Genomic DNA, 57,671 nt, shown 5'->3' on the forward strand with positions numbered 1-57,671 from the left:
TTGAGACCACCTTGATCCGAAAGGAGCGGACCCATCCGCCTTGGGAGGCTGTCCTCGGAGTTGCCCACATCGGCCGCAGTCGCCCTCCGTGACCGGCGGACACGCGTAGCGGGGCTCGCACACTCCCCTCAGGACGGCTCCGGGAAGCCCATGAAAAGAGGCGGGCGTTAAGGGACAACCGGATCGTTCGTTCAAGCATCTAAGTAGCGCGACGGTGAGCACGCCGGCGACGCGAGACGGATCGGGGAGAGGGACGGTATGAGGGGCGAGGTGTCCACAGCAGCGGGTTCGCTCGGGAGGGCCACGACCCGAAGCGAAGTCCCGGCGCCCGCGCAACCGGATGTCAAGTCGCCCGCAATCGCCTCGCGCTACGAAGAGGATGCGGGAGTCTTCACTCGGCGGCAGCCAAGCCGCCTCTGCTCCCGCCGGTGGAGGTGGCCATCATGACGCGGTCGGAGTTCGACGACATTCGCGCACACATCGCGGCCGAGGACCCCCGTTCGGGGGGTCTGCTCGACATCGCCAGGGAACTGCTCGACGACCTCGAGCAGGCGCGCATGCGTGAGTCGCTTCTGCGCACCTACTACTTAGGGTTGCTGACCGCCGCCCGCGCGACCGTCGCCGCGGACATGGCCGGAGACGCGTCGCCGATGACGTTCCTGGAGCACGAGCTCGGCAAGCACGGGCAGCTGCCGTCCGGCGAGCAGATCGAGCGCATCCTCTCGGATGCGCGGACCGCCCAGGCTCTCCTGGCGTGCATCGGTGAGCCGGCCGCACCCCGGCGCTCCGCTCCGGTTCGCCTCGGTGGTCGCTGCGTGGGCGTCACGCGCAAGCTCCGGGGCTGAGCGGCCGTACGGTCGACAAGGGGGCATGACGGGGCCGGACCGGCCCCGTCGGCAGGGGGAGAGACCGGGTCATCCGCCAGGGATGAGGTCGTGCACGAACACCACGTTGGGATACGCCGGGTTGTCGGTGTACCCCTGGACGTTGCCGAGATACGCGCGCTGGTAGTTCGACACCCACGGCACCGCGACGACCGCGTTCTGGTCGATGAGCGTCCGCTGGAGTTCGAAGTACGCCTTCTCCGCGGCGGAACGATCCGTGGCCACCAGTGACGGCAGCTTGTCGATCTGGTTGTCCAGAGCCTTGCTCTTCAGGTAGGTGAGGTTGAACGACACCGGCTCGCCGCTGTGGAAGACGTTGAGGAACCACGAGTACGCGTCGGCGTAGTCGGGCCACCAGTACATGACGAAGATGTCCTGGCGCTTGGTGAGGTCCTTCGACTTGCCCTGGTCCCACTGCGGGTTCCACTGCATCGCCAAGGCGTTCACGTGGACGTTGAGCTGCGCTAGCGTCTGGGTGAGCTGCTCGACGAGCACCTGTTCGTCGTCGTCGCCCTGTGCGTAGGTCAGCGTCAGCTCGAGTTGCTTGCCGCCGGGGCCGTACCCCGCCTGCTGGAGCAGTGTGGTCGCGCCGGGGATGTCCTGCTTCGGGGCGATCTTGCTGGAGTGGCCGAGCAGACCCTCGGGCACCAGCCCGTTCGCCGTGGCTCCGGCCCCCTTGAGCGCGGTGATGAGGCCGTCGTAGTCGATCGCCTTCTGCACCGCCTGCCGAAGCCGTACGTCCTTGAGCGGGCCTGACGCGGAGTTGAAGAGCACGAGCATGTTCTGGAACGAGGGGACCTGCAGGGTGCGCACACCGGCGGTCGTCTCGGCCTTGCGGTACAGGGTCGGGTTGAGCCGCTGCACGAAGCTCACCTCACCGCGCAGCAACTGCTGCCACGCCGTGTTCAGGTTGGGCGTGACGACGAACTCGATGTTCTTGTAGTGCGCGCCGTCCCAGCCGCCCCAGTATCCGTCGAAGGCGCGCAGCGTGAGTTCGCTGCGCGCGCCCTTCTTCCAGGTCGCGACCGTGTACGGCCCGGAGCCCGCGTCCCTGCCCTGCTGGAACCACTTCGTGAGGTCCCCCGAGCCGGCGGCCGCGGTGTCGTAGATGTAGGCGGAGTAGTCCGCCGAGGCGATCAGGTCGAGCGGGGCCGGGTACTTGAGGGTGAACTCGACCGTGAGCGGGTCCTTGACCGTGATGTTCTGGACGCAGTCCCAGATGTAGGCCGCGCCACCCGCGAGCCGTTTGGTCCGCTCGATGGACGCCTTCACCGAGGTGGCGTCCAGCGGCTTGCCGCTGTGGAACTTCACGCCGTCGCGCAGCGTGAACGTCCAGGTCTTACCGTCCGACGACGACGTCCACTTGGTCGCGAGACGCGCTCCGGCTCGCTTGGTCACCGGGTTGTAGACCGTCAGCGAGTCGTAGACGTTCTGCAGCGCGATGACCTCGTTGGAGTACGAGGTCGCGGGGTCCCAGTCGGTGATGACGTCCAGGTTGGACACGTAAACGAATTTCGAGTCCTTGGGACTGGTGGTGGTTCCGGCGGTGGTCTCGGCCACCGTTCCCCCACCGCAGCCGGTCAGGGCCAGGAAGGCCACGAGACCCAGGATGAGCAGACGGCGCATGCGGCGTGAGGTCCTTTCCACCATGAGCTACCATGATCGAAACTACCGCATGATCACGATTACCAACGATATTTCCTGACATCTCATCGCAGAACTCTCATTTGAAACATAGCGCTGATAACCTCTCTCCCTGTCTCACAAGAGATCAGCGGAAAGCTCATCATCCCCATCGGGACGAGGTGCCATGAGTCCCCGTAGGCGTGACCGGTCGATCAGGTTCAGGCTTATCGGCCTGCTCGTGGTGCCGCTCCTCTCTCTGGTGGCCCTGTGGGCCGTCACGGCCGGTGTCACCATCGGCGACAGCCTCCGGCTGCGGACGTACAACACCCTGTGGTCCACGCTCCGCCAGCCCGCAGACAAGCTGATCGTCGAACTCCAGCGGGAGCGTCTCGACTCCGCGCGCTACCTCGGGTCGGCGAACCACGCGGGCCGCTCCGACATGGAGGCGCAGCGACTGCGCACCAACGCCGCCCGCGACTCGGTCCGGCGGCTCGCGCTCTCGGACTCCTCGCGCTCCGCGACGACGCCGACCATGCGCGCCCAGGTGGACGAGATGCTGGGCGGCCTCGGCCAGCTGGACGAGATCCGGGCGGAGATCGACGAGGGTCTGTCCGACCGCCTGCGTGCGATCGAGACCTACAACCTCGTCTCCGACTCGATCTACCGGATGCACTACAGCCTGGCGCTGATCGACGACATCCCGATCTACCAGCAGTCCCGCGTGGTCATCTCGCTCGGGTACGCCAAGGAGCTGCTGACCCGCGAGCAGGCGATCGCCTCCGCGGCCTCGGCCTCCGGCACGATGACCGACGAGGAACGCAAGCTGTTCACCCAGCTCGTGGGCAACCGGCGCTTCCTCATCGACCAGGCCCTCCCCGAGCTGGACGAGGGCCTGCGGCAGATGAACGTCAACCTGATCACCACTCCGCTCTACCAGCGGCTCCGGCTGCAGGAAGAGAAGATCATCTCCGGTGGTGCGCTCACCGCCCGGACCGAACAGGTCTGGCAGACGACCTCCGACGACATCGCCGAGTCGTTCCAGCAGGCGCAGACGGACGCCGGTACCAAGCTGACCGAGCGTGCGGCGCCGATCGCCGACTCGATCCTCACCCGGGCCGTCATCGTGGGTGGCGTCGGACTGGTCGCGGTGCTCGCGTCGATCCTCATCTCGATGCGACTCGGCTCCCGCATCGCGCGTGAGCTGGCCACCCTGCGGCAGGCCGCGCTCGACCTCGCCAACGTACGGCTGCCGCGCGTGCTGGAGAAGCTCAAGAAGGGCGAGGACGTCGACATCGCCACCGAGGCTCCGCCGATGCCGGCCATCGGCGAGACCGCGGAGATCCAGGACGTCGGCCACGCCTTCTCGACCGTGCAGCAGACCGCCGTCGAGGCAGCGGTCGGGCAGGCGAAACTCCAGCGGGGCGTCGGGCAGGTCTTCCTCAACCTGGCCAGGCGCAGCCAGACGCTGCTGCACCGGCAGCGCACCCAGCTCGACGGCATGCAGCGCCGCACGACCGAGCCGGAGACCCTCGAGGACCTGTTCCGCCTCGACCACCTGACGACTCGCATGCGCCGTCACGCCGAAGGCCTGATCATCCTGTCGGGCTCGGTGCCGGGCCGCGCCTGGCGCAAGCCGGTCCCCCTGTACGACGTCGTACGCGGCGCGGCCGCCGAGGTCGAGGACTACGCGCGGGTGACCGTGTTCCCGATGGAGGAGCACCGGCTCGACGGCACGGCGGTCGCCGACACCATCCACCTCGTCGCCGAACTGATCGAGAACGCGACGATCTTCTCGCCGCCGCACACCTCGGTCTCGGTCCGCGGAGAGCTCGTGGGCAACGGCTTCGTGGTGGAGATCGAGGACCGCGGCCTGGGCATGACCCCCGAGCGGCTGGCCGAGCTCAACGAGCGCCTGGCCAGCCCGCCGGAGTTCGATCTCGCCGACACCGACAGGATGGGCCTGTTCGTGGTCTCCAGGCTCGCCGCCCGTCGCGAGATCTCGGTGACGCTCCGGCCCTCACCGTACGGAGGGACGACCGCGATCGTGCTCATCCCGACCGCGCTGATCGACTCTCCGAAGGATCCCGATCTGGCGCGCCTGGCGACCGACGAGGTCACGCCGGAGGACATCATTCTTGCCTCGCTGAGCCGGGGAACCCAAGACAGCCAGGAGCCCGGCGAGGAGAGGTCATGACCGAGCGCACCCACCACGACCAGTGGCTGGACGAGGAGGCGGGGCCGCTCGTTCCGGCGTACGCGCTGACGCGCGGGCGGGTTCTGCCCGCGAACAAGGCGATCGACCTGGTGGCCATCGTGACCGCCACGGGCGGGCCGACCCCGGTCAGCCTCGACCCGGAACAGTGGATGATCCTCAGCCTGTGCGCGCGGGCGACCCCCCTCGCGGACATCGCCGCGGCGATCGACCTTCCGCTGGGCGTCGTGCGCGTGCTGGTCGGCGACCTGCACGAGCAGGGGCTGGTCCAGGTGCGCCCGCCCGCGAGCGTGTCCCAGCTGCCGAGCGCGAGCATCCTGACCGAGGTGATCCACGGGCTTCGCGCCCTGTGACGCGTGCGGCCGCGCGGCCCGCTGGGTCCACGGCCTCCGACAAATGGAAGGGCCGGCGCCGTTTGAGGGCGCCGGCCCTTCCGTCGCTGAACTACAACGCGTGGGGGTAGTGCCGCCTCGCGTGTTCGGCGGTGATGTAGCCCTCCCGCAGATCGGCCCGGACGGCCTCGGGATCCCGCCCGGACGGCGGGCCGTACCCGCCGCCCGACCCGGTGCGCAGGTGCACGACCGCGTCCTTGGGCAGGAAGATCCGGGTCTTCAGGGAGAAGTCCTCCGCGCGCCCGTCGGGGTATTCGACGGTGAGCCGGTTGGGCCGTCCCGCGAGGCCGCCGGACAGACCCCACGGCTCCAGGGCCGTCCTGGCCAGACCGGCGGTCAGGTACTGGTCCTCGAGCACGCGGAAGGACAGGTCGAGCCCGAGCCCGCCCCGGTGGGTCCCGGGGCCGCCCGAGTCCTCCGCCAGGGCGAGGCGCTCGATCCGCCAGGGATTGCGGGCCTCCCAGATCTCGGCGGGGGTCAGGCGGGTGGCCGACTCGGAGATGTACATCAGCGCGCTGGCACCGTCCGCGGTCGGTGAGGCGCCCTGCCCGACCGGGTGCGGCGCCCCGTCGGCCCAGGGTTCGCCGGTCGCCTCCCTGTTCCCCCACCACACCAGGGCGTTGATGTCGCCGCCGCTCGCCGCCGGCACCGATCCGGGCACGGCGTCGGCAAGCGCGCGGATGATGAGCTCGATGGCGTGGTCGGACGGGATCCCGTACATGAAGCAGGGAGCCGGCCGTACGGGATGGAAGAGCGAGCCGCGCCTCGTGATCAGCTCGAGCGGCCGGAAGTGCCCCTCGTTGGGCTGCTCGTTGGAACCGCCGAGGAAGGCCACGGCGATCCGGACGGCCGCCACCGTCGAGGGGAGCGGGCAGTTGACCGGGCCCCCCACCTGGTCGGGGCAGTCGGTGAGGTCCACGGTCACCGACGAGCCGCTGATCGAGACCTGGACGCCGAAGCGGATCGGCAGGCCGTTCACCCCGTCGGAGTCGATCGTGCTCTCCGCCGTGTAGACGCCGTCGGGCAGCCGCTCGAACCAGCCGCGCACCAGCGTCTCGCCGTGCGCGTACATGCGGGCGACGCACCGGCGGAAGGTGTCCAGGCCGTAGCGGCGCACCAGCGCGACGAGCGCCTCGGCTCCCGTCCTGGCTCCGGCGACCATGGCGTTGATGTCGCCGATGACCATCTCCGGCATCCGGCTGTTGGCCAGGATCATCCGGTAGACGTCGCTGACCAGGCGCCCGGCGTCGTAGAGCTTGACGCCGGGGAAGATGGTCCCCTCCTGGTGCACGTCGACCGTGTCGGTGCAGTAGGGGTCCTTGCCGCCGATGTCCAGCCAGTGCGCCTTGATCACCGCGTAGCCGACGAGGACGTCGCCCTCGCCCGTGAAGACCGGCACGACCATCGCGGCGTCCTGTGGGTGCGAGCCGGTCCCGTAGGGGTCGTTGTACAGGATCACGTCGCCCGGGCACAGGGCTCCCGCCCCGCCGACGGCCTCGACCGCCTCCTGCACGCAGAAGCCCAGCGTGCCCATGAACGCGGGCAGAGTCGGCGCCTGGGCGAGCATGCACAGGTCGGCGTCGTAGAACGCGACGGCGAAGTCCAGCGCCTCGTAGATGATCGGCGAGAACGCCGTGCGGATCAGCGACTGCTTCATCTGATCGGCGGCGGCGTTGAGCCCCTGGCGGATGATCTCCGTCGTCACCGGGTCGGCTCCGTCGCCGAGCCCGGGGTTCGCCTCGGTGTAGCGGGTGCGGACGATGCTCGTCATCGGTCGCCGTCCTTCCGTGTGATCAGCAGACAGCCGCTGGGATGGGCCTCCGCGGTGAAGCCCGCGTCCACGTACGTCGTCGCGGTCGGCTCCACGACCAGGAGGGGCCCCTCCGCCGGCCCGGAGAATCCCTGTCTCGGCACGACCTGGGCGTCAGCCCAGGCGCGGCGGGCGAACGACCACAGCCGGATCGTCGCACCGGCCGCCGCGCCCGACGGCGGCGCGGGCACCAGCGGGCGCTCCCCGTCGAGCACGATCCTCGTGGTCGCCCTGACGGTGACCACCTCGAGCGGGTCGGGCAACTGGTGCCCGAACGTGCGGTGGTAGGCCGCGGAGAACCGGTCCGCGACGGCCGCGACGTCGTCCTCACCCAGGCGCAGGGGGATCGTCAGCGTGTGCTCCTGACCGCGGTGGCGCAGGTCCAGGTCGACCTCCCGTACGGCCCCAGCCGTCGAGAGCCGTCCGAACAGCGCGCCGGCCATCGCCTCGATCGCCGGGAGCGCCTCCTCGTCGAGGGGCCGGACCATCGTCCGGGCCGCCGACCGCACGATGTCGGCCTGGACGAGCCCGACGGCGGAGAAGTTGCCCGCGTTCGGCGGGATGACGACCGTGTCGACGTCGAGTTCGTTCGCGAGGAGGCAGCCGAACAGCGGGCCCGCGCCGCCGAAGGCGACGATGGCCGCGCCGCGCGGGTCGACGCCCCGTTCGACCGTCACGCCGCGCACCGCCTGGGCCATGTTGGCCGTGGCGATCCTGATGACGCCTTCGGCCACGACGTCGGCGCCGGCGATCCCGGTCGGCTCCGCCAGCGGCGCCAGCACCTCTGCGGCCTTCTCCGGGGACAGGGATATCCCACCGGAGATGTGGCCCGCGGGGATCATGCCGAGGTGCAGGGCGGCGTCGGTGACCGTCGGCTCCGTGCCGCCGCGCAGGTACGACGCGGGCCCGGGCACCGCACCCGCGCTGCGCGGGCCGACGCGGAGCAGGCCGCCCGCGTCGGCGACCGCGACGGAACCGCCGCCCGCGCCCACCGACCGGACGTCGACCCAGGGGCTCTGCAGCGGGAGCCCCATGACCTCGCCCTGGAACAGCAGGGGAAGTCTGCCGTCCTCGATCAGGGCCGTGTCGAAGCTGGTGCCGCCGACGTCGGCGGCGACGGCCGTGCGGAGACCGAGGGTCTGCGACAGCCGCGCCGTGGCGACGGCCCCGGCGACCGGTCCGGAAAGGATGGTCTCGAACGGCCGTGCCGCCGCCTCCGCGAGGGTGAGCGCGCCGCCGCCCGACCTGGTCACGAGCAGTTCGCCGGCGAATCCGCGCCCGCGCAGCTCACGCTCGAGATTGTGCAGGTAGGGGCCCATCCGATGGCGGACGAAGGCGTCCACGACCGTGGTGCAGGTCCGCTCGTACTCCCGGTACTCCCCCGACACGTCGTGCGACAGCGAGATGGGCCCGTCGAACCCGGCCTCGCGGAGCAGTTCGGCCGCCAGCACTTCGTGACCCGGGTTCGCGTAGGAGTTCATCAGGACGATCGCCACAGCGTCGACTCCCTCGGCCGCGAACAGCCGGGCCGCCTCCCGTACGCTTTCGGGGTCGAGCGCCCGGACCACCGTGCCGTCCGCGGCGACCCGCTCGGCGGCCTCGGCCCGCAGGCGTCGCGGGACGAGGGGCGGCGGCGGTGTCCAGAACAGGTCGTAGGGGTCGTCGCGGTCGCCGCGCCGGATCTCCAGCACGTCGCGGAACCCGGCCGTGGTGATCAGTCCGACGGTCGCGCCGCGGCGTTCGAGCAGCGCGTTCAGGCCGACGGTCGTTCCGTGGACGAAGTGGCCGCTGCGGGCCAGGAGTTCGGGAGGCACCGCCGCGTCCACCGCGGCCAGCACGCCGAGCTCGGGCGCCGCCGGGGTGGTGGGCTGCTTGGCCACCCTGATCTCGCCTGTCGCCGCGTCGTGAAGCACGAGGTCCGTGAAGGTTCCGCCGACGTCCACTCCGATGACCGTTGCCATGACTGGCAACGTAGGACCACCGTGAGATTGCGTCGATGTGGCCTCACAACGACGAGACGGCGTCCGTTGTGCCGGGGAGACATTCCCGGTCGAGAACGACGTGGCAGGCCACGTGCAGCGCGAAGCGGGTCTGCGGGTCCGACAGGTCGGCGCCGAGCGCCTCGCTGATGCGCCTGATCCGGTGGGCCACCGCGTTCGGGTGCAGATTGAGCAGTTCCGCGGCCCGGGTCCGCGACCCCCAGCTGTCCAGATACGCCTTGAGGGTGGGCACGGCGTGATCCGCGAGCACGCCGAGGCCGTCCAGGGGGGCCAGCATGTCCCGCGCGGCGACCAGTGCGCTGTCGCTGCCGCCCAGTTCGGCGAGGATCGCGTGGACCCCCAGCCGGTCGAACCTGGCCGCTTCGCCCGCGGCCGCCCTGGCGGCCGCCGCCCTCGCCTGCGACGCCGTACGGCGCAGCCCGTCCGGGCCGGGCTGGCAGGTGCCGATCCCCGCGGTCAGCCGCGGCCACGCGTCGGCCGGCAGATCTCCGGCGACCTGCTCATCCGTCGTCAGGAGGACGAGGATGCCGTCCTGCCAGCGGGTGACGAGCGGAGGGCCGGCGAGGTCCTCATTCCAGGAGGCCGTGGCCACCGCTCGGCGCACCTGCCGGGTCACGGCCTCGGCCGGCCCGGCGGGAGACGCGGGGTCACGCAGGAAGACCGCCACGTGCCAGCCTTCCACCGGCACGCCCTCGTGCCGTGCGCGGCGGGCCGCCGTCCGGACCTCCTTCACCCCGGCGCGCAGCAGGGCGAGCACCGCCTGTTCGCGTGCGCCCTCAGCGGCGCGCGCGGACGCGCGGACGCGGCCGAGGGTGGTGGCGACGACGCCCGCGACGATGGCGGCGGCGGGGTCCTCCCCGTCCCAGCACACATAGCCGTCGGGGCGGCCGTCGACCCGGATCACGGCGGAGTTGGCGGACGGTCCTGCGACCTCCGTCACGCCGTACTCGACGCCTATGGCGCCGGACGCCGCCCGGAGGATGTCGTCCTCCCCGGCCCCCTCGATGGCGCCGAGCCCTTCGATCGCGTCACGGGTGCGTCGCAGCAGAAGAGTGGGGTCGGCTCGCAGCACCGCGCTGAGCCCGAGGACGGTCTCAGAGAGCGGCTGGTCGGAGGCGCCCGTCAGCAGCGCGACTCCGGCCCTGCGCGCCGCGCCGACGATGTCCGGCGAGGTTCCCGACGGGCCGGGCACCACGATCGCGGCCAGTTCCCTCCGGCCGGCGACGGCCAGCGCCTCGAGGACGCCCGCGCCGTGCATGGCGTGACGGGACAGGATGGCGAGCGCGCCCCGCGCGGCCGCCTCCAGTTCGCGCATCTCGTCGGCCAGGATGACGCTCTCGACCGCCCGGGCGTCCCAGGGGCCCGCGACGAGCGTCAGGCGCCGGCCCGCGGGCGTCCGAAGCAGGTCACTTACGTGGTGCATGGGGGACCTCACCTTCGCGGGCCAGCACGTCCTCGGCGCGATGACATGCCACCATACGCCCCTGTACGTCCCGGAACTGCGGTGCCTCCTTCCCACACACGTCGACGGCGAACGGGCACCGCAGCCGGAACGGGCAGCCGGACTCGGCCGGCGTCGCCTCGGTCCTACCGGCTGGGCGGGGCGGCTCTCCGCCCAGCCTCGGGACGGCGTCGCGCAACGCCAGGGTGTACGGATGGGCGGGACGGGTGAGCAGGTCCGTCGTCGGCCCCGACTCCACCACCCGGCCGGCGAACAACACGTGCGACGTACGGCAGAGCCGGTCGACGACGCCGAGGTTGTGCGTGATGAGCAGGTACCCGAGGCCGTGCTCGGCCGCGAGCCGCTCGAGCAGGTCGAGGATCCTCGCCTGGACGGTCACGTCGAGCGCGCTCGTCGGCTCGTCCAGCACGAGCAGGCGGGGCTCCACGGCCAGGGCGCGGGCGATCGCGACCCGCTGCCGCTGGCCACCCGACATCTGGTGGGGCCTGCGCCCGGTCAGGGCCGGATCGAGGCCGACGTCGGTCAGGAGTTCGGCCACCCTCGAGCGGCGGTCGGCCTTCGCCATCCTGTGGTGCGTCGTCAGCGCCTCGCCGATCGACGCCTCCACGGTCATCCTCGGGTCGAGCGCCTCGCTGCCGTCCTGGAAGACGGGCTGCACGTCACTGCGGAACCTGGCCCGCTCCTTGCGGTCGAGCGAGGTCAGGTCGCGAGAGCCGTACGTGATCGTGCCGGAGCGAGGACGCAGCAGGCCCAGCAGGGCGCGGGCGAGCGTGGTCTTGCCCGAGCCGCTCTCGCCGATGAGGCCGATTCCGCCCTCGCCGACCGACAGGCTGACGTCGTGGACGACGGCCGTGTGCCCGTAGGCCAGGGTGACCGCCTCCGCGCCCAGCACGGCGGGCCGCTCGCTCATGTCTCCTCCTCGCCCGGCCGCTCACCGGGGTCACCGGGGAGCCGGGGAACCGCCGCGATCAGCTCGCGTGTGTAGGCGTCACTCGGCCGGCTGAAGACGGCGTCGGCGTGGCCGCTCTCCACCACGGCTCCCTCCTTCATGACCACGACGCGGTCGGCGATCGTGGAGACGAGGGCCAGGTCGTGGGAGACGAGCAGCACGGCGAGGCCGCGCTCGTCACGCAGCCGCCGCAGCACGGCGACGACCTCCGCCTGCACGGTCACGTCGAGCGCGCTCGTCGGCTCGTCGGCCAGGACGACCTCGGCGCCGAGGGCGAGTGCCAGCGCGATGGCGAACCGCTGCGCCTGCCCTCCGGACACCTGGTGCGGATAGCGCCGGAGAATGAGGGGGTCGAGCAGCACCGCGGCGACCGCCTCCTCCGCCCGGCGTCGCGCCTCGCCGCCCTTGACCCCGTGCCGGGCGAGCGCGCGGCGCATCAGCGTGCCGAGCCGCATCGTGGGGTTGAGCGCGGCCTGCGGGCTCTGCATGACGAGCGCGGCCCGCGAACCGCGGATCCGCAGGAGGTCGGCGGGTGCGGCCGTGAGCACGTCGACGTCTCCGACACGGATCTCACCGGAGACGGCCGCGCCCTCGACCAGGCCGAGCGTGGCGAGCAGCGTCGTCGTCTTGCCCGACCCGCTCTCGCCGACGATGGCCACGCACTCTCCTGCGGCCACGTCGAGTTCGGGTACGGACGCGATCACCCGGTCGCCGATCCTGACGGCGAGGTTCCTGATCCTGATCATCGCGCCAGCCTCGCCCTCAGTCCCTCGCCGAGCACGTTGAAGGCGAAGGCGGTGATGAGGATGGCCACGCCCGGGCAGGTGACCACCCACCAGTCGGTGGTGAACAGGGACTGGCCCTGCTGGACCATGAGCCCCCATTCGGAGGTCGGCTCGTGGGCGCCCAGGCCCAGATAGGAAAGGGCGGCCGCGGTGAGGATGACGCCACCGCCGTCGAGGGACAACTGCACGAGGACCGGCGTCAGGGAGTTCGGCAGGACGTGCCGGAAGACGATGACCGGCGCAGGGACCCCCAGGCAGCGGGCGGAGTCGACGAACCCGCGGGTGGCCACCGAGGCCGCCACCGAGGCGGTGAGCCTGGCGTACCACGGCCACCAGGTGACGGAGATGGCCACGATCACCGTGGTGACGCTGGGCTGGAGCACCACGGCCAGGGCGAGCGAGAGCAGCAGCGCGGGGAACGCGAGGAAGATGTCGGTGATCCGCATGATCACGTCGCGCACCCAGCCTCCGGCGTATCCCGCCACGACGCCGAGGACGACCCCGACGACGCCGGAGATCACCAGCACCGCCACCGCGATCAGCAGCGAGGTCCGCGCGCCGTACAGGACCCGGCTGAGCACGTCGCGGCCGACCTGGTCGGTCCCGAACCAGTGCGCTCCGCTCGGCGGCAGTAGCGCCTCCAGCGGATGCGTGGCCGAGCCGCCGTCCTCCGGGTACGGCGCGATCAGCGGGGCCAGCAGCGCGGCGAGCACGATGATCGCGAGCAGCACCGCGCCCACGGTGGCCAGCCGGTCCATGCCCGCAAGGCCGCGCAGTGCCGTACGGCGAAGCCGTGGCTGGAGCGTGGGAGCCCCGGCCGGGCCTGAGATGGTCATCGCGACCTCACCCTCGGGTCGATCACGCCCTGGACCAGGTCCACGGCCAGGTTGGCGACGACGTACAGGATCGCGACGAGCAGGGTGACCCCGGCGATCGCCGGGGTGTCCAGCGACCGGATGGAGTCGGCGGCGTAGCGGCCGAGCCCCGGCCAGTTGAACACGGCCTCGACGAGGAAGCCGTTCACGATCGAGTACGCGAAGACGAGGGCGATGAGCGACAACACCGGGTTGAGCGCCGGGCGTAGGGCGAAGCGGGTGAGCACCGAGGTCTCGCCGAAGCCGAGGGCGCGTTCCAGCCGGGCGTGGTCGCGGGACGACTCCTCGATCAGGGCGGCACGGGTCATCTGGGCGATGACGCCGGCCGGGTAGGCGGCGATCACCAGAGCGGGCAGCACGAGGTGTGCGAGGGTGCTGCCCAGGATCGGCCAGTTGCCGGTGAACAGGGCGTCCACGGCGGTGATGTTCGTGTAGACGTGCAGCGGGCTCGTCTGGTCGAGGTTCGCGTCGTACTCCCCCGCGACCGGGAACCAGCCCAGGCCGCTGGCGAAGAGGGTCTGCAGAGCGAGGGCGAGCCAGAACACCGGCACGGAGACGGCCAGCATCGAGGAGACCCGAATCGACAGATCCGGAAATTTCCCCTTGTAGCGGGCGGCCGCGACCCCCAGCGGAATTCCCACGACGATCGCCACGACCAGCGCGGCGCCGACCAGCTCCAGGGACGCGGGGAACGCCTGGAACAGGTCGTCGCGGACCGGCCGGCGAGTGTGGAGGCTCGTGCCCCAGTCCCCCCCGAGCAGGTCACGCACGTAGTTCCAGAGCTGGACCGGCAGCGAGTCGTCCAGCCCGAACCGAGCGCGCGCCGCGGCGAGCTCCGCCGGCGACGCCCTCGGCCCCGCGTACGCCACGGCCGGGTCCCCGGGAACCAGCCGCATGATGACGAACGTGAGGATGACCACGCCGGCCACGACCAGGATGGCCTGGCCGAGCCGGCGGGTCAGATAACGGAGCATGCCTCAGGCACCGGGCTTGAGGTCGTAGACGAACACCACGTTCGGGTAGGCGGGGTTGTCCGCATACCCCTGGACCGACTTGGCGAAGGCCCGCTGGTAGTTCTGGACGTACGGCACCGCCACCGCGGCCTGCTCGCCGATGATCTTCGACTGGAGGTCGGCGTACGCCTTCTCGGCCCCCGGCTTGTCGATCGCGGTGAGCTCCGGCAGCGAGTCGATCTCCTTGTCGATCGCGTCGTTCTTCATGTAGGAGAGGTTGAACGAGATGGGGTCCGCGCTGCGGAAGACGTTCACGAACCACGAGTAGGCGTCGGCGTAGTCCGGGTACCAGTACATGACGAAGATGTCCTGGCGCTTCGCCGTGTCCTTCGACTTGCCCTGGTCCCACTGCGTGGTCCACTGCAGCGGCTTGGCCGTCAGCTTGACGTTGAGCTTGTCGAGGGCCGACGTCAGCAGCGTGACGAGCACCTCCTGGTCGCTGTCGCCCTGGGCGTAGGTCAGGGTGAGGTCGAGCGGCTTGCCGCCCGGCCCGTAACCGGCCTCCTTGAGCAGCGCCTCGGCGCCCGGAAGGTCCTGCTTGGGCGCCTGGCCCGGCGTGAAGCCGAGCAGACCGTCCGGCACCAGGCCGCTGGCCTGCACCCCGGCGCCCTTCAGCGCGGCGACCAGACCGTCGTAGTCGATGGACTTCTGGATCGCCTGCCGGAGCCTGACGTCCTTGAGCGGGCCGCTCTCGGTGTTGAACAGCGCCAGCAGGTTCTGGAACGAGGGCGTCTGCGAGGTCTGCACGTTGGCGGTGCCGCTCGCCTGCTGGAACAGCTGGGAGTTGAGGCGCTGGACGAAGCTGACCTCACCCCGCTGCAACAGCTGCCACGCGGTCGTGAGCTCGGGGGTGACCCGGAAGGCGATCTTGGAGTAGTGCTGGCCGCTCCAGCCGCCCCAGTAGCCGTCGAACTTCTTCAGCGTGAGCTCGGTCTCCTGGCCCTTCTGCCAGGAGTCGATCGTGTACGGCCCCGAGCCGGCGTCGTGTCCCTCGTTGAACCACTTGCCCAGGTCGCCCGTGGCGGCGGTGGTGTCGTAGATGTAGGACGCGTATCCGGCGGAGGCGACCAGGTCGAGCGCCGTCGGGTACTTCAGCTTGATCACCAGCGTGGTGGCGTCCTTGGCCTCGATCGTGTCGACCGCGCCCCAGATGTAGGCGGCGCCCTGGCCGACCTTGATGGTGCGCTCGATGGAGGCCTTGGCCGCCGCGGCGTCGAGCGGCTTGCCGGTGTGGAACTGCACGCCCGGCCGGAGCGTGAAGGTCCACTCCTTGCCGTCCGGCGAGCTGGTCCAGGACGTCGCGAGCCGGGGCTCCGCCTTCTTGGTCTGCGGGTTGTACCTCGTCAGCGACTCGTAGACGTTCTCCATCGCGATGATCTCGTTGGAGTACGAGCTCGCGGGGTCCCAGTCCGTGACCACGTCGAGGTTGGGGACATATGTGAAAGTGGCGTCAGCCGCGCTCTGAGACGTGCCCGCCTGCGGGGAGTCTTCGGCGCCGCGGACCTTGCCACCACCACACGCGGAGGTGAGGGCCACGACGGCCACGGCTCCCGCCGCGAGCAGACGCTTGTGCCAGCGCATTTGTGGGGGTTCCTTTCGTTTCCACCGGCCTACCGGCTGAGAGGGCCGGCAGCCTTTACCTGCAGGCGCACAGCCGGCTCCGGCAGGTAGCTGAGGGGGATCTCGCTGAGCTCCACGATCTGGACCGACGCCGGATCGGCCCCGGCGGCGACGGCTCTCGCGGCCGCCTCCTCCTTGGCCTTCTCGATCAAGGCGGCACGGGCGGCTCCGCCGTTTCCGGTCGGCACGATCGTTTCGAGCCGGCCGCTCGCGAGCGCGATCGCCGCGCCGACCGCGTTGGCGACCTCCGCGTGGCGCGGCCGGATCACCTCGCTCGCCCCAGGAATGTGCTCCGCCAGCAGCAACGCTCCGCCGCCCACCGCGATGAGCGGCCGGTCGGCCTTCCCCAGCGCCACCCGGTCGACCGCGTCCGCGACGAGCTCGTCGGCCCGCGCCACGGCCTCGGCCAGCCGGTCGCGCCACCGGTCAGGAACGCCGTGGGTGCCGACGACCCCTCTGCCGACGGCCACCGCGGCGTCGGTCATCGTCGGGGTCGGCCCGCCGAACACCAGGGCCTCCTGCCCGATCCGGTAGCCGACCGACCGCGGCTCGGCGCCGACCATAGTGCCCCCGCCGAGGGCGATCGACAGGATGTCGGGCATCCGGAAGTTGGTCGTGACGCCGCCGATCTCCACGGCCGCGGCGGACTCCCGCGGGAACCCGCCGACCAGGACGCCGAGGTCCGTCGAGGTGCCGCCGACGTCGGCGACGATCGCGTCCTCCACTCCGGACAGGTAGGCCGCGCCCCGCAGGGAGTTGGCCGGCCCCGAACCGATGGTCAGCACGGGATAACGGGCGGCGTAGTCGACGGCCATCAGCGTGCCGTCGTTCTGGGCGAAGAAGGTCTCCACCTTCAGCCCGCGCGACTCCAGCGCGTCCTGAAGGGCGGTGGTCACGTCACGCGCGACGCCGTACAGGGCGGCGTTGAGCACCGTGGCGTTCTCCCGCTCGAGCAGCCCGAGCGAGCCGATCTCGTGGCTCAGGCTGACCGCGACGTCACCGAGCTCGGCGCGGATGATCTCGGCGACCAGGTTCTCCTGGTCCGCGCTGCCCGGGCTGAAGACCCCCGCGACGGCGATGGCGTCGGCCCCGCTCCCCACCTCGGCGAGGAACCGCTTGACCGCGTCCGTGTCGAGCGGCGCGATCGGCCGCCCGTCGACGAAGTGCCCGCCGCGCACGATCGCCGTGCCCGCCGCCACCACGTCCTTGAGATCCGCGGGCCAGTCGCTCAGCGGAGGCACGGACGTCGTCGCGGGCGCGCCCAGCCGCAACACGGCGACCCGCCCGAGCGCACGGCGCTCCAGGATGGCGTTGGTCGCGTGGGTCGTCCCCAGCATGACGCGGGTCACCAGTGAGGGGTCGTCGAGCTCGCCGAGGACGGCGTCCAGCGCGGCGCGCAGACCCTCGGTCACGTCGGGGCTGGTGGGCCGCTTGGCGGTGGCCACGACGGCGTCGGTCTCGTCGAGCACCACGGCGTCGGTGTTGGTGCCGCCGACGTCGATCCCGACGCGGAGGCGAGTGCGCTGGTCAGGTCGCTCGCTCATGGCGCGATCTTTTCGACGGGGAGGTAGTCGAGGTCGTAGCCGAAGGCTCGCGGACCGGCCGTCTCCAGGCCCTTGGGCGTGCGCCACAGCGGGTCACAGGGCCACGCGAGCACGGTCACCCGCTGACCATAGCGGAGGCCCTCCGTCTGGATGGCGGTGGCCGCCTGAGTATCCACAACTGTGATCAAATCGGGCACCATCGCTCTCACCCGGCCGTCTTCGACGGCCACCAGATTCTCGTTCTGGATCTCCAGGCCGAGCGTCCTTCCGCGGTCGTCTCCGGTTCCCTCGATCGTCACCGTGCCCCGCGCGAACCCGCCGGTGGTCCGCCGGTCCAGATCGGCGATCTTGCCCGTGATGAGCCGTACGGCGCCGAGTTCGTCCTGCAGGGCGGCCAGCGGGTCCTGCGCGCCCTCGGTGGCCTTGCCGATGGCGATGGCCCGGCTCACGGTCCCCTCGATCACCGCGCCCTGGCACTCGGCCGCCGTGATGACGTAGTCGGCCATCAGCGCGCTGGAGCCGGACGCCACGGCGACGGCCCGGGCGATCTGCTCCGACCACAGGCCGTCGACCGGGCGGATCGTCACGACGTTGCCGACGACGTCAGACATGATCACGAGGTTGGCCGGCAATCCGGCCACGTACATGGACACCATCTGGACCTCGGGGAACGCGCGTCCCATCGCGTCGGCGTCCAGCAGCGGCAGGCCGAGCCTGGCCGCCCACGCCACCGGGGCCACTCCGTTCCCGCCGCCGATCTCCGATGACATCACGGCCGCCGGAGGCCGTCCGAAGATCCGCTCGACCTCGTCGCGGATCCGCACCGGCTCGTCCTCGGCGTGGATCATCTCGTGGCTCACGGTCGGCGCGCCGATGCCGGAGAGCGGGAGGACCAGGGCGTCGTCGGGGAGTTCCGCGAGCCGGACGAGCGGGACCTCGCCGTACTCGAGGATGGCCCGGCGTGCGGCCAGCCCCCCTGCGCGGACGTCGCCGCCGCCCCCCGTCCCGAGCACTGCGCAACCGCGGGCCAGGGCGGGCACGTCGTCAATTGATATGCGGGCCTGCATGGCGGGAGCCTTCACCACTCACCGGCCCGAACTCAATGTCACGCTTCGACACCACTCCGACATACGTTGTCGTATCACGACAAAAGGCATATCGACCAGCGGAAACGCAGAAGGCCCGGACTCTGAAGAGTCCGGGCCTTCTGATCTTTGTAGCGGGGACAGGATTTGAACCTGCGACCTCTGGGTTATGAGCCCAGCGAGCTACCGAGCTGCTCCACCCCGCGTCGGTATGCCTTAACCATAGCGCTCCCATGGAAGAGCGGCAAATCAAGAAGGGCTCCGCTGGAATCGACGGTCCTCAGGACGAGGGAGTCGGCGAAAGTGGTGTGACATGACGAAGGCCCCCGAACCCAACCCGGTTCGGGGGCCTTCTGATCTTTGTAGCGGGGACAGGATTTGAACCTGCGACCTCTGGGTTATGAGCCCAGCGAGCTACCGAGCTGCTCCACCCCGCGTCGGTAAGCCAAGATTATCCGGCGCGGGATGAAGTGGCAAATCAGCGGCTCATCCGCTCGGCGAGGCACTCGGGCTCGCCGGGGGCGGCGTGGACGCCGTGGCGGCGGGCGTGGGCGTGGGCGTCGGCGTAGCGGTCGGCGTGCCCTCCTGGCCCTGCAGCCTGTTGAGCTGGTCCAGGGCCTGCTTCAGCTGCTCCTGCGCCGCCCCGTACTTGGTCCAGTCCGGCGGGTTGGCCGACAGCGCGCTCTGGGCGTCCTGATAGGCCTTCTGGGCCTGCTCGATGACGGCCGCCAGCGAGTCCACGTTCGTCTGCGGCGTCTCCGCGGGCGGACTCTCCGGGTTGGTCGCCTCACCGGTGCCGAAGACCTGGTTCAGGGCCTCCTTCAACGTGTCGGCCGACCCCACCTTGTCCCCGAACATCACCAGCACTCGCCGGAGGATCGGATAGGGCTCCTGCCCCGCTCCCGCGGCCGTCTGGACGTAGACCGGCTCGACGTACACCAGTCCCCCGGCGAACGGCAGCGTGAGCAGGTTGCCGTACAGGATCTGGGCCTTGCCCAGTCCAAGGACGTTGAGCTCACCCGAGAACCGGTTGGTGAAGGTGTTCTGCACCTGCCCGGGTCCGGCGATGGTGGTGTTGGCCGGCATCCGCAGGATCTGCAGCTCTCCGTAGCCGCTGCCCGGCGTCGCGTTCACCGCCATGAAGGCCGCCAGGTTCGGGCCCTGGCGGGGCACGAACGTGGTGGTCAGCGAGAACGACGACTGCGCGTCGGGCATCTTGACCGACAGGTAGTACGGAGGCTGCTTGATGTTCTTCTCGCCGGACGACGGGTCGTCGGGGACGTTCCAGAAGTCCTGGCCGCTGTAGAAGGCCTTCGCGTCGGTGATGTGGTAGCGGGACAGGACGTCACGCTGCACCTTGAACAGGTCCTCCGGGTAGCGCAGGTGCTCCTTGAGCTGCGGGCTCATCTCGGACTGCGGCCGGATGATCCCCGGGAACGCCTTCTCCCAGGACTTCAGGACCGGGTCCTGCGCGTCCCACTCGTACAGCTTCACGGTGCCGTCGTACGCGTCGACCGTGGCCTTCACCGAGTTGCGGATGTAGTTGATCTGGTCACGCGGCTGCGGCGCGATCGCCCGCGGGTCCGTCGCGGTGTCCCTGATCAGGTCGGAGAAGCTCTTGCTCTCCGAGTACGGGAACTCGTTCGCCGTCGTGTAGGCGTCGATGATCCACACGATCCGGCCGTCGACCACCGCCGGGTACGGGTCGGAGTCGAGGTTGAGGAACGGGGCGACCTTCGCGACGCGCTGGGCCGGGTCGCGGTCGTAGAGGATCCGGGACTGCGAGTTGACGTCGCCCGACAACAGCAGGTTCTTCTCGCCGTACTTCACGGCGTAGAGCAGGCGATTGAAGAACGAGCCGACGGGCACGCCGCCGCTGCCGGTGTAGGTGTTGTTCGACTGGCCGGTGCCGCCGCTCGCCGGGTAGTCCAGCTCCTGCTTGGCGCCGTCGGCCGAGCCGCCCACGATCACGTAGTCGGAGCCGCCCTCGCCGAAGTAGATACGGGGCTCCTTGAGCCCGGTGTCCGTGACGAGCGGCCCGGCGACCGGCATGTCCTTGGCGTCGAAGTCCGGCAGGCCCTCGGTGTCGACCTCGTTGCCGGGCGCGGCGACGAACCCGTAGCCGTGGGTGTAGACCAGGTGCCGGTTGATCCAGTTGTCCTGCTCCGGCGGGGGTCCGGTGAGCTCACGGACCGCCACGACGTGGTCGCGGACGGTTCCGTCCGCGCCCTTGTAACGGTCGACGTCGAGCGGGTCGGCGAAGTCGTAGAAGCCGCGGATCCGCTGCTTCTGCTGGAAGGTCTTGGCCACCAGCGCGGGGTCGAGGAGCCGGACGCCCGACACGGTCTCGTCGGTGGCCGCCTGCCCCTCCTCCGGCGTGCCCTGCGCCTGGTAGGGAATGGTCTTGGTCTTGTCCACCCCGTACGCCAGGCGGGTCTCGTCGATGTTCCGCTTGATGTACGGCTCTTCCTTGCCCTGCTGGTTGGGCTTGACCTGGAACTGCTCGACCAGGGCCGGGTAGACGGTGCCGATGAGGATCGCCGACAACACGAGGAGGCCGAACGCGACGCCCGGCCACATCCCGCCGGGGCGGATCACACCGAGGAAGAAGATCAGGGCGCAGATCAGCGCGATGCCCGCGAGGATGCCCTTCGCGGGGAGCACGGCGTTGACGTCGGTGTAGGAGGCTCCGTAGACGAAACCGCGGTCGGAGAAGACCAGCTGATAGCGGTCAAGCCAGTACGCCAGGGCCTTGAGCAGGACGAAGACGCCGAGCAGCACAGACAGATGGGCGCGGGCGGCCCGCGAGGCGCTCACCCCGCCGGGCGACTGGATGCGGAACCCGCCGTAGAGGTAGTGCACGATCGCCGCGAGCACGATCGACAGGACTACGGCCGTGAACAGGAAGTTCAGCACCATCCGCAGGAACGGGAGGTCGAACATGAAGAACGACACGTCCACCTTGAACTGCGGGTCCTTGTGGCCGAACGGCGTGGCGTTCATGAACAGCAGCCACGTCTTCCACTGGCCCGCGATCGACGAGCCGGTGAACAGGGCGAGCACGCCCATGCCGATCAGGAAGACCAGGCGCCGGTGCGGGTCGACCGCCAGGCGGTACCGGTCGGCTCCCTGCGGCGTCCCGAACATGCCGGGCCCGAACATCGGGCGCATGCGGTGGGCGAGCAGCATGTTGCCGCCCACGATGCCCACCATCAGCGCGGCGCCGACGACGAACAGCAGTATCTGGGTGAGCAACATCGTCGAGAAGACCGACGAGAAGTCCACCGAGTCGAACCACAGGAAGTCCGTGTAGATCCCGTCGAAGATCAGAAGTAACACCACGAGGGCCACGAGGGCGATCGTGACGGGAATGAGAAGTCTCGGCCGTCGGGGCAAGCGCATCGCCCGTCCGGCTCCGGGGCTCCGGAAGCTCAACGCCATCCCCTTGTCTCAGAGCAACGGTCCGTGCCTGGAAACCTACACCGCGAAATCGACGGGTGTGTGATCCAGAATGCGGGGGTGTTCCCCAGGCTAGCCCGCGGTGCAGGCGGGTACGTCGCCGGAACCCGTGCGGAGCGTGTCCAGCGCCTTGATCGCACCGGAAAGAGTGTCGACCCTGACGAGCCGAAGGCCCTTCGGAGCGGCCTTGACGGCGTCCGCGCAGTTCTCCGCTGGCGTGAGGAAGACCGTGGCGCCGGCGGACCTGGCGCCGACCATCTTCTGCTCGATCCCGCCGATCGGCCCGACGTTCCCCGCGGGGTCGATCGTCCCGGTGCCGGCCACCGACTTGCCTCCGGTGATCGGGCCGGGGGTCAGCTTGTCGTAGATGCCCAGGGAGAACATGAGCCCCGCGCTCGGGCCCCCCACGTCGCCCACGCTGATGTCGACCTTGAACGGGAACGTGTACGACGTCTGCATCCGCACGCCCACCACGGTCCTGCCGTCGTCGGCCTTGCCCGCGGTGACCGTGACGTCTGTCGAGGTCCCCCCACGCCGTACGGTGAACCTGACCGGGTCCCCGGCCTTGTGCTTCTGCACGGCGGTCGCCACCGCGTCGAGGGCGGTGACCTGCGTGCCGTCGACGGCCGTGATCACGTCGCCCGGCTTGAGTTTCCCGTCGGCGGGCGCGCCCTTGTCGGTCTGCGCCACGGTGATGGACTCCTGAATCGGGACCTTCAGGGCGTTGAGCGCCGCCGCGGTCGCCGACTCCTGGGAGTCGGTCATCTCCTGGGTGTTCTCCTGCTCGACCTGCTCCAGCGACGAGGTCCTGGGGAAGATCGCCTCTTCTGGCACCACGGCGATCGACGGGTTGGCCCAGCCGCGAAGCGCGGTGAGAAGGTCGAGCCGGTTGTCCGGACCCCCCTGGTAGGCGACGGTGACCAGGCTGAGCTTGCCGTCAGTGGGGTAGGTCTCGTGGCCGTCGATGGTGATCACCGGTTTGCCGTTGACGTCCCCGATCGTGTTCTCCGTCGGTCCGGGGCTCAGCGCGACGTACGGCACGGGCAGCATGGCGCCGAACAGTGCGAGCGCGACCGTCAGGAACCCTGCCACCATCAGGGCCAAAGCGCGTCGGGACATGGACGAACTCTATGCGTTCGCCGGGACGCTAATCACAGGCGCCGACCCACTCGGCGTCTCCGTCGGTGAACTCCTGGTGCTTCCAGATCGGGACCTCCTGCTTGAGATCGTCGATCAGGCGGCGGGACGCCTCGAAGGCCTCCCCCCGGTGGGGGCAGGCGACCGCGACGATCACCGCGATGTCGCCCAGTTCGAGGTCTCCCACGCGGTGCACCGCGGCCAGAGCCGTGACGGGGTAGTCGGCGGCCACCTTCTCCGCCACCCGCCGGAGCACGTCGGCCGCCGACGGATGGGCGGAGTAGGACAGCAGCCGCACCGGCCTGCCGTGATCCTGCTCCCGCACCGTCCCGACGAACAGCGCCGTCCCTCCCGCCGCGTGATCGCCGACGGCGCCCAGCACCTCGTCGACGGACAGCGGGGTGTCACGAATCCCCAGCAACCGGATGACGTCCACCCCAAAAGGTTAGTACGCCCGGGCCTCCCGAGCCGATAACGACCAAGCCCCAGCCGTCACGCGAGCGGCGCGGCCCTCCCGAAACCACGAAGCCCAGCCGTCACGCGAGCGGCGCGGCCCAGTCTGGACAGGCCGGGCGCGGACCTCAGCCGTCACGCGAGGGGCGCGGCCCAGTCTGGACAGGTCGGGCGCGGACCTCAGCCGTCACGCGAGGGGCGCGGCCGGGATCTGGACTGAGGAACGCCCGCAGCGAGGAACGAGCGAGGACGTGACGAGGGAAGACCCGGCCTCTAGGCGCCCCGAGCCCGCCTCGCCGGAGGCGAGGCAATCAAACACGCCGCTTTCTGCGGGCGGCGCGGACGATCGCGGCGGTGCCGATGACGGCCACGGTGGCGCCGGCGGCGGTGATCGTGGCGTCCTTGCCGGACAGGCGCCGGCCCACGACGGCGTGCCTTCCCTCTCGCAGTTCGAGCAGTTCCTGAAGAGCCGCCTCGTTCGTCCAGGCCGGTTTCCAGCCGGCCTCGCGGAGCGCGGCGGCGTCGACCACCCAGGGGTAGACGACGTAGTGCAGGTCGGTGGCGGGGGCCGGTGTGATCCCCAGCCGGTGCAGTCGCTGCGCGGTGCCGAAGGTCAGCCCGGCGGGCAGTTCCAGGCGGCGCAGCCCGGAGATCTCCTCCACCTGGTCGGTCTCGAGCCAGCCGTCGGAGCCGACGGCGACCACACCGCTCACGTGGCCGAGAGCGGCCGCCTCCAGGGCGGACACCAGGTCGTCGGCGTGGCAGAACTGCCAGCGGGGCAGGGAGCCCTTGACCGTCAGCAGCCGTGGGGCCTCGAAGTGCCGGGTGATGACGGTGTCGACGCCCTGCCCGACGAGCGCCGCGGGCCGGAGGACGGTCACCTCCAGGCCGGGATGGGACCGGGACGAGCGCCGGACGAGCGACTCGATCTCCAGGAAGTCGCCGACGAGCCCGGTGTCGGGTTCGGCCGCGACGGGACCGTCCTCGGGCAGCGGCACCTCGTTGTCGGCGGCCGCGCCGTACACCATGGCGCTGGTGACCAGCACCACCCGGCGCACCCGGGCCGCCGCGCAGGCGGTGAGCACGGTCTGGGCGGCCCTGACGTTGTAGCGGCGGCGCTCGGCGGGATCGGAGTCCAGCGACATGTCCGAGCCCAGATGGACCAGGACGTCCACGTCCGAGATGCGGTTCGCCAAGAGCGGATCCCGGATGTCGAGGACCCGCCAGGTGACGTCGGCGACGTCGCCGCGGTGTTCGTCGATGGCCACGACGCGGCGGAAATCCGCAGACGAGGCCACTTTTGCGAGGAACGCCCTGCCTATACCGGAGGCGCCGCCGGTGACGGCGACGACGGGCGGACGGAGGCGTTTCGAGGTAGGCACGAGGTCCTCACTTTGCACTGATCCGCCCCGCGGCGGATAACGTGGCGGATGTGGACTACTCCATCCTGCACGAGGTGGCGCGGTGACTGACCTGCCAGGTCGCGAAAACGACCCCAACGAGAACCCGTTCGCCATGTTCGGCAGTCCGGAGCAGATCGCCGCTGCCATGCGGCAGTTCGCGGACATGTTGTCCGCCTCGCCGGACGCCGGCCCTGTCAACTGGGACATGGCGAAGAACATCGCCCGGCATGTCGTGGCCGCCGAAGGTGACCCGAGCGTAATGGAGGGCGAGCGCCGACAGATCGTCGACGCGCTCAATCTGGCCGATTTGTGGCTCAACGAGGTGACGACCCTTCCCAGCGGAGTGGTGAACCCTCAGGCCTGGAGCCGGTCGGAGTGGATCGAGAAGACGGTGCCGGTCTGGAAGCAGCTGTGCGACCCGGTCGCGGCCCGGATGGTCGAGACGATGGGCGGCACGCTGGGCGCCTCCGGGCTCCCGCCTGAGGCGCAGGCCATGGCGGGGCCGCTCATGGGCATGCTCAAGCAGATGGGCGGCATGATGGTCGGCCAGCAGATCGGCCAGGCCCTCGGGACGCTCGCGCGCGAGGTCGTGGGGTCGTCCGACATCGGCCTGCCGCTCTCGGACACGGCCGCGCTGCTGCCGGGCGGGATCGCCTCGTTCAGCGCGGGGCTGGAGACGCCGTCGGAGGAGATCCGGCTCTACCTCGCCCTGCGCGAGGCGGCGCACCACCGGCTGTTCCAGCACGTCCCGTGGCTGCGCGCGCATCTGCTCGGGGCTGTCGAGGAGTACGCCAGGGGCATCACGGTGGACGTCTCGGCCCTCGAGGAGAAGCTTCAGGGGCTCGATCTCAGCAATCCGGAACGGCTCCAGGAGATCCTGGGCGGCGGCGAGTTGCTCAAGCCCGAGGAGACCGAACGGCAGAAGGCCGCGCTCGTCCGGCTGGAGACCGCGCTCGCGCTGGTCGAGGGCTGGGTCGCCACCGTGGTCGACGCGGCGGCCGAGGGCAAGCTGCCGTCCGCCGCGGCCCTCGCCGAGACGGTCCGGCGGCGGCGCGCCACCGGAGGACCCGCGGAGCGGACCTTCGCGACCCTGGTCGGCCTGGAGTTGCGCCCGAGGACGCTGCGCGAGGCGGCGGCCCTGTGGAGGGCGCTGGGCGACGAACGGGGCATCGAGGGCAGGGACGCCGTGTGGGGCCACCCCGACCTGATGCCCACGGCGGACGACCTGGACTCCCCGGAGAGCTTCGTCAAGGGCGAGGCCGCGTTCGACATGTCCCTGTTCGAGGAGGACGCGAAGGGACCGGACGCGGAGGGACCGGACGCGGACGGCACAGGCGAGGACGGCTCCGGCTCCTCCCGGTGACGACCGGGGGCGACCGGCGGCGATGGGTGACGACGTCTAACGGCGGGTGACAACCGGCGGAGGCCGTCGCCCGCCGCCGGTAGGCTGCCGCGGTGAGTCTGCATCGTGACGCCCTGGCCGTACTGGAGGGGTGGTCGGCCCCCTCTGCCGACGAGGAACTGCTGCGTGGGGAGTTCCTGGAGCACCTGCGGGCCCACGATGACGCGATGTGGCGCGAATGCGTCCCCGGCCACCTGACGGCGACGACGGCGGTCCTGTCGCACGACGGCGCGCGGGTGCTGCTCACCCTGCATCCCAAGGCGGGGATGTGGCTCCCCATGGGCGGGCACTGCGAAAGGTCGGACACCTCACTCGGCCTGGTCGCCCTGCGCGAGGCGGTGGAGGAGTCCGGCATCTCCGGGCTGTCCCTGCTGGACGGCCCGCTCGCTCTGGACCGCCACAAGGTGTGGTGTCATCCGCCGCACAGCTGGCACCTCGACGTCGAGTACGGCGCCGTGGCGCCGGCCGAGGCCGAGGCCGTGATCAGCGACGAGTCACTCGACCTGCGGTGGTTCCCGGTCGACGAGATCCCGGAGCCGAGCGACGAGGCGACCCGGCGTCTCGCCCGCAGGGCCCGTGCGAGGCTTGCCACCGCTTGATGATGTTTCGCACCCAATCCACAGGTTCGGCATACGCGCGGTTTCACCTTCGCTCGTTAGGGTCGGCAGCATGACGAAGGTGGACGTCGGCGGTGTGATCGCGTCTCCCGGCCGACGGCAGTGGCGGGTGTCGCCCGTCTTCGCCTGGTTCGCGGTGGCCCCGTTCATCCTCTGGACGGCAGGGCACCTGACCGATGTCGACCGCCGCCCGTTGATCGTGGAGTTCATCACGCTCACGCCGTACGTGGCGGCCGCGTCGCTGGGAGCGGTGCTGATCGCCCTGGCCTCACGCAGCCGGGCCGCCATCGCCGTGTCGGCGGCCACGTCGACGCTTCTGGCGACGATGGTGCTGCCCCGGGCCTTCGCGTCGGCGCCCACGGCCACGGGGCCGACGCTGAAGATCCTCACGACCAACATGTACTTCGGCGGCGCCGACGCCCGGACGATCGTCGATCTGGTCCGGCGGCTCAAGCCCGACATCCTCAGCACCCAGGAGCTCACCCCGGCCGCCGTCGAGGCCCTGGACGCGGCGGGCCTGGAGGAGTCGTTGCCGTACTCCCACAACCAGGCGGCGTTCGGCGCGTACGGCAGCGGCCTGTGGTCGCGCTATCCCCTCACCCCGGTGCCGGACTTCGCCCTCCCGGGCAGTCGCAACATGCCCCGCGCCCGTGTCGCGGTGCCCGGCGGCCCGCCCGTGGAGATCGTCGACGTCCACACCGTCTCTCCTGTGGGCCGGGACATCTACGAATGGCGCACGGACATCGAGTCGCTGCCCGCGCCGTCCTCCGACGTGATCAGGATCCTCGCCGGCGACTTCAACGCCAGCCTCGACCACTCGCCGCTGCGGGGGGTGATCGCCGGGGGGTACGCGGACGCGGGCGACGCGACCGGGACGGGCCTGAACACCACCTGGCCCGCCGACTGGCGCATCCCTCCCGTGATCACCATCGACCACGTCCTGTACGACGAGCGGGCCTCAGCGGTGGCCGCCGGCGTACACGACGTGCCCGGCACCGACCACAGGGCGCTTTTCGCCGAACTCCGTCTGCCGAAGGAGATCGGACGGCTCAGCTGAGCAGCGCGCGGGTGTTGTCCCAGCCTTCCAGGCCGGGATCGAGGCGGGCGACGTCCGCGGGCTTGCGGAGGCGGTGCCAGCCGGGGCCGGTCGCGACCATGCGGCGTCCGGGGGCCTGGCGGCGGAGCGCCGCGACCACGTCGGGCTCGTCGAAGTCGGGGACCGCCCAGTCGGGCAGCGGCAGGCGGGAGGCGACGGCCACTGCTCCCCCGCCCTCGGCGGGGCAGACGGCGATCGGGGCGCGTCCGAGCTCCCGGAAGAGCTTGCCCACGAGGAGCGGCGGCAGGTCGGGCGCGTCGGCGCTGATCACCACGGCCTCGGTGCCGTACGGCAGGGCCGAGAACGCCTCGGACGGGGATGTGATCGATATCACAGGAGTGCCCGGCCAGGCGATGTCGTCCAGGTCGGGGACTCCGGCGGAAAGGATCACCGGCTCGACCAACTCGAGGCCGGCGACCATTTCGTAGGTGTCCTCCGCCATGGCGAGAAGAAACTCCTCCGGATCGACGCCCGGAGGCGAGGCGTCCGTCATCCCCGCCGTGACGAGGACCGCCACGACTCGGGTCAACATTCCTCCACGGAGCCGTTGACCCCCATGGAGAACCCCTCGAGGAACCCTCTGGCGCGTTCCGCCCGCGGGTATCGCTCGACCAGCTCCCAGAAGCGGGGGCCGTGGCTCGGGACGAGCAGGTGAACCAGCTCATGCATGATCACGTAGTCGACGACCCAGGCCGGCATTCCACGGAGCCGGGTGGACAGCCGGATCGTCCCGTGGTCGGGGGTGCAGGAGCCCCACCGATGGCGCTGGTTCTCGACCCACCTGACGCTGGTCGGGAAGGCCTTGCCGTCCAGATATCGGGTCGCCAGATCCGTCGCTCGGTCGAGCAGATCGTCGTCGCTCGGCTTCCGTCGCTGCTCTTTGGCGGCTAGCCGATCGAGCATGCGGCGTACCCATTGCTCCTCGTCGGTCAGGCTCAGGCCTGCCGGGAGCAGCACGATGGTCTTGTCTCCATCGCGGTATGCGGAAACGGTTCGCCGCCGACGTGTGCTCCGACGAACCTCGACTGTCTCGGGGGGCACATATGAAAGGTAGCCGACACGCGCGGATTTCCACAGGGGGGGAGTTACGTTCCCCCTGGTCAATCGAGCAAACGTGACCTTGCGAGCGCGAAAACGACTGTCCTCGCGTAGTTCACCCGCCACATTCACCCCGGTAATTATCCACAACCCCGAAGATTCCGCCCTCACCCGGGGCGGCGTGTGACAAGGTCTGGCGACTATGAGACCCCGCTTGAAGCCCGCTTTGCGACGTGTCGACCGCGACGAGCGCACCCTCCAACTCGGCGTCCATCCTCACCGGGCCGTCGTCCTGACCGGAGTCGAGCCCGCCGTCCGACGCCTTATCGACAGCCTGGACGGCACCCGGACCCTCACCCAGGCGGTGGCCGAGAGTGATCTCGATGAGGCCTCGGCCCGCGAGGTGATCGCCCTGCTGACGGCCCGCGGGGTGATCGACGACGCGGCCGTGCGTCCCGCGCCCCTGGCCGGCCTGACCAGGGCCGAGCGTGACCGGCTCCGCCCCGACGTCGACGTCCTGGCGCTGACCTCGACGGACGGTGGGATGGGCGCGGTCGAGCGGCGGAGATCGGCACAGGTCCGCGTGCACGGCGCGGGCCGCGTGGGCGCCCAGATCGCCGTCCTGCTCGCCGCCTCGGGCATCGGCCACCTCTGCGTCGTGGATCCCGGTACGGCACGGCGGGAGGACGTCGTCCCCGGTGGACTGGGCTGGTCGCACGTGGGCAGGGACCGCGAGGAGGGGGCGGTCGCCCTCGCCCGCGAGATCGCGCCCGGCGTCAACGCGTGGAGCGGCCGGTCGGCGTCGCGGCTCAGCGATCACGGCTCGCGTCCCGATCTCGTGATCCTGGCTCCCGTCGGGCCGCTCGATCCGGTGCTGGTCCGTGAGCTAGGCGCCGAGGAGATCCCCCATCTGCTCGCAACGGCCTTCGAGGGATGCGGCCTCGTGGGGCCGCTGGTGATGCCGGGAGTCACCGCGTGCCTCGACTGTCTCGATCTGACCCGGCGCGATCGTGACCCCTCCTGGCCCGCCGTCAGGGCCCGGCTCGGCGGCTATCCCGCGGGTGAGTCCGCCTGCGACACGACCTTGTCGGCGCTGGTCGCGGCCCAGGCCGCCGGGCACGCGCTCGCCTTCGTCGACGGGGCGGACGCCCTCGCGGGGAGCCTCGACATCCTGCCCGATCGGCGCTGGCGGCACCGGTCGTGGGAGCGTCATTCACAATGTCAATGTGGTCGAAACGCCACAAATTCGCTAACAATGGTCGCGTGACCGACCTTCCCCATCGTGCTGTGACTCGCTCGGCGAAGCTGGCCTCGCTCCCTCTCGGGTTCGCGGGCAGGACCGCGATCGGGCTCGGCAGACGGCTCGGCGGCGCCTCCGCGGAGATCGTCACCAGGGAGATACAGCAGCGAACGGCCGACCAGATCTTCAAAGTTCTCGGCGAGCTCAAGGGCGGGGCCATGAAGCTCGGCCAGGCCCTGTCCATCTTCGAGGCGGCACTGCCGCCCGAGTTCACCGAGCCGTACCGGGCGACGCTGACCAGGCTGCAGGACGCCGCTCCTCCGCTGCCCGCGGCGACCGTCCACCGGGTCCTCGCGGAGCAGCTCGGCGACGACTGGCGGGACAATTTCATGGAGTTCGACGACCGCCCGACGGCCGCCGCCTCCATCGGCCAGGTGCACCGGGCGGTCTGGCACGACGGTCGCGCCGTCGCGGTCAAGATCCAATATCCGGGGGCGGGGAAGGCCCTGCTCTCCGATTTCAACCAGCTCTCGCGGCTCGGCAAGCTCTTCGGCGTCATGCTGCCCGGCCTCGACATCAAGCCGCTGCTGAGCGAGCTCAAGGAGCGGGTGGCCGAGGAGCTCGACTATCTGCACGAGGCCGAGGCCCAGCACGCGTTCGCGCAGGAGTTCGCGGGCGACCCGGACTTCTGCGTGCCCGACGTCATCGCGGCGAACGAGCAGATCCTCGTCACGGAATGGATGGACGGCATCCCGCTGTCCAAGATCATCACTGACGGCTCCCAGGAGGACAGGGATCGGGCGGGCCTGCAACTGGTCCGCTTCCTCTTCTGCTCTCCGGCGAGAGTCGGCCTGCTGCACGCCGATCCGCATCCGGGCAACTTCCGGGTGATGGAGGACGGCCGCCTGGGGGTGCTCGACTTCGGGGCGGTCAACCGCCTGCCGGAGGGCTACCCCCCGATGTTCGGCGCGCTCACGAGGATCTTCAACCAGGGCGACATGGAGTCGGTGGTGCGCGGACTGCGCGACGAGGGCTTCATCCGGCCGCACATCGAGGTCGACGTCGACGCCCTGCGCGCGTTCCTCGCTCCCTACGTCGAGCCGACGCAGGTGGAGGAGTTCACCTTCACCCGGGAGTGGCTGCGGCACCAGGCGGTGGCCGTCACCGATCTTCGCCCGACCAATGTCGTGCGCCAGCTCAACCTGCCGCCGTCGTACGTGCTGATCCATCGGGTGCACGCCGCGGGGGTGGGGGTGCTGTGCCAGTTGGGCACCACCGCCCGGTTCCGCGACGAGGCCATCCGGTGGGTGCCCGGTTTCGCCGACGACCCCGGCGAGCCGGAGGGGACGACGCTCGCCGCCGTCTGAGCCACGACACTCGCCGCGTCTGAGCCACGACGCCCACTGCCGTCCGGCGCCGCGACGCCCACTGTCGTCCGGCACATGGGGAAGGCCCCGGTCCGCCTCGGACCGGGGCCTTCGTGTCGTCAGGCACGTCGTGTCGTCACACCCGCGATAACGCGTCGCTGAGCCGGCGCGAAGCGCGCTCCATCTGCCGGCGAGCCTTGCGCACGCTGTTGACCCGACTCGCGAGCCGCTCCGCCTCCGCCTCCTGGTGGAGGGTTCGTATTCGCTCATGAGCCAGTTCTTGGTGGAGATACAACGAGGCGCTCGGGGAGATGTTCATATCGAGTGGTTCCTTTCGAATTTCTGCTGTGCGTGGATGTGCCGGTCAGGCTGCGACGGGAGCCTTCCTGGGGCGTCCCCTCGGGCGCTTGCGGGGCACGATGACCCCCCTCAGGATGAGCTCGCCGCCCCAGACGCCCCACGGCTCCTCGCGCTCCAGCGCGCGGGCCAGGCAGGCCTTCTGGATCGGGCAGCCTCCGCAGAGCGCCTTGGCGAACTCGACGTCCTCGGGAGACTCGGCGAACCACAGGTCGGGCTCGGTACGGCAGGGGATTTCGGCTTCGATCAGGTCCATGACCGGGGCCGCCATCTGCGTCACCTCTTCGTTCGGTTTGGTCTGTCTGTCCTCGTGGGTGGGCGGGATCGTGGCCGGACAATAAGAAAGGCCGCGGATCCTTTGCGGATCCGCGGCCTGGAGAGAGGAGACCGGTCAGGTTATGACTGGTTTTCTCCAGGCGTGTCGCGGACCCAGGGCATCGCCATTGGCGGTGCGGTCGGTCTGCTCAGCGCTCATCGGCCGGCCCACAGGGATCCGGACATACGAGCGGGTGCGGTGGCTGGCCGGGCCGGCAAGCCTGCCGAAGGCCGACGTTCCAAGGGCTCCGATGATCAGAGCCTGGGTACGCACGGCTTTGCCGCCAGACAGTTCGATCTGCGCGATGACGGCAGCCAGGCATGCGAAAGCGAGCCACGTGGCCAGGAACACGGTCATGTTCTCCACGGGACTCACCTCCACTCGAGTGCTGTCGGCCGGACGGACCGTCCGGCGGTTTCCTTCGACCTCATGACTGATGAGATCAGTCATGACCCTAAACGCGAACCGCAGGGGCGGGCAACCTATTTTCTACCTGCGATTTTCACGACTTCATGACATCTTCGCTTACGCGGATCATGCACTCCTGAACCACCGACACCGCCAGCTCTCCGGAGGGCGTGAACATCTCCCCGCGGGCGAGGCCGCGCGCGCCTCCGGACCAGGGCGACTCCTGCGCGTAAAGCAGCCAGTCGTCGACGCGGAACGGCCGGTGGAACCACATCGCGTGGTCGAGTGACGCTCCCTTGACGTTCGAGGCGCCCCACGCCAGGCCGTGCGCCAGCAGCACCGTGTCGACCAGGGTGAAGTCGGAGGCGTAGGCGGCGAGCACCACGTGCAGGAGCGGATCGTCGGGCAGGTCCGCGTCGTAACGGAACCACACGTGGTTCTTCGCGCTGATCAGGCTGGGGTCCTTCTGCGCCTCCCAGGTCAGCGCGTTCACGTAGCGGGCGTCGACCGGGCGCGGCCTGGCCAGCCAGTCCCGCCAGGCCGGATCGTCTCCGACGACGTTGAACATGCGCTCCTGGAAGGTCGGCACGGTCTCGGGGTCGGGCACCTGCGGCATGGTGACCGCCTGGTGAGAAACCCCTTCCTCCTGGATGTGGAAGGACACCGACATCGTGAAGATCGCCTTGCCGTGCTGCACCGCCACGACCCGCCGCGTCGTGAACGAACGCCCGTCCCTGATCCTCTCGACGTTGTAGACGATCGGAATGGCGGGGTCGCCGGGACGGATGAAATAGGCGTGCAGCGAGTGGACCATGCGGTCGGAGGCGACCGTACGGCCGGCCGCGACGAGCGCCTGCGCCGCGACCTGGCCGCCGAAGACCCGCTGTATGCGCTCCTCGGGGCTGCGGCCCCGGAAGATGTCCAGCTCGATCTGCTCGAGGTCGAGCAGATCCAGCACTTCCTTGAGCGCCGAATTCACGGGGCCTCCATCAAACGGGGGACTTATTACTCGTCGGTAACACTAGTGGCGGCACGGCACAGCTCCAGAACCGCGTCGCCGTACCGGTCAAGTTTGACGCGTCCGATGCCCGCGATGGAGAGCAGGCCCTCCTCCGATGTGGGAACCCGCTCCGCGATGGCCTGAAGGGTCACATCGGTGAACACGACGTAGGCGGGGACCTTCGTCTCCTTGGCCACACCCGAGCGCCAGGACCTCAGGCTCTCCAGGAGAGCCTCGTCGTAGTCGGCCGGGCAGGTCGCACAGCGGCCCAGCTTCTGCTCGGCCGCCACGGCCAGGGTCTTGCCGCAGATCCGGCAGTGCAGCGGCGCCGCCGCCTTCTTGGCGCCGCCGGAGGGCCGCTCGACGCGGCTCACGACCGGGGTGCGCGGCGACAGGCCGTCGAGGAAGCGGGAGGGGCGGCGGGAGCGGCGGCCCCCCGGCGAGCGGGCCAGCGCCCACGACAGGTGCAGGTGCTCACGGGCGCGGGTGACCCCCACGTACAGCAGGCGCCGCTCCTCCTCGACCTGCTCGGGGGTCTCCGCGTAGATGATCGGCAACATTCCCTCGGTGAGCCCCACGAGGAACACGGCGTCCCACTCCAGGCCCTTCGCCGCGTGGAACGAGGCGAGGGTCACGCCCTCGACCGGCGGCGCGTGCTGCTCGGCCGCCCTGCGCTCAAGCTCGGTGACGAACGCGGGCAGGTCGGCGCCCTCCGCGGCCATGTCCTCCGCCAGGTCGGCGAGGGCCTTGAGCGACTCCCACTTCTCCCTGGCCTTGCCGCCGCTGGGCGGCTCGGGGGTCAGGCCGATGCCGGACAGGATGGCGTGCACCCCGGGCGCCAGCGCCTCCTCGTCGTTCGCCGACCGGGCGGCGCCCCGCAGCAGCACGACGGCCTGCCGTACCTCGGGGCGCTCGAAGAACCGCTCGGCTCCCCGCAGCAGGTACGGCACGCCGGCCTCGGTGAACGCCTGCTCGTACGCCTCGGACTGGGCGTTGATCCGAAACAGCACCGCGATCTCCCGGGTGGGCACGCCGTCGGCCATCAGCTTCTTGACCGTCAGCGCCACCCCCAGCGCCTCGGCAGGCTCGTCGTCGTACTCGGTGAAGACGGGCTCGGGCCCCTCCGGCCGCTGGGCGACCAGTTCCATCCGGTGCACCGACCGTGCGATCACCCGGTTGGCCAGCGTGACCACCTGCGGCGTCGACCGGTAGTCGCGGATCAGCCTGATCACGCTCGCGGAGGGGTACTCGACGGCGAAGTTCGTGAGGTAGTGGGGGGTCGCCCCGGTGAAGGAGTAGATGGTCTGGTTCGGGTCGCCCACGACGCACAGGTCGTCGCGCCCGCCCAGCCACGTGTCCAGCAGGAGTTTCTGTAGCGGGTTGACGTCCTGGAACTCGTCCACGACGAAGTAGCGGTACTGCTGGCGGATCTGCGCGGCGACCTCGCGGTGCTCGGTCATGACGGCGGCGGTGAGCTCGAGGATCGTCTCGAAGTCGATCAGGTTGCGCTGGCGGCGGAGGGCCTCGTAGCCGTCGTAGAGGCGGGCCACCTCCTCGGGCGGAACGGGGGGCGTGCGCCGGGCCTTGACCGCGGCCGCGGGGTAGTCCTCCGGCGCGACCTGAGTGACCTTCGCCCACTCGATCTCACTGGCGACGTCCCGCAGCTCACCGCGGTCGGGGTTCTTCCGCAGGCGGCGGCATGCCTCGATCAGCAGCGGCAGCTTCGACTCGACCACCTGGGGTGGATCGCCGCCGATGACGCGCGGCCAGAAGTAGCTCAGCTGTCGCAGGGCGGCGGCGTGGAACGTCCGCGCCTGGACGCCGGGGGCGCCCAGCTGACGCAACCGCTGCTTGAGCTCGCCCGCCGCCCGGGTGGTGAAGGTCACCGCGAGGACGCCCTGCGGATCCACGACCCCGCTCTGCACCGCGTAGGCGATGCGGTGGGTGATGGCGCGCGTCTTGCCCGTGCCCGCACCCGCGAGCACGCACACGGGGCCGCGCACCGCTTCGACGACCTCGCGCTGTTCGGGATCAAGGCCCCCAAGGACGTCCAAATGGGCTCCCAATATGCGATGCGGGCGATGTACTGGCATCATCCTTCCAGCAGCCGCCCTGGCGTGTCCTGAGACCGGGTCGGCACACGGTACCAGCGGGGAGGAACCAGCCCGTGCGGAAAGCCGTGGGTGCGGCGATCGGGACCGGAGCGCTCGCCCTCGTCGCGATCCTGTTCGCCTTCCCCGGACAGCAAGCGGCGCCCAGGAACGCCGGGCCGCCGACGGCCTCGGCGAAGCCCACTCCCGTCTCGTCGCGGACTCCTTCGCCCACGCCGTCCCCGGTCACCCGGCCGCTCGCATCCGCGTCCGACATCAGGGTCCGCACGATCGCGTACGGCGACGGCCCCCGGCGGCGGATGGACGTCTGGTGGCACACGAAGGGTCCGCGCCGCCCGGCGGTGTTCGTCATCCACGGCGGCTGGTGGTCGGGCGGCGACAAGAAATCCATGACCACCGTCAGCAGGACCTACGCCCGCCTGGGCTACACCGTGGTCAACCTCGACTACCGGCTCTCCGGGGACGCCCCCTGGCCGGCCCAGCGGACCGACACGATCGCCGCGATCAACGCGGCGCGCGCACGCGCCGCGAAGTACAACACCGATCCCGACCGCTACGTCGTCATCGGGTTCTCCGCCGGCGGCCACATCGCGGCCGCGGTCGGCACCTACGAGGACGGCCTGCCCGGGCTGCGCGGGGTCGTCGGCGTCTCCCCCATCATCTCGCCGCTGACGTCCTACGCCGACGGGGGCACGGGCGGCAGCCACGACCAGCGCAAGCTCCGCGATACCGCGACCGCGCTCGCCGGGGGATGCACCCCCGCGGAGTGCCCCGACGTCTGGGCGAGCATGGAGATCCCCGACCAAGCCTCGGCGGGCGACGCGCCGATGTTCGACGTGCACTCGGAGGACGAGTTCGTCCCGCCGTACCAGAGCGAGCTGCTCCAGCAGGCGCTCAAGACGTACGGCGTGCCGATGTCCATCAAGGTCATGCCGGGCAAGCAGCACAGTGCGCCGCTCTACCGGGAGAAGGGCGTGGCCAAGGCCGTGGAGGACTGGATCGCGGCGCGGCTCGAATCCGACAAGTGATCACCGAACATCATTCGGGAAAAGTGCCGCGAAAGGGAACACGGCGCGGATCCCGCGTGTTCATCGTGATTACTCGGCTTCGCGCACGGAAGGACGATCATGTCGCTCACGGTTTACACGACCAGCTGGTGCGGCCCCTGTAAGCGGCTCAAGAGCCAGTTGACCCGGGAGGGCATCTCCTACAGCGAGGTCGACATCGAACGGCATCCCGAGGCGGCCGAGTTCGTGATGAGCGTCAACAACGGCAACCAGGTCGTCCCCACGGTCGTGACCGACTGCCACACGATGACCAACCCGTCGGTCGCCGAGGTGAAGCGGCACCTTCAGGGCGCGTGCTGAGCGTCACCAGTCACCGGGGATCGGCTTGCCGTACCAGGTCTCGATGAGCCTGCGGGCGATCGAGACCTGGCCGGGCAGGCGAAGCCGGCCGGACTCGACCTGAGCGGTCAGCTCGTCCCGCGACAACCACCGCGCCTCGGCGATCTCGACGGGATCCATGACGATGTCGGTCGTCGTCGCGCGGGCGAAGAAACCGAGCATCAGGCTGCGCGGGAACGGCCAGGGCTGGCTTCCCATGTAGCGGGGCGCGGCGACGGTGACGCCGACCTCCTCCAGTACTTCGCGCATCACGGCGTGCTCCAGCGACTCACCGGGCTCGACGAATCCCGCCAGAACCGACATGCGCCCCTCGGGCCACTCGGGTCCCCGGGCCAGCAGCACACGGTCCTCGTCGTCGTGGATCAGCATGATCACCGCGGGGTCGACCCGGGGGAAGTGCTGGCTCCCGTCCTTCGGGCAGACCCGCGTGTGACCGGAGGACGTGATCGTCGTACGGCTTCCGCAACGCGGGCAGAACTCGTGCGTCGTGTGCCACGCCTCGAGCGCGACCGCGTAGACGAGGAGGCCCGCGTCGCGGTCGTCGAGCAGAGCGCCCGTCTGCCGCAGCCCGGCCGCCTCACCCGGCGGGAGCGGAGCGTTGACCGCGAAGTACGCCGCGCCGTCCGGGTCGACGCCGAGGAGGTAGCGGGGCCCCTCCGGCGCGTCCAGCGGGGACAGGTACACGACAGCCGCGCCGTCGGTGAACCTGCGGATGACGGTCTGGCCGTCGTCGACCACCAGGACCCGCGTCTTCTCGTCGGCCCACGCCCTGGCCAGCCACTCCTCGTCCCCACGGAGCGCGGCCGACCGATCGATGGCGTTCCGGGCCAGCAACAACGGCCCGAGCAGGCCTTCCGAGATCTCCACGGCGTCATCCTTCCACGGGTGCCTCCACAACACGCGGCCCCCGTCGGCGATTCCCTGCGCGTACGGATCCGGCCATGATTAGGATGCGACGGGTTAGGTTAGGCTTACCTACGGAGGATCTGCGTGCGGCTCTACCTCACGGCGCTCAACCCGACCGACTCCGTGATGGACGGCTTCCTGCCCGCCGCCGCAGCGCTGGGGTGGGACGTCACGGTCCTGACCGACCAGCCGGACGGATATCCCGGCCACGAGGTCATCGAGACCGACGTGCGCGACCCCCGCGCGGTGATCGACGTCATCTCCGCCCACCACCGGCCGGACGTCGTCTTCTCCAACTCCGACCACCTCCAGGCCGAGACCGCGCTGGCCGCCGGTTATTTCGGCCTTCCGGGCAAAGACTGGCGGTCCTGCGTCACCGCCAAGAACAAGGTGCTCATGCGCCGCCACCTCGCACCGGTGGAAACCGTCCGGTCCGTACGGCTCCCGCCGGGGGCCGACCTGCCGGAGGCTCTGCCGTACCCGGTCGTCGTGAAGCCGGCGGCGGGCGTGGCGAGCGAGGACGTCACGCTCGCCGCGGACGTCCACGAACTCGCCGCGGCCGTCTCCGAGATCAGGAAGCGGCGGCCCGCCGACGTCCTGGTGGCCGAGGAGTTCCTCGACGGCAGCCTGCACACCCTGGAGACCCTGGGTGACGGGCGGACGCTCCACGTCCTCGGCGGCTTCCGTACCACGCTGGGCCCGCTGCCCCACTTCGTCGAGGAGCGCCTGGACTGGCACGCCGACCCGGGCGACGAGGACGTGGCACACGTGACCGCGGCCCTGGGCGCGATCGGCGCCGGCTTCGGGGTGTGCCACACGGAATACATGGTCACGCGGCACGGGCCCCGCATCGTCGAGATCAACTATCGGCTGATCGGCGACAACTGCGACTTCCTGCTCGGCGACCTCCTCGGCGCCCCGCTGCACGAGTGGGTCCTGCGCGTCCACGCGGGCGAACCCCTGGACGCGCTCGGCGTCGGGGACGCGCCGCGGGGTGACCTGTTCGGCACGGCCGTCAGCCTGATCGCCGACAGGCCGGGCGTCGTGACGGCGGCGCCGCCGCCGGTGTCCCCGGACGGGCCTTCCGGAGATCCGTCGCGAGTGAGACTCTGGCACCGGCCACTGCGCGCGGTCGGCGACCGGGTGGAGGTCACCCACACGAACCGGGACTATCTCGGCATCGTCCGGGCGATCGGCCCCGACCGGACGGCCGTGGACTCCGCCGTCGGCTCCTTCCGCGCACTGCAGCCCTGGACGATCGCGTGACCGAGACGCCCGACCGGGAGGCCTATCTGGCGGTCCGCGTCCTCGACAGCCTGCTCAGGGAGGACTACGGGTCGATCGCGTCCATCATGACGAGCGACAAGGACGGCGTCGCCGTGGTCCTCGCCTCCGGCAGGCGGATCCGGCTGGCGACCGGCTCCCCCTTCCAGGACTTCGCCGTCGCGGAGCCGGGGCAGGGGCAGGGGGTGAGCCTCGCGGAGGTGCTGGACACCCTCGCGGTGATCGCCGACCCCGCCGACGGCGCCGGGGTCGCGGCCTTCGCCCGGGAGTGCCGTGAGGCTCTGGCCGGGCTGGAACTCCACGACCGCCACCGCGCACAGGTCGCGGCCCGGCTCCGCGGCCGCGAGGGCACGCTCCTGTTCTACGAGGCGCTTGCCGCGGCCGTCGACCACCCGATCTACCCGACGGCCCGGTGCCGTCTCGGCGTCCCCGAGGCGGGCCTCGTCGCCCACGCGCCCGAGTTCGCCCCGTCCTTCGAACTCGCCTGGGCGGCGGTACCTGGCGAACGCGTCACAGTGTCCGGCACAGCGTTCGGCGCTGTGTCCGTCACAGTGTCCGGCACAGCGTTCGGCACAGCGTTCGGCACAGGGCGCGGCGCCGGACTCCCGGACTGGTGGCCCACGCCGGGCGACATCGGCCTGCCCGGACGGTTGGCCGGCACCCACGTGCCGTTCCCCGTCCATCCGCTTACCGTTCCCGTGGTGGAGGGGCTTCCCGGCGTCGTCATGGGGGTCAAGCCGTATCTGACGGTCCGCCCGACCCTCTCCATGCGGACTGTCGAGGTCGACGACCTCACCCACCTCAAGGTGCCGCTGGCGACGAGCACGCTCGGCCTGCTCAACCGGCGGTCGATCAAGCCAGGCACGCTCCGGGACGGGGCGCTCGCCGAGTCGCTCCTGCGCGAGGTGCTCGCCAGGGAGCCTGCCGCCCGGGTCGCGGTGGCCGGCGAACAGAACTACGGCCACGCCGGGCACGAGTACCTCGGCTGGCTGGTCCGGAACCTGCCGGAGGGCGAGATCGTGCCCGTGGCCGCCCTCCTGGCCCCCTGGCCTGACGGCGAAGGAGACCGGCTCGTTCTCCACCATCTCGCCGAACGCCACTACGGCGGGGACGTGCACGCACTGCTGCGCGACTACCTGTCGGTGCTCCTGTCGTGGAACGCGCTCTTGTTCGTCCGGTACGGCCTGGCGCTGGAGGCCCACCAGCAGAACCTGGCGCTCGTCTTCGGCGACGGGCCGATGCGGCTGCTGGTGAAGGACAACGACGGCCTGCTCGTGTCCCCCGGCCTGCTGGGCGCGGCCGGGATCGAGCCCCCGAACTTCTCCGACCACCGCATGCTCACCGACGATCCGCACGCGCTCGCCGACGTCTTCGTGACCATCACGCTGCATCTGGCCGCGGCCGCGATCGTGTTCCCCGCCCTGGTCGCCGGCCGTCCGGAGTCGGCGGCGTCCGCGCTGATCAGGGATGCGTTGTCGGCGGCGCTCGAACCCTTCGGCGACGACCCGATGGCGCGGTTGCTGCGGGCCAGGACCCTCGAGTCCGCCCGGCTGGTCGGCAAGTCGATGGTCGTCGCCGGAACCCTCGTGGACAAGCGCAGGTCAGGAGCCGCCGACATCAACAAGTTCTACGGAGTCACCGGCCCCAACTACCTCCGCCCGTGACCCCCCCTCTGGGCGTGATCATGCACAGATTCGCGATCATGCTCGCCGACCTGCGGCGACCCCGGCCGTGATCATGCACGAATTCGGCGGTATGCCGCCTGACCTGGACCTCCTCGATCCGTGACCATGCAAAGGGGCACATCACCCATGGACCGCCTCCTGACCGACCCGCACGTCTCCAGGGCCGAGGAGGTCACGCTGGGCGCGCTGCTGCGATGTTGCGCCCGGGAGCTCGGGGGGCCGCGCGGCCAGGTGGGACCGGCCGAGCCGTACCTGCTGCTGGAGGTCGCGGGGACCCTGATCCGCGTGCGCGCGCACGGCGGGATCGCACTGCGCTTCGAGGGCGCGGCCGAGTGGCTGTCGGACGGGTCGTGGCTGCCCCTGACCTCCGACCGCCTGGTCGACCTGGCCGAGCGCGAGCTGTGCGGGACCAACGACGAGTTCGCAGCACAGGTGGCCGCCAGCCGCGACGCCATCTCGGCGCTCCTCGCCGCCCGCGGGCGGACCCGCCCGCCGTCGGACCCGTGGCTGGCGTCGGAGCAGTCGCTCGTCGACGGCCATCCGTTCCATCCGTCGCCGAAGGCGCACACCGGTTCCGGATTGACCCGGTACGCCCCCGAGGCGCGGGCCGAGTTCCCGTTGCGGCTCCTCGGCGTCCGAACCGACCTCGTGGCGGAGCAGGGCGACACCACGGCGCTCGACGGGCTCGGCGCCGCACCCCGCGGCTACACGCTCCTGCCCGCCCATCCCTGGCAACTGGAACTCGTCGCCGACGACCTGCGCGCACCTCTCGCCGACGGACGGCTCCTCGATCTCGGGTACGGCTCGCACGCGGTGACTCCCACGTCGTCGGTCCGCACGGTGTACGACCCCGTCACGGAGAACTGCCTGAAATTCAGCCTCGACGTGCGGATCACCAACTGCGTACGCAAGAACGCCTGGTACGAGCTGATCGGAGCCGTGGAACTCACCGAACGGCTCCGCCCGGTCTTCGGACGGCTGGCCGGAGACTTCCCCGGCACGCGCTGGCTCCCCGAACCCGGCTACCGCTCGGCGGCGCTCGGCATCCGGCTGTTCGAGGCGCTCGGGGTGATCATCCGTTCCGGCCCGTGGCGGGAGTGCGGGCCCGGGACGACCCCGATCCTCGCCGGGGCGCTCGCCGCCCCCGTGGCCGAGCTGCCCGATGCCGTGGCCGCCCGCCGGTGGGAGGACCCGCACGGCTGGTGGAGCGCCTACGTCGAACGGGTGGCGCCTCCCGTGCTCGACGCGTACTTCACCCACGGAGTCGTCCTCGAACCCCATGTGCAGAACGTCCTCGTCGGCTTCGGCGCCGACGGGCTCCCCGCGGAGGCGATGTTCCGCGACCTGGAGGGGACCAAGCTCGTCGCCGGCCGCCACAACCTGGCGGGCCTGCCGGACCGTGTGGCCGAGGCGGTGACCTACGACGCCGCGCGCGGCTGGAACCGGGTCGTCTACTGCCTCGTGGTCAACCACCTCGCCGAGGTCGCGGCCACCGTCGCCGAGGTCGCGGCCACCGTCGCCGAGGTCGCCGGGACCGACCGGCTGCTCGACGACCTGTGGCACGCCGCCCGCGAGGTCCTGGAGGAGTACGCCCGGGGGCACGGCCGGCCCGCGCAGCTGGCGGAACTCCTCGCAGGGGCGCCCCTGCCGGCCAAGGCCAACCTAGGCGTCCGCTGGAACCGCTCGGCTGACAGGGCGGCCGGATACACCGCCGTGGCCAATCCGCTGGCCGCCTACTCGCCCCGGATGTAGCGGAAGGCGGGCTTGGGGTGCATCAGGAAGTCGTGGTGGGAGATGTTCCACGCGTATGCCCCGGCCATGGCGAACTCCACGACGTCGCCGACCTCCAGGCGGACCGGCACGCGGCGGGCGAACACGTCCTTCGGCGTGCAGAGCTGACCGACGATCGTGATCGGCTCGCCGGGCTCTCCCGTCGCCAGCGGCTGGTCGTGCCCCTTCGTCGCGGGGGTCCGCAGATGGTGCGTGCCGCCCGCCACCACGGCGAACAGCTCGCCGTGCACCCGCTTCACGTCGATCACCCGGGTCACGTAGCGGCCGCAGTAGACCGTCAGCGACCGGCCCGGCTCCACTCGCAGCACCTCTCCGGGACGGCGCAGCTCGGCGAGGCCCTTGCCGTACGAGCGCCAGTCGAACAGCGCGCCGGGGTCGTCGTACGACACCGCCATGCCGCCGCCGAGATTGATCTCGGTGAGGCCGAGGCCGCGCGCGTGGCCGAGCACGCCGGCGGCGACCTCCAGCGCGGCCTCGGCGTCGAGACCGCTCGCCAGGTGGGCGTGGAGCCCGCGAAGGCGCACCGTGCCCTGCCTCTCCAGCAGGTCCACGCATTCGGCGACGCCCGCCGGATCCATGCCGAACGGCGTCGCGCCTCCCCCCATGACCAGTGAGGCCCCGTCGACCGGGAGGTCGAGGTTGGCCCGCAGCAGCACATCCGCCGGCCTCCCGGAAGCGAGCAGCCGCCGCAGCTCGCCGGGGCTCTCGATGTGCACTCGGGTGACCTCGGCGAACAGCTCCGCGTCGGTCTTTCCTGGACCGCCCAGCGCGATCGCGGCGCCGGGGAACAACCCCCGGACGTGCGCGAGCTCCCCGCCCGAGGAGACCTCGAACCCGTCGACGTGAGGGGCGAGCACACGCAGCAACTCGGGGTCGGGGTTGGCCTTCACCGCGTAATAGAGCTCGACCCCCTCCAGCGCCGCCCGTACGGCTCCCGCGTGGGCGTCCAGGCCCGCCAGGTCGTACACGTAGGCGGGCAGTTCCCGACTTTTTGTCACGTCGGCGTCTCCGATCACTATGAGGGGTTGCTCTACGAGTGAGAACTCTCCACCGCGATGGGGATTTCCTCCACCCCTTCATCGCGGCGTTGATGGACCGTCCCCAGACCCGGCTACTTTCCGTCACAATCCTGCGACGGCACGTACCATCGGAACGCGTAGGGAGTCCGAGAGGATGGCGACGACATGGCGCTCACCAGGCCCACCCGGCACCGGCGGAACGACAGCGCTCCCGCCGAGCGACAGCCTGACGCCGAGCCCGAGCAACCCGGAACCGAACTCGAGCAAGCCGACCCGGGAGAAGGGCCGACCCGCGCCGCACCCGGAGGCGACGAGACCGCGGTCGTGGACCTCTGCCAGGAACTCAACGACGCGGGCTACACCGCGGAGATCTCCGGGGGCCGGGTCGTCGTGAGCCCCTGGCAGAGCATGGAGAGCTCCTGCATCGTGGACAGGCTGGCGGACCTGTTGATCCCGCTCAAGCTCGCGAACGGCTGGCGTTTCCATCACAACCTCGCCGTCCACATTCCGCCGTTCCTCGATCATCGGCTTCCGGATCTGATGGTCACGGCACGGGACGCCGAACGATTCGACCACCTGCGCGTGAAGGGCTGCAGCGCTCTGCTCGTCGTCGAAGTGTGCTCTCCGGGGACGTACTCGGTCGACTGGAACGAAAAGCCGGTCGACTACGCGCGTGCCGGAGTGCCGCTGCTGCTCATCGTCGATCCGCTCGCCGATCCGAAGACGGTCACTCTGATGAGCGAGCCGTCGAAGGACGCGGCCCCGGGCGACATGCGAGAGCCGTACAAGCAGGTCGTCACGGTCGAGGCGGGGGAAGTGCTGGAGTTGCCCGAGCCGTTCGGCGTCAAACTCGAGACCGGGACGCTGTTCGAGTGACGGCGGCGCTACTGCGCTGACGGGATCCGGTCGATCAGAGCGGTGAGGCCGTCGGCCCCGAGCAGGTCGACCGGCCGCACCGTCTCGTTCGACCGGACGTAGTGGAAGGCGGCCCCGACCTTCTCCAGCGGCACGTGGGCGAGGGAGGCCCAGGCCATCCGGTAGGCGGCCAACTGGACCGACGCGGTCTCCGCCGCCTTGCCGTGGGGCCGCTCGCCGGTCTTCCAGTCGACGACCACGTAGCCGTCGCCCTCACGGAAGACGGCGTCCATGCGGCCTCGCAGCAGCCGATCGGCGATGACCGTCTCGAACGGCACCTCCAGATCCAGTGGCTCCCGCCCGGCCCACTCGCTGTCCTCGAACCGCTCCTGCAGTTCGGCGAGGTGGACCTCGGCCTCCGACGGCTCATCGGACGCTCCGGGCAGGTCGAAGTCGTCGATCAGACGCTGCTGTCCCCAACGTGTTTCCAGCCATCGATGGAACGCTGTACCACGGCGGGCGAGCGGCGCGGGCTTGCGCGGCACGGGACGCCGCACCTGCCGCGCGAACGCCGAAGGATCCGTGGCCAGCGTGACCAGCGAAGACACGGTCAGGCGTGCGGGCAACTCCACGGCTCCGCCGCCCCGCCGGCGGTTGGCCTCTCGTTCCCGGATGAGGAGGTCGGTATCCCGGGCCCAGGCTCTGGCTCGTTCCCTGTCCCACTCCCTGATGTCGGGCGCGTCCGCGATCTCCGGTCCACCCGCGTCTGCGCCTGCGTCTGTGCCGGCCAGGGCCTCCTCCACCATGCGTGCGCCGTCCAGCACCGGATCCGGCACGGACACGGACGGCCAGACCGCCTCGGGAGGTTCGGCGAGCAGCGGGTTCTCCTCGCTCGTCCCCTCGTCCCACCAGGCGACCTGGGCGCCGGCCTCCCTGATCTCCATGAGGAACCCGGACGGCTCGAGCGCCTTGGTCGAGCCGCCCCAGCGGTAGCCGGAGGCGATGAGCAGGTGGTGCGCCCGGGTCACGGCGACGTAGGCCAGCCGCCGCTCCTCCATCAGGTCCCTGTCGCGGCACCGCTCGTCGAAGTCGGCCAGCGACTCCTTGTCCAGGCCCTCCAACGCCGGCAGGTCCGCCCTGTCGCCGCGGAGCGGGTACGGCAGCTTGCGCGGGTTCTCCGTCCACCGCGAGTTGGTGACCGGCGTGGCGGGGAACACGCTGCCCCGGGCCAGGCCGCCCTTCTGCGTGGTGAGCTGCGACAGTCCCGGGACGACGACCACCGGCCACTCCAGGCCCTTGGACGCGTGGACGGTCATGAGCTTGACGCTGTTGGTGTCGCCGACCCGGCCGGCCTCCAGCCCGAACTCCTCGGTCTCCGCCGCCTTCAAATAGGCGAGGAAGGCTCCGAGCGTCGGGTCCTCCGCGTCGCCCGCGAACCGGGAGGCGGCGTCGAGGAACGCGTCCAGGTCGGCCCGCGCGGCGAGGGGGCTCCCTCCCCTGGCCGCCACCTCGATGTCGAGTCCGAGCCGCCGTTCGACCTCGCTGATGAGGTCGGGGAGCGGCTGTCCGGAGTGGGACCTCAGGTGGCGCAGTTCGAGTGCGAGCGCGGGCAGCCGTACCCGGGCCGGAGCCGAGAACGCCTCCAGCCACTCGGGCCGGTCGGGCAGTTCGTCGAGTGCGTCGACCAGGCTGCCGCGTTCCTCGGCCATGTCGGAGACGACCTGTTCGAGCGGGTCGTCCGGGCGGGGCCCGCCGTGGAACTCCCTGTTCAGGTCGCGGGCGACGTCGCCGAGGACCTTCATGTCAGCGGGACCGATCCGCCAGCGCGGCCCGGCGAGCAGCCGCACCAGCGCGTCCCCGGCCGTGGGGTCGTACAGCACGCGCAGCGTGGCGACGATGTCGGCCACCTCGGGCACGGTGAGCAGGCCGCCGAGCCCGACCACCTCGACCGGGACGCCCCGGGCCTCGAGCGCGCGGCGCAGGGCGGGGAACTGCGAACGCTTGCGGGCCAGGATCGCCACGTCCTGCGGCTGTACGGCGGCCCCGCGTCTGGCGCGTTCGCCCTCCCCCCAGGGCAGTCCGTCGGGCGCCCCTTCGAGCCCGATGGTCCGGGCCACACCGTCCGCGACCCATTCGGCCTCGGCCTCGGCGGTCTCGTGGAACGCGCACACCACCCGTCCGCGACCGGCCCGGTTCTCGCCGGGGACGAGCACGGGCACCTGCCCGGCCTCCTGCCGCAGCGGCGCCTGCAGCGCGGCGGCGACCCCCAGGACGCGCTCGCCGTTGCGGAAGCTGACCGACAGCTGGCGTACGGGCGCCGGGTCTCCCTGCGAGGTGGAAAAGTCCTGCGGGAACCTGGACAGGTTGCCCGATGAGGCGCCACGCCAGCCGTAGATCGACTGGCAGGGGTCCCCCACGGCCGTCACCGGGTGTCCTCCGCTGTACAGCGCCCGGAGCAGGACGAGCTGGGCATGGCTCGTGTCCTGGTACTCGTCGAGCAGCACGACGGAGAAGCGGGACCGCTCCGACACCCCCACCTCGGGATGCCGCGACGCGATCAGCGCCGCGAGCGCCATCTGGTCGCCGTAGTCGATGACCTCCCGGCGGCGTTTCATCCGTTCGTACGCCTCGACGAGCGGCAGCAACTGCTCCCTGACGGCCTGCATCCTGACCGGACGCTGCTGGGCCAGGATCGTCCTGCCCGGCAGGACGGCGAGGCGGTCGCGCAGCCAGTCGCCGACCTCACGCACCTCGCCCGGGGTCCGCAGGTGCTCGGCCATCTCGCCGGCCAGTTCGAGCACGGCGGCGGTGACGCTCGGCGGGCCGAGGTCCACCTTGTCCATCGGGCCGTCGTACTGCCCGACGACCCGCGCGGCCATCTGCCACGAGACGGCGGGCGTGACCAGCCGCATGGTGGGTTCGAGTCCCTCGCGGAGCGCGTGGTCGGTGACCAGCCTGGCGGCGTAGGCGTGGTAGGTCGAGATGGTCGGCTCCGCGTCGAGCAGCTCCGGCTCGACGAGCCCGGCCGCAGCCAGCCCGTTCAGCCGTTTGCGCACGCGTTCTGCCAGCTCCGCGGCGGCCTTCCTGGTGAAGGTGAGGCCCAGGATCTGCTCGGGACGTGCCAGGCCGTTGGCGACCAGCCACACGACGCGCCCCGCCATGGTCTCGCTCTTGCCCGAACCCGCGCCCGCCACGACCACGGCCGGCTCCAGGGGCGCGTCGATGACGGCGGCCTGCTCCGGGGTGGGGGAAAGGACGCCGAGCTTGGCGGCGAGTTCCGCGGGGCTCAGCATCAGCCCATCGTACGGAGGCTCAGCACACCTGGCCCCCGTTGTCGTTGACCGGGCAGGCGACCTTGGCGGCGCACGTCCGGCAGCCGTCGTTGACCTTCGCGACGAACACCTCGGCCGACATCCCCGCCGCGACGGTCTCGACCAGGTCCTGGGCCCACTGCGGCTGCGGGTCCTCCCCCAGCGCGCCCTGCGCCTGCTCCTTGGCGGCTCCCGTGACTCCGGCCGCCTTGCCGACCTGGACGAGCGACGCTCCGCCCGGTTCGACGAGGCCGTGCCGCTTGAACGCCCCCAGCAGCGTGGCGAGCTGGTACACCCCGAGTTGCGGGTGCCGGTCGAGTTCGTCGTCCCTGGGCTTGGAGGCGCCGGTCTTGATGTCGATGATCACTGCCCGGCCGTCTCCGTCGCGCTCCACCCGGTCGACGCGGCCCCTGATGTGCACGCCCTCGGCGACCACCGCCGTGAACGCCTCCTCCGTGGCGACGAGGTCGCGCGGGTTCTCCTCATGCCATCGGACGAACCGCTCGACCATCTGCTCGGCGACCTTGCGCTGTTTGCGGTTGAACCAGACGCCGCCGAAGTCGAACTGCTCCCAGACGTCGTCGAGCCGCGCGACCAGGTCGGTGCCGTCCTCCGCGGCCAGCACGGCGATGGCGTGGATGACGGAGCCGAGACTCTGGGTCACGCTGGCGCTCCCCGCGCCCACCGCGGTCTCGAGCACCCACCGCAGCCCGCACTTGGTGAAGCTCTCCACGGCGGACGGCGAGACGCGCACGATGTCGTCGGGCCAGCCGAGGGGACGGTCGTCGGAGAGCGGCGTCATCGCGTACCAGTCACGCGGACTCGCTCCCGGCACGCCCGCCCGCGCCAGCCTGGCGAGGTGCTGGGCCGCGTCACGGCGAAGCGCCTCCGGTTTGGTCAGGTCGCACACGGCCGCCCGCAGATCCGCCACCAGGGCGGACATGCTCAGCCAGCGGGCGCGGTCGTCGACCGTCGCCTCCTCGACCCCGCCGGGCAGCAGTTCGGTGAGGAACCTCGATGGGCGCTCGTCGGTGTCCTCTCCGCCCACCGCGGTGACGACCAGCCTGCGTCTCGCCCGGGTGGCCGCGACGTAGAACAGCCGCCGTTCCTCGGCCAGCAGTTTGGACGACAGAGCCGCCGCCGTCGCCTGGGTGCCGTCGAGGGCGATCCCGGCGGACAGCTCGACGAGCTCCTCCGGGCCTAGCAGGGACCCCCGTAGGCGCAGGTCGGGCCAGACGCCCTCCTGGACCCCCGCGACCACGACCACGTCCCACTCCAGGCCCTTGGACCTGTGCGCGGTGAGGATCCGTACGGCGTCCCCCTCCGGGGCCTGCTCCGCGAGGGAGTCTCCGGCGATCTCCTGAGAGGTCAGGTCGTCGAGGAACACCTCGACGCCTGCCATGGGCAGCCTGTCGGTGAACCGGGCGGCGTGGTCGAACAGCGCGACGACGCCGTCGAGGTCCCGGTCGGCCTGGACTCCCCTGGCCCCTCCGGACAGGCTCGTCTCCGACCACCGATCGGCGAGACCGCTGGCCTGCCAGACGTCCCAGAGCGCGTCCTCCGCGCCGCGGCCGTGCCGTACGGCTTCGCGGGCGATCTTCAGGAGCTTCGCGATCCGTTCCGCGGGCGCGCCCACGTGCGGCTCGACGTTGACGAGCTCACGGGCGTCCTTGAGCGCGGCGACGAGCATCTCGTCTGACGACCTGGCCGTGAACGGCAGAGCCGGCTGCCCCTCCTCAACCGCGGCCTCCGAGGCGGACGCGGCCTCGTGTTCGGCGACGCGCAGTGCCCGGCGCAACCGGCGGACGCCGATCATGTCGGTTCCGCCCAGGGCTCCGGTGAGCAACTCCTCCGCGGTCGCGACGTCGAGGCCGGACGGCCTGGCGGCGACCTTCAGCAGGGTGATCAGCGGCCGCACACCGGGTTCCTGGACCAGCGGCAGCTCGTCCCCGGCCACGATGACGGGCACGCCGGCCGTCGTCAGCGCCCGCCGCAGCAGGGGAAGTTGCCGGGTGGCGCTGCGGACGAGGACGGCCATCCTGGACCAGGGCACGCCGTCGAGGAGGTGAGCCCTGCGGAGGGTGTCGGCCACCACGGCGGCCTCCTGGCTGTCGCTGTCGGCGAGCAGCACAGAGACGTCCCCCTGCTCGGCGTCGGCGAGCGGCGCGAGCGCCCGGTGACCGCCCGCGGGCAGGCGGGAGGCGACCCGGCGGGACGCCTCAAGCAGCTCGGGGCCGCTCCTGCGGCAGACTTTGAGCGCGACGACCGGGGCCTCGTCGCCGCCCGCCGTGCGGAACCTCTCAGGGAACCGGAGGATCCCCTGCACGTCGGCGCCGCGGAAGCCGTAGATCGACTGGTCGGGGTCGCCCACCACGATGAGGTCGCGCCCGTCGCCCGCGAGTTGGCGGAGCAGGAACTCCTGGGCCGGGTCGGTGTCCTGGTACTCGTCCACGAGCACGATGTCGTAGGCGTCCCGCTCGCGTCTCCTGACCTCCCCGTCGGTCAGCAGGCCGGCGGCCTCGCGGATCAGCTCCGCGTAGTCCATCGACGGCACGGGGTCGAGGTCGAAGCGGTCCTGGTAGCGGTAGGAGAACCGGCCCGCCGCCTCCCAGTCGGCCCTGCCGTGCGTGCGGCCGAGGCCGATCAGCGCGTCCCCGTCCAGACCTCGCTCGGCCGCACGGGCGAGGAAGTCGCGCAGTTCCTCGGCGAACCCCCGGGTCTTCAGGAGTTCGCGCATCCGGTCCGGCCAGTGCTCGGCTCCGTCCTCCAACTCGCCGTGGAGGAGCCTGCGGATCTCCAGGAGCTGCTCCGGCCCGGTGAGCAGGCGGGGAGGCGGCTCACCCGCGAGAACGGCCTCTCGGCGCAGCAGGGCGTACGCGTAGCTGTGGAAGGTCAGGGCGAGCGGGGTCCTGGTGGTCCTGCGCATCCGCCCGGTGATGCGCTCGCGCAGTTCGCCGGCGGCCTTGCGGCTGAAGGTGAGCACCAGGACGCGTTCCGGGTCGACGCCGCGCCGCTCGATGCGGTCGACGACGGTCTCCACGATGGTGGTGGTCTTTCCGGTGCCTGGCCCGGCCAGCACGAGCAGAGGGCCGCTCTCGTGCTCGACGACGGCCCTTTGGTGCTCGTCCAGGACGGGAGCGGAACGGCTCACCCCGTCCCGGCGCACCAAACGGTATTTCTGACCACTCACAGCTCAGAATTCCATCAGAACACTGGGATAGATCGTGCCCGCTTGACCAGTAGAGCGCGATGTCGCCGCTGCCCGCCGTACGACACGCCGGACATGACCGGCGAATATCCCCAATTCAACGGCCACGCGTGAGCCTCACCACTCCGAGCGGCCGCAGCCGTGTCCGGACTGAAGAGTCAGCCGGAAGCGAGGCACAAGCAACCCGCGGGCCTATGAGCAGAGCCCAAGATGGACACGAGGGCCGCAGCAGTGCCCGGACCGGGGATCCCGGAGCCCAGCCGTCACGCAAGGACCGCGGCCGTGTCCGGACCGAGAAAACGGAGCCCAGCCGTCACGCGAGGGGCGCGGCCGTGTCTGGACTGAGGAGTGAGTGGGGAGCGAGGAACGAGCGACTCCGAACGACGAGGGAAGACACGGCCAAAAAGAGCGCCCCGAGCCCGCGTGAGCGGAGCGAGCGCCATCAAACACCGCGCCCCGAGCCCGCCTCGCCGGAGGCGAGGCCATCAAACACAGCGCAATTAAACGCCCCCGTCCCAGCGGGCTCTGCGCATGTCCGCCCGGGTTCCTCTGAGCGGGGTGCCCTCCTCGCGCCATCGGGCGAGGCACTCGGCCTCCAGGCCGGGCGCGGCCGAGCCGTCGGCTCTGATCACGCGCCACCACGGGACGGCGCCGCCCCACGTCGACATGACCCGGCCCACCTGCCGCGGTCCGCCCTCACCGAGGTATTCGGCCACGTCCCCGTAGGACATGACACGACCTGGGGGGATGCGCTCGACCAGGTCGAGCACTCTTTCGGCGTACGGCGGGGGCTCGCCGCGCCGCCGGCTCAGCTGCTCCATTCGGTGGGCCCGGCGGCGATGATCTCCTCGAGCTTGCCGAACTCGTAGGTCGCCGAGCCGTTGACCTGCTCGACGACACCGTTTCTCAGCCCGTAGGTCTCGCCGTCCTCGCCGACCAGCCATGCGCCGAGCATGTCGGCGAAGCGGGCCAGCTGGGCCACCTGCCAGTCCGATGCCGGCCGTCCGGCCAACCGGCCCGACCAGGTCGCGATGTGATGCGCGGAGTCACCGTGCCGCGCGACGAGCTCGGCGGCCTCCTGCGTCCCGCGCAGCTCGAATCCGGCGCCGGCCGAGATCACGCTCGCGAGTTCGGCGTAGGCGAGCGGTTCTGCACGCTCCACGCGCAACTCGTACCCCATGAGGCATGGACCTTAGCGAAACTTGACCTCGCGCTGTGACCGAAATCCGAAACGCCGCCAAAAGGCGGCCAACATGTGATCACCTGCGGCTGAGGACGACGATCGCGCCGCAGAACGCGCCAACGCCGATGAGGGCGGCGATTCCGTAGATCCAGAGCCTAACCGGATCGGGTCCCGGGCGCATCGGCGCTTCGGACAACGGGCCCTTCCCGAAGTGGAGATCGTCCTGAACCGGGGCCGCCTGGGCGTATCCCGCCAGCTCGGCCGCCTTGGCCACGGCCGCGCCCGCGTCGACCTCACCGAAACCCACGTTGTCGTCGTAGCCGGCATTCGGGCTGGGGTGGGACGTGGAGCTGAGGGCCCGCGACACGAGCTCGGGGCTCATATTCGGATATTTCGCCTTTATTAGCGCGGCTACCCCGGCCACGAGCGCGCTGGACGCGCCGGTCCCCGACGCGACGCCGTGCTTGCCGCCGGGCAGGACCACGGGCACGTCGGCGCCGGGAGCGGCGACGAGGACCGACAGGTTGTCGCTGCTCGACGCGGCCTTGCGGCCCTGCCGGTCGAGGCTCGCCACGCCGATGACACCCGGATAGCCCGCCGGGAAGCGCCAGTAGGAGGTGCCGTTCTGCCGGGTGTAGGCCGACTGGCCGCCGTCCCCCGCCGCCGCGACCAGGACGATCCCGCGGGACAGCGCGTAGGAGACGGCCTCGCGGTCGGCCCGGTCGACCCCGTAGCCGGCGATCGGGATGCAGATGACCGCCGCCCCGTGGTTGACGGCGTAGCGGATGCCGCGCGCCATGGGGCTGTCCTGGGCGCCGCCGATTCCGCCCTGGGGATCGGCCGCGGCCAGTTCGGGCTCACCGGTCGCGACCTTGATGGACAGGATCCGCGCCTCCGGAGCCACCCCGGACAGGCCGCCGCTGCCCGCGATCAGCGACGCCGCGGCGGTGACGTCGCCCGTGGACGTCTCCGGCGTCTCCTCGGAGTCGTCGAACAGCGCCCCCGTCAGATCGGGGCCCTGGGTGACCCGTCCCCTGAGCTCCGCCACCCCGGCGTCCGGCTGCTCGTCGCCCAGCAGGGCCACGGTCACTCCGGCGCCCTTGGTGACCTTCCAGGCCTCCTCGGTGTTGATCGCGTCCAGCGCCCAGCGCTCCTCGCCCGCGCCGGGCAGCGACGCGGCGCGCGCCGCGTGGTACGGCCCCGCGGCCAGCAGGGCGCACGCGACGGCTGCGCACAGTGCGATGGGCCTCAGCACACGTTCCCCTGGGTGCAGCGCGGGACGTCGGGCGGCTCACCGAGGGCGCGCGCGATGCGCCCGGCGATCGATTCGGCCGCCGGCCACATCTCGCTGTTCAACTGCTCCTCCATCGGCACGGAGTCGCGGGTCCTGCCGTCGGTGTACCCGACGGTGGAGAAGACGATGTACGGCCCCGCCCCCACCCAGCCGGTCCGCTGCCGCTGGGCGGAGCCGAAGGTGTCGGTGACCGTGCCGGGGAAGGCCACGGGACGGACGCCCACCCGGTCGTCCACGGGCAGCTTGGCCGCGGCGCCCAGCCGGGCCTCCTCGTCCCTCAGGACGGCCACGCCCACGGTGATCGCGAACGTCGAGGTCTGGTCGACGTAGGTGGCCCGCAACATCGTCCGGCAGCCCTGCTCGCGCAGGACCGAGGCGACGGGCGAGTCGACCGCCGTGGTGCAGACCTCCTCGGGGGCCACCCCGACGCGGTGGGCGTACTGCTGGGCGCGGCCGAGGCCGTTGTAGGGGAGTTCCTCGGGGAAGACCATGCCGACCGGCCAGGCGTGCCACCGTCTCGCGACATCCTGTGCGGCGTACTGGGCCCGCTCCTGGTCGGTGAGGGGACGCGAGCGCGTCTCCTGGATGAGCCCGACGGCGCCCAGCAGCACGTCCAGGGCGGCCACGGCGAGCACCACGCCCATCAACGTCAGGAAAAGAGAACGGAACCTGAGGCCCCGCCTGAGTTCCGCCTGCTCCTTCGCGGCCTGGGCCGCCGTCGCCCGTTTCCCGGACGCGGGCCACCGGCGCGCGCGCACCCGGCCGGCCGACGAGCCCAGAGGCAGCCCACGCCGACCACCGGGCGGTGTCCGGGACGTCTCGGGCGGCATGATTCGATGCTACGTCGGAAGGCCCGTGGGCTGAGGAGGCGACATGGCGAGATCGTCGTGTTCCTCCCGTCTTGCCCGGCGGACGAGGAGGATCAGCACGATCAGGCTGGCGGCCGCGCTGACCAGGGCGGCGACGGCGATGCCTCCGGAGACGGCGATCGTCCGCTGGTCTCGGTGCACCTGAACGGCGACGGGCGTGTCGTGGGCGCCCTTCCCGACGGCGCGGGCCGGGTCCTGCGCGCCGGTGCCCGACGCGGTGGCCCGATGCCCGGCCAGGGTGTTCGCGACGGTCAGCGCCCGGTAGGCGTCGACGACGCCGAAGCCGGTCCCCGTGTTGTAGGCCGTCTTCCTGGCCGGCGACGAGCTCAGCGCCTGGGCCACGAGGGCGGGCGACATGTCCGGGTGGCGCGCCTTGATCAGCGCCGCCACCCCGGAGACCAGCGCGGTGGCCTGCGAGGTGCCCCGGCCCACCCAGTACTCGTCGCCGGGGCCCGCGCCCAGGACGTCGACGCCGGGCGCCGCCACCAGGACGGAGGCGTTCCGGTTGGAGAACGAGGCGCGGATCAGCGCCGGGGTCACCGCGGCCACCGAGATCACACCGGGTATCGAGGCCGGATAGGAGAACGGGGCGGTCCGCTTGCCCGTGCCGTCGTTGCCCGCCGCCGCGACCAGGACGACCCCCTTGGAGATCGCGTAGCGGATGGCCTCCCGCTCGGCCTCCGTCGGCCGGTCCTTCGAGATCGACAGGTTGATCACGTCGGCCCCGTTGTCCACGGCGTACCTGATGCCCTGGGCGACCACGCCCTCGAAGCGCGGGTCGGAGTTGAACTTCTTGAAGCCCGCCTCCTCGTCCTCGAGGATCACCCGGACGGACAGGACCTCCGCCTGCGGCGCGACCCCCATGATTCCGTCGGCCGCCCCAGGGCCGTGGCCGTGGCCCGCGATCAGCGACGCCATGTAGGTGCCGTGCAGGCGCATCTGGGCGGCTCCGCGCGGGGTCGCCCCGGCGGTGAAGTCCTTGCCGGTGGTCACCGACCCGGCCAGGTCGCGATGCTGGGCGTCCACCCCGGAGTCGAGGACGGCGACCGTCACCCCCCGCCCCTGGGTGATCTTCCAGGCGTCCGCCACGTCGAGCGTCCGCATCACCGGCTCCTGGCTCGTACGGACCCCGTCCGCGAGAGCCGTGCCGGTCGTGCCCGTGATCAGGAGCCCGGCCGCGGTGAGCGCGGTGACGGTCCCGAGCGCCAGTCGTCTCAGCACGGCGACTCCCTGCCTCCGCATTCGAGAGGTGACGGGACGGTCAAGGCGTCGGCGACACCCTCGGACAGGTCCTCCGTGAACGAGAACATCGCCGGGCGTTGCTTGCCCAGCGCGCGGGCGGGCCGCCCGTCGACCTGGCCCGCCGTGGTCAGCACGACGTACGGCCCGGCCTGCCGCAGGGTGGCAGCCTGGCGGGCGGCGGCGGTGAACCGGTCGGTGACGGTGCCCTTGAAGGCCAGGGCGCGCAGGCCCGGAGACGGTTTCCCGCTCCGGGGGAGCGCCGCCTCGGCGGCGGCCGCCGACCGGGTGTCGGGGAAGGCCGCGACCCCGACCGTGACGACCACGCCCTGGAGGGCGTCGAGATACGTCGCCCGCAGGATCGCCCGGCACCCCGCCTTCTTCACGGCCGTCTGGAGCGGACCGTCGACGGCGGCCCCGCAGTCGGTCCCCGAAGAGATGCCGACCCGGCGGGCCTTCTCCTTGCCGCCCTGCTCGTCCGTGTAGGCCAACGTGGCGGGAAAGATCCGGCCGGCGGGCCACGCCCGCCAGCGTCCCGCGACCTCGGCTGACGCGGCCTGCCGCACCTCGGCCGCGTTGGGACCTCGGGTGAGCTCGGCGACCGCCGAGTTGGCCGCGACCCCGGCGACGACCGCGCAGACAAGTGTGAGCACGGAGGCGACGACGAGGGCCGACCGGCTCCGCCACTCACTCACCGGGTCTCCGCTCCCTCGCTGCGGTATTACCAAGCGACCTTAACCCCACCCACGGGTGTCTATCTCCCCAAATGCACCGGAAAGTACTTGACGCTATGGAAAGTGCAAAGTACTTTCCCCACTGGAAAGTACATGAGTACGACGGCTTGAGGAGCCCCCCGTGAACGCCGACGAAGCCGCCAGGAGTCTCGCGACCATCAGGGACACGCAGACCAGGGCGGTGCGATCCCAACCCTGGTTTCCCACGTGGTACGTGGTGGGCGTCGCCCTGTTCGTGACCGGGATCCAGTTCGTCACCGAGCCGGGCATGCCCGTCGCCGTCGGCGGCGTCTTCGGCGTCCTGCTCGTCGCCGCGCTGGGCGCCCTGGTGGGCGTCTTCGTCAAGACCCGCAGGATGACGGCCCACAGGAGCCTCCTGTCGCCCGGCGAGTTCGTGCTGTTCGGCGTGTGGCTCGCCGCGTGCGTCGCCCTGTGCCTCGTCCTGGCCCTGCGGCTGCAGGCGGCCGAGATCGCCTACGCTCGGACGTACGCCGCCCTCGTCATGACGGTCTTCATGGCGGCGACCGGGCCCCTCGTCGCACGCGGGATCTCCCGGAGGATCGCCCGCAACATCGAGAGAGGGCCGTGATGGAGCTCGATCCCGTGATCCACGCCCCCACCCGGCTGCAGATCGTGTCGGTGCTGGCGGCGGCGGAGGAGGCCGAGTTCGGCTTCGTGCGGGACACGCTCGGCGTCAGCGACTCGGTGCTCTCCAAGCACGCGAGCGCGCTGGAGACCGCCGGTTATGTGCGGATCCGCAAGGGCTACGTCGGCAAGAGACCCCGGACCTGGTTCAGCCTCACCGAGCAGGGCCGCTCGGCGTTCGCCGAGTACGTGCGGAACCTGCAGAAGATCGTCTCCCCGAGCGGGTTGACGGTTCTGCCCGGCTGACCGCCCGCCTCAACGCCGTACGGCTGCCGCCCCGCTCAGCGAGGGCGACAGCCGTACGGCGATCAGCGAAACGCGATCAGTAGGTGGGGAGGCTGGGGTCGACGGTCTTGATCCAGCTCAGGACGCCACCGCCGACATGGACGGCGTCGGCGAAACCGGCGTTCTTGAGGACCGCGAGCACCTCGGCCGAGCGGCCGCCGGACTTGCAGTGCAGGACGATCTTCTTGTCCTGCGGCAGGCCCTCCAGCGCGGATCCGTTGAGGAACTCGCCCTTGGGGATCAGCACCGCGCCCGGGATGTTGACGATCTCGTACTCGTTCTGCTCACGGACGTCG

The 57,671-nt window shown here is 70.9% G+C and carries 48 protein-coding genes and 2 tRNA genes (1 of these 50 running past the window's edge); 16 read left to right on the plus strand and 34 right to left on the minus strand.

The window, feature by feature from the left end; genetic code table 11:
• The first annotated feature begins 443 nt into the window (after window positions 1–443).
• Window positions 444–845 carry a hypothetical protein gene (locus tag Pka01_RS15845; protein ID WP_239115022.1) on the plus strand — a complete coding sequence of 134 codons (402 nt, stop codon included), beginning with the start codon at window positions 444–446 and terminating at the stop codon, window positions 843–845.
• 69 nt (window positions 846–914) lie between these two features.
• On the opposite strand, the gene Pka01_RS15850 is transcribed toward Pka01_RS15845, so the two are convergent.
• The gene (locus Pka01_RS15850; protein WP_203883525.1) at window positions 915–2,510 is read right to left on the minus strand and encodes an ABC transporter substrate-binding protein; all 1,596 of its coding nucleotides are present in this window, start codon (window positions 2,508–2,510) and stop codon (window positions 915–917) included.
• Window positions 2,511–2,694: 184 nt separating this feature from the next.
• On the opposite strand from Pka01_RS15850, the gene Pka01_RS15855 reads away from it, so the two are divergent.
• Both Pka01_RS15855 and Pka01_RS15860 read left to right on the plus strand, forming a co-directional pair.
• Window positions 2,695–4,704 (plus strand): sensor histidine kinase, encoded by a 2,010-nt coding sequence (locus Pka01_RS15855; RefSeq protein ID WP_203883526.1) that lies wholly within the window; start codon window positions 2,695–2,697, stop codon window positions 4,702–4,704.
• Window positions 4,701–5,075 carry a DUF742 domain-containing protein gene (locus Pka01_RS15860; protein ID WP_203883527.1) on the plus strand — a complete coding sequence of 125 codons (375 nt, stop codon included), beginning with the start codon at window positions 4,701–4,703 and terminating at the stop codon, window positions 5,073–5,075. Before Pka01_RS15855 ends, Pka01_RS15860 begins: the two co-directional genes overlap by 4 nt.
• Before the next feature lie 91 nt (window positions 5,076–5,166).
• Here the strand turns inward: Pka01_RS15860 and Pka01_RS15865 are convergent, their stop codons facing one another.
• The 16 genes from Pka01_RS15865 to Pka01_RS15940 form a co-directional block, all read right to left on the minus strand.
• Entirely contained in the window at window positions 5,167–6,885 is a 1,719-nt protein-coding gene (locus tag Pka01_RS15865) for a hydantoinase B/oxoprolinase family protein (protein WP_203883528.1), read from the minus strand.
• Window positions 6,882–8,885 (minus strand): hydantoinase/oxoprolinase family protein, encoded by a 2,004-nt coding sequence (locus tag Pka01_RS15870; RefSeq protein ID WP_203883529.1) that lies wholly within the window; start codon window positions 8,883–8,885, stop codon window positions 6,882–6,884. The genes Pka01_RS15865 and Pka01_RS15870 overlap by 4 nt, the downstream gene beginning before the upstream one ends.
• Before the next feature lie 43 nt (window positions 8,886–8,928).
• Window positions 8,929–10,347, minus strand: a complete 1,419-nt coding sequence (locus Pka01_RS15875; protein WP_203883530.1) for a PucR family transcriptional regulator — start codon at window positions 10,345–10,347, stop codon at window positions 8,929–8,931.
• Window positions 10,331–11,296: an ABC transporter ATP-binding protein gene (locus tag Pka01_RS15880; RefSeq protein ID WP_203883531.1), complete on the minus strand. Its 966-nt coding sequence runs from the start codon at window positions 11,294–11,296 to the stop codon at window positions 10,331–10,333. The genes Pka01_RS15875 and Pka01_RS15880 overlap by 17 nt, the downstream gene beginning before the upstream one ends.
• Window positions 11,293–12,081, minus strand: coding sequence for an ATP-binding cassette domain-containing protein (locus Pka01_RS15885; RefSeq protein ID WP_203883532.1), 789 nt, complete (start codon window positions 12,079–12,081; stop codon window positions 11,293–11,295). Before Pka01_RS15885 ends, Pka01_RS15880 begins: the two co-directional genes overlap by 4 nt.
• On the minus strand, window positions 12,078–12,956 hold the full coding sequence (locus tag Pka01_RS15890) for an ABC transporter permease (RefSeq protein WP_239115023.1): 879 nt from the start codon (window positions 12,954–12,956) through the stop codon (window positions 12,078–12,080). Before Pka01_RS15890 ends, Pka01_RS15885 begins: the two co-directional genes overlap by 4 nt.
• The gene (locus tag Pka01_RS15895; RefSeq protein WP_203883533.1) at window positions 12,953–13,969 is read right to left on the minus strand and encodes an ABC transporter permease; all 1,017 of its coding nucleotides are present in this window, start codon (window positions 13,967–13,969) and stop codon (window positions 12,953–12,955) included. The genes Pka01_RS15890 and Pka01_RS15895 overlap by 4 nt, the downstream gene beginning before the upstream one ends.
• A gap of 3 nt (window positions 13,970–13,972) precedes the next feature.
• Window positions 13,973–15,589 carry an ABC transporter substrate-binding protein gene (locus Pka01_RS15900; RefSeq protein WP_203883534.1) on the minus strand — a complete coding sequence of 539 codons (1,617 nt, stop codon included), beginning with the start codon at window positions 15,587–15,589 and terminating at the stop codon, window positions 13,973–13,975.
• 29 nt (window positions 15,590–15,618) lie between these two features.
• On the minus strand, window positions 15,619–17,172 hold the full coding sequence (locus tag Pka01_RS15905; RefSeq protein WP_203883535.1) for a hydantoinase/oxoprolinase N-terminal domain-containing protein: 1,554 nt from the start codon (window positions 17,170–17,172) through the stop codon (window positions 15,619–15,621).
• Entirely contained in the window at window positions 17,169–18,239 is a 1,071-nt protein-coding gene (locus tag Pka01_RS15910; RefSeq protein WP_239115024.1) for an S-methyl thiohydantoin desulfurase family protein, read from the minus strand. Before Pka01_RS15910 ends, Pka01_RS15905 begins: the two co-directional genes overlap by 4 nt.
• A 150-nt stretch (window positions 18,240–18,389) precedes the next feature.
• A tRNA-Met gene (locus Pka01_RS15915) sits at window positions 18,390–18,463 on the minus strand.
• A 157-nt stretch (window positions 18,464–18,620) separates the two neighbouring features.
• Window positions 18,621–18,694 (minus strand) — tRNA-Met (locus Pka01_RS15920).
• A gap of 49 nt (window positions 18,695–18,743) precedes the next feature.
• Window positions 18,744–21,659 (minus strand): UPF0182 family membrane protein, encoded by a 2,916-nt coding sequence (locus Pka01_RS15925; protein ID WP_239115025.1) that lies wholly within the window; start codon window positions 21,657–21,659, stop codon window positions 18,744–18,746.
• Window positions 21,660–21,788: 129 nt separating this feature from the next.
• Complete coding sequence (locus Pka01_RS15930; RefSeq protein ID WP_203883537.1) at window positions 21,789–22,835, minus strand: YlbL family protein; 1,047 nt, start codon at window positions 22,833–22,835, stop codon at window positions 21,789–21,791.
• A 28-nt stretch (window positions 22,836–22,863) separates the two neighbouring features.
• Window positions 22,864–23,289, minus strand: coding sequence for a molybdenum cofactor biosynthesis protein MoaE (locus Pka01_RS15935; protein WP_203883538.1), 426 nt, complete (start codon window positions 23,287–23,289; stop codon window positions 22,864–22,866).
• A gap of 328 nt (window positions 23,290–23,617) precedes the next feature.
• On the minus strand, window positions 23,618–24,688 hold the full coding sequence (locus Pka01_RS15940) for an NAD-dependent epimerase/dehydratase family protein (protein WP_239115026.1): 1,071 nt from the start codon (window positions 24,686–24,688) through the stop codon (window positions 23,618–23,620).
• An 82-nt stretch (window positions 24,689–24,770) separates the two neighbouring features.
• Here Pka01_RS15940 and Pka01_RS15945 point away from each other — a divergent pair, with 82 nt between their 5' ends.
• The 3 genes from Pka01_RS15945 to Pka01_RS15955 all read left to right on the plus strand — a co-directional run bounded on the left by Pka01_RS15945 (window position 24,771) and on the right by Pka01_RS15955 (window position 27,785).
• Complete coding sequence (locus Pka01_RS15945) at window positions 24,771–26,072, plus strand: zinc-dependent metalloprotease (RefSeq protein ID WP_373318152.1); 1,302 nt, start codon at window positions 24,771–24,773, stop codon at window positions 26,070–26,072.
• 92 nt (window positions 26,073–26,164) lie between these two features.
• Window positions 26,165–26,710, plus strand: a complete 546-nt coding sequence (locus Pka01_RS15950) for an NUDIX hydrolase (protein WP_203883540.1) — start codon at window positions 26,165–26,167, stop codon at window positions 26,708–26,710.
• Window positions 26,711–26,780: 70 nt separating this feature from the next.
• Window positions 26,781–27,785: an endonuclease/exonuclease/phosphatase family protein gene (locus Pka01_RS15955; protein WP_203883541.1), complete on the plus strand. Its 1,005-nt coding sequence runs from the start codon at window positions 26,781–26,783 to the stop codon at window positions 27,783–27,785.
• On the opposite strand, the gene Pka01_RS15960 is transcribed toward Pka01_RS15955, so the two are convergent.
• Both Pka01_RS15960 and Pka01_RS15965 read right to left on the minus strand, forming a co-directional pair.
• Entirely contained in the window at window positions 27,778–28,356 is a 579-nt protein-coding gene (locus Pka01_RS15960; protein ID WP_239115027.1) for a glycosyltransferase family protein, read from the minus strand. The genes Pka01_RS15955 and Pka01_RS15960 overlap by 8 nt on opposite strands.
• The gene (locus tag Pka01_RS15965) at window positions 28,350–28,865 is read right to left on the minus strand and encodes a M48 metallopeptidase family protein (RefSeq protein ID WP_203883542.1); all 516 of its coding nucleotides are present in this window, start codon (window positions 28,863–28,865) and stop codon (window positions 28,350–28,352) included. Before Pka01_RS15965 ends, Pka01_RS15960 begins: the two co-directional genes overlap by 7 nt.
• 223 nt (window positions 28,866–29,088) lie before the next feature.
• Between Pka01_RS15965 and Pka01_RS15970 the strand changes: the two genes are divergently transcribed.
• Together Pka01_RS15970 and Pka01_RS15975 are read left to right on the plus strand one after the other, a co-directional pair.
• On the plus strand, window positions 29,089–30,129 hold the full coding sequence (locus tag Pka01_RS15970; protein ID WP_239115028.1) for a ThiF family adenylyltransferase: 1,041 nt from the start codon (window positions 29,089–29,091) through the stop codon (window positions 30,127–30,129).
• Window positions 30,126–31,469, plus strand: a complete 1,344-nt coding sequence (locus Pka01_RS15975; RefSeq protein WP_203883544.1) for an ABC1 kinase family protein — start codon at window positions 30,126–30,128, stop codon at window positions 31,467–31,469. Before Pka01_RS15970 ends, Pka01_RS15975 begins: the two co-directional genes overlap by 4 nt.
• Window positions 31,470–31,833: 364 nt before the next feature.
• On the opposite strand, the gene Pka01_RS15980 is transcribed toward Pka01_RS15975, so the two are convergent.
• The 4 genes from Pka01_RS15980 to Pka01_RS15995 all read right to left on the minus strand — a co-directional run bounded on the left by Pka01_RS15980 (window position 31,834) and on the right by Pka01_RS15995 (window position 35,604).
• Window positions 31,834–32,097, minus strand: a complete 264-nt coding sequence (locus tag Pka01_RS15980) for a WhiB family transcriptional regulator (protein WP_203883545.1) — start codon at window positions 32,095–32,097, stop codon at window positions 31,834–31,836.
• A 120-nt stretch (window positions 32,098–32,217) separates the two neighbouring features.
• Window positions 32,218–32,592 carry a hypothetical protein gene (locus Pka01_RS15985; RefSeq protein WP_203883546.1) on the minus strand — a complete coding sequence of 125 codons (375 nt, stop codon included), beginning with the start codon at window positions 32,590–32,592 and terminating at the stop codon, window positions 32,218–32,220.
• 52 nt (window positions 32,593–32,644) lie between these two features.
• Window positions 32,645–33,529 carry an acyl-CoA thioesterase II gene (gene tesB / locus Pka01_RS15990; protein ID WP_203883547.1) on the minus strand — a complete coding sequence of 295 codons (885 nt, stop codon included), beginning with the start codon at window positions 33,527–33,529 and terminating at the stop codon, window positions 32,645–32,647.
• 26 nt (window positions 33,530–33,555) lie between these two features.
• Window positions 33,556–35,604 carry an ATP-dependent DNA helicase UvrD2 gene (locus Pka01_RS15995; protein WP_239115029.1) on the minus strand — a complete coding sequence of 683 codons (2,049 nt, stop codon included), beginning with the start codon at window positions 35,602–35,604 and terminating at the stop codon, window positions 33,556–33,558.
• A gap of 113 nt (window positions 35,605–35,717) precedes the next feature.
• Between Pka01_RS15995 and Pka01_RS16000 the strand changes: the two genes are divergently transcribed.
• On the plus strand, window positions 35,718–36,689 hold the full coding sequence (locus Pka01_RS16000; protein ID WP_239115030.1) for an alpha/beta hydrolase: 972 nt from the start codon (window positions 35,718–35,720) through the stop codon (window positions 36,687–36,689).
• A 99-nt stretch (window positions 36,690–36,788) separates the two neighbouring features.
• Window positions 36,789–37,028: a mycoredoxin gene (locus tag Pka01_RS16005; protein WP_203883549.1), complete on the plus strand. Its 240-nt coding sequence runs from the start codon at window positions 36,789–36,791 to the stop codon at window positions 37,026–37,028.
• A 3-nt stretch (window positions 37,029–37,031) separates the two neighbouring features.
• Here the strand turns inward: Pka01_RS16005 and nudC are convergent, their stop codons facing one another.
• Window positions 37,032–37,934, minus strand: a complete 903-nt coding sequence (nudC, locus tag Pka01_RS16010; RefSeq protein ID WP_203883550.1) for an NAD(+) diphosphatase — start codon at window positions 37,932–37,934, stop codon at window positions 37,032–37,034.
• A gap of 123 nt (window positions 37,935–38,057) precedes the next feature.
• Here nudC and Pka01_RS16015 point away from each other — a divergent pair, with 123 nt between their 5' ends.
• The 3 genes from Pka01_RS16015 to Pka01_RS16025 all read left to right on the plus strand — a co-directional run bounded on the left by Pka01_RS16015 (window position 38,058) and on the right by Pka01_RS16025 (window position 42,694).
• Complete coding sequence (locus Pka01_RS16015; RefSeq protein WP_239115031.1) at window positions 38,058–39,239, plus strand: ATP-grasp domain-containing protein; 1,182 nt, start codon at window positions 38,058–38,060, stop codon at window positions 39,237–39,239.
• Window positions 39,236–40,921 carry an IucA/IucC family protein gene (locus tag Pka01_RS16020; RefSeq protein ID WP_239115032.1) on the plus strand — a complete coding sequence of 562 codons (1,686 nt, stop codon included), beginning with the start codon at window positions 39,236–39,238 and terminating at the stop codon, window positions 40,919–40,921. Before Pka01_RS16015 ends, Pka01_RS16020 begins: the two co-directional genes overlap by 4 nt.
• A gap of 147 nt (window positions 40,922–41,068) precedes the next feature.
• Window positions 41,069–42,694, plus strand: coding sequence for an IucA/IucC family protein (locus tag Pka01_RS16025; protein ID WP_203883551.1), 1,626 nt, complete (start codon window positions 41,069–41,071; stop codon window positions 42,692–42,694).
• Here Pka01_RS16025 and Pka01_RS16030 read toward each other — a convergent pair.
• Window positions 42,676–43,731, minus strand: a complete 1,056-nt coding sequence (locus Pka01_RS16030; RefSeq protein WP_239115033.1) for a type III PLP-dependent enzyme domain-containing protein — start codon at window positions 43,729–43,731, stop codon at window positions 42,676–42,678. The genes Pka01_RS16025 and Pka01_RS16030 overlap by 19 nt on opposite strands.
• A gap of 186 nt (window positions 43,732–43,917) precedes the next feature.
• Between Pka01_RS16030 and Pka01_RS16035 the strand changes: the two genes are divergently transcribed.
• Window positions 43,918–44,628 (plus strand): Uma2 family endonuclease, encoded by a 711-nt coding sequence (locus Pka01_RS16035; protein ID WP_203883553.1) that lies wholly within the window; start codon window positions 43,918–43,920, stop codon window positions 44,626–44,628.
• Between the two features lie 8 nt (window positions 44,629–44,636).
• Here the strand turns inward: Pka01_RS16035 and Pka01_RS16040 are convergent, their stop codons facing one another.
• From Pka01_RS16040 to Pka01_RS16075, 8 genes are all read right to left on the minus strand, one after another.
• Window positions 44,637–47,900, minus strand: coding sequence for an ATP-dependent helicase (locus Pka01_RS16040; protein ID WP_203883554.1), 3,264 nt, complete (start codon window positions 47,898–47,900; stop codon window positions 44,637–44,639).
• A gap of 19 nt (window positions 47,901–47,919) precedes the next feature.
• The gene (locus Pka01_RS16045) at window positions 47,920–51,108 is read right to left on the minus strand and encodes an ATP-dependent helicase (protein WP_203883555.1); all 3,189 of its coding nucleotides are present in this window, start codon (window positions 51,106–51,108) and stop codon (window positions 47,920–47,922) included.
• Window positions 51,109–51,626: 518 nt separating this feature from the next.
• Complete coding sequence (locus tag Pka01_RS16050; protein ID WP_203883556.1) at window positions 51,627–51,947, minus strand: MGMT family protein; 321 nt, start codon at window positions 51,945–51,947, stop codon at window positions 51,627–51,629.
• Window positions 51,935–52,306 (minus strand): hypothetical protein, encoded by a 372-nt coding sequence (locus Pka01_RS16055; protein ID WP_203883557.1) that lies wholly within the window; start codon window positions 52,304–52,306, stop codon window positions 51,935–51,937. Before Pka01_RS16055 ends, Pka01_RS16050 begins: the two co-directional genes overlap by 13 nt.
• Window positions 52,307–52,385: 79 nt before the next feature.
• On the minus strand, window positions 52,386–53,564 hold the full coding sequence (locus tag Pka01_RS16060) for a S8 family serine peptidase (protein WP_239115034.1): 1,179 nt from the start codon (window positions 53,562–53,564) through the stop codon (window positions 52,386–52,388).
• The gene (locus Pka01_RS16065) at window positions 53,558–54,433 is read right to left on the minus strand and encodes a hypothetical protein (RefSeq protein ID WP_203883558.1); all 876 of its coding nucleotides are present in this window, start codon (window positions 54,431–54,433) and stop codon (window positions 53,558–53,560) included. Before Pka01_RS16065 ends, Pka01_RS16060 begins: the two co-directional genes overlap by 7 nt.
• A 9-nt stretch (window positions 54,434–54,442) precedes the next feature.
• Complete coding sequence (locus Pka01_RS16070; RefSeq protein ID WP_239115035.1) at window positions 54,443–55,693, minus strand: S8 family serine peptidase; 1,251 nt, start codon at window positions 55,691–55,693, stop codon at window positions 54,443–54,445.
• Window positions 55,687–56,406: a hypothetical protein gene (locus tag Pka01_RS16075; RefSeq protein WP_203883560.1), complete on the minus strand. Its 720-nt coding sequence runs from the start codon at window positions 56,404–56,406 to the stop codon at window positions 55,687–55,689. The genes Pka01_RS16070 and Pka01_RS16075 overlap by 7 nt, the downstream gene beginning before the upstream one ends.
• 160 nt (window positions 56,407–56,566) lie before the next feature.
• Between Pka01_RS16075 and Pka01_RS16080 the strand changes: the two genes are divergently transcribed.
• The gene (locus tag Pka01_RS16080) at window positions 56,567–57,034 is read left to right on the plus strand and encodes a hypothetical protein (protein WP_203883561.1); all 468 of its coding nucleotides are present in this window, start codon (window positions 56,567–56,569) and stop codon (window positions 57,032–57,034) included.
• Window positions 57,034–57,336, plus strand: a complete 303-nt coding sequence (locus tag Pka01_RS16085) for a winged helix-turn-helix domain-containing protein (RefSeq protein ID WP_203883562.1) — start codon at window positions 57,034–57,036, stop codon at window positions 57,334–57,336. The genes Pka01_RS16080 and Pka01_RS16085 overlap by 1 nt, the downstream gene beginning before the upstream one ends.
• 76 nt (window positions 57,337–57,412) lie before the next feature.
• Here Pka01_RS16085 and moeZ read toward each other — a convergent pair whose 3' ends face one another.
• Window positions 57,413–57,671 carry the 3' end of an adenylyltransferase/sulfurtransferase MoeZ gene (gene moeZ / locus Pka01_RS16090; protein ID WP_203883563.1) on the minus strand. Its footprint extends 920 nt past the window's final position, so the window shows 259 of its 1,179 coding nt (coding positions 921–1,179); its start codon lies beyond the right edge, outside the window; it ends in the stop codon at window positions 57,413–57,415.

The organism is Planotetraspora kaengkrachanensis (assembly GCF_016862895.1).
GTDB classification, from domain to species: Bacteria; Actinomycetota; Actinomycetes; order Streptosporangiales; family Streptosporangiaceae; genus Planotetraspora; species Planotetraspora kaengkrachanensis.

Bases quoted from the DNA above. Each gene is read 5' to 3' on its own strand.
- Pka01_RS15985 (WP_203883546.1), bottom strand. From the start codon at position 32,592: ATGACTGATCTCATCAGTCATGAGGTCGAAGGAAACCGCCGGACGGTC.
- Pka01_RS16050 (WP_203883556.1), bottom strand. From the start codon at position 51,947: ATGGAGCAGCTGAGCCGGCGGCGCGGCGAGCCCCCGCCGTACGCCGAA.
- Pka01_RS16055 (WP_203883557.1), bottom strand. From the start codon at position 52,306: ATGGGGTACGAGTTGCGCGTGGAGCGTGCAGAACCGCTCGCCTACGCC.
- Pka01_RS15845 (WP_239115022.1), top strand. From the start codon at position 444: ATGACGCGGTCGGAGTTCGACGACATTCGCGCACACATCGCGGCCGAG.
- Pka01_RS16035 (WP_203883553.1), top strand. From the start codon at position 43,918: ATGGCGCTCACCAGGCCCACCCGGCACCGGCGGAACGACAGCGCTCCC.
- Pka01_RS15870 (WP_203883529.1), bottom strand. From the start codon at position 8,885: ATGGCAACGGTCATCGGAGTGGACGTCGGCGGAACCTTCACGGACCTC.
- Pka01_RS15860 (WP_203883527.1), top strand. From the start codon at position 4,701: ATGACCGAGCGCACCCACCACGACCAGTGGCTGGACGAGGAGGCGGGG.
- Pka01_RS15850 (WP_203883525.1), bottom strand. From the start codon at position 2,510: ATGCGCCGTCTGCTCATCCTGGGTCTCGTGGCCTTCCTGGCCCTGACC.
- Pka01_RS15880 (WP_203883531.1), bottom strand. From the start codon at position 11,296: ATGAGCGAGCGGCCCGCCGTGCTGGGCGCGGAGGCGGTCACCCTGGCC.
- Pka01_RS15885 (WP_203883532.1), bottom strand. From the start codon at position 12,081: ATGATCAGGATCAGGAACCTCGCCGTCAGGATCGGCGACCGGGTGATC.
- Pka01_RS15910 (WP_239115024.1), bottom strand. From the start codon at position 18,239: ATGCAGGCCCGCATATCAATTGACGACGTGCCCGCCCTGGCCCGCGGT.
- Pka01_RS15895 (WP_203883533.1), bottom strand. From the start codon at position 13,969: ATGCTCCGTTATCTGACCCGCCGGCTCGGCCAGGCCATCCTGGTCGTG.
- Pka01_RS15900 (WP_203883534.1), bottom strand. From the start codon at position 15,589: ATGCGCTGGCACAAGCGTCTGCTCGCGGCGGGAGCCGTGGCCGTCGTG.
- Pka01_RS16065 (WP_203883558.1), bottom strand. From the start codon at position 54,433: ATGCCGCCCGAGACGTCCCGGACACCGCCCGGTGGTCGGCGTGGGCTG.
- Pka01_RS15960 (WP_239115027.1), bottom strand. From the start codon at position 28,356: ATGTTGACCCGAGTCGTGGCGGTCCTCGTCACGGCGGGGATGACGGAC.
- Pka01_RS15955 (WP_203883541.1), top strand. From the start codon at position 26,781: ATGACGAAGGTGGACGTCGGCGGTGTGATCGCGTCTCCCGGCCGACGG.
- Pka01_RS15905 (WP_203883535.1), bottom strand. From the start codon at position 17,172: ATGAGCGAGCGACCTGACCAGCGCACTCGCCTCCGCGTCGGGATCGAC.
- Pka01_RS15855 (WP_203883526.1), top strand. From the start codon at position 2,695: ATGAGTCCCCGTAGGCGTGACCGGTCGATCAGGTTCAGGCTTATCGGC.
- Pka01_RS15865 (WP_203883528.1), bottom strand. From the start codon at position 6,885: ATGACGAGCATCGTCCGCACCCGCTACACCGAGGCGAACCCCGGGCTC.
- Pka01_RS15930 (WP_203883537.1), bottom strand. From the start codon at position 22,835: ATGTCCCGACGCGCTTTGGCCCTGATGGTGGCAGGGTTCCTGACGGTC.
- Pka01_RS16085 (WP_203883562.1), top strand. From the start codon at position 57,034: ATGGAGCTCGATCCCGTGATCCACGCCCCCACCCGGCTGCAGATCGTG.
- Pka01_RS16040 (WP_203883554.1), bottom strand. From the start codon at position 47,900: ATGCTGAGCCCCGCGGAACTCGCCGCCAAGCTCGGCGTCCTTTCCCCC.
- Pka01_RS15875 (WP_203883530.1), bottom strand. From the start codon at position 10,347: ATGCACCACGTAAGTGACCTGCTTCGGACGCCCGCGGGCCGGCGCCTG.
- Pka01_RS15890 (WP_239115023.1), bottom strand. From the start codon at position 12,956: ATGACCATCTCAGGCCCGGCCGGGGCTCCCACGCTCCAGCCACGGCTT.
- Pka01_RS16025 (WP_203883551.1), top strand. From the start codon at position 41,069: ATGGACCGCCTCCTGACCGACCCGCACGTCTCCAGGGCCGAGGAGGTC.
- Pka01_RS15925 (WP_239115025.1), bottom strand. From the start codon at position 21,659: ATGCGCTTGCCCCGACGGCCGAGACTTCTCATTCCCGTCACGATCGCC.
- Pka01_RS15980 (WP_203883545.1), bottom strand. From the start codon at position 32,097: ATGGCGGCCCCGGTCATGGACCTGATCGAAGCCGAAATCCCCTGCCGT.
- Pka01_RS16005 (WP_203883549.1), top strand. From the start codon at position 36,789: ATGTCGCTCACGGTTTACACGACCAGCTGGTGCGGCCCCTGTAAGCGG.